The sequence below is a fragment of the Vampirovibrio chlorellavorus genome, assembly GCF_003149375.1.
Classification (GTDB): Bacteria; Cyanobacteriota; Vampirovibrionia; order Vampirovibrionales; family Vampirovibrionaceae; genus Vampirovibrio; species Vampirovibrio chlorellavorus_B.
In genome coordinates, this window is the sequence record NZ_QFWH01000004.1 from 228,991 (window position 1) to 286,661 (window position 57,671).

Genomic DNA, 57,671 nt, shown 5'->3' on the forward strand with positions numbered 1-57,671 from the left:
TCGGCTGCCCGCTTATCGACAGGCCGCTTATGCCGATCCCCAGCCGGTGCAGGCCGCTCTGGGTTTTTACGCCCCCGCACATGGATCACACGCCATTTCTGAATCTTCCCAAGCGGATTCGGCTGTGGGCGCCGAGGATCTGTCTGTGGCCAAGCCGGCCTTTGCCAACGGGAAGTTCAAGGTGATTGGGCAGCTGTTTAACACCTATATATTGCTAGAGACCGTGCAAGGCCTGTTGGTGGTGGATCAGCATATTGCCAGCGAGCGGGATTTTTTCGAATCCCTCACCCTGAATTTAACCACGGAAACCCCGGACATTCAGCGCCTGGTGACCGCTCTGCCCTTGACGGTCAGCCCGGTGCAGCGGGACTTGCTGGCCCAGTATCAAGGCGAGTTTGCCAAGCTGGGCTTTTTATACGACCTGAACCCGGAACTTGAAGAGAACGCCGCGGGTGGGCTTTCCGTGCAGTTGACCGGCTATCCGCTGGTTTACGCCGGTCGGGATGGCATGTTTGAGGCCGGTGGGCTGTTTGAAAATTTACTGGCCCAGTTGGAAGAGACGGGTCATATGAAGCTGGATCTGGATCACCTGATTGCAACGCTTGCCTGTCATAGTGCGGTGCGGGCCGGGGACAGCCTGACCCATGCCGAAATGGATCAGGTTATTGAACGCTGGCTGGCTTGCCGCTTGCCCTGGACCTGTCCGCACGGGCGGCCCATTGCCCACACCATTTCCACCACGGAACTTAATCAATTTTTCCATCGACCCAGCCTGCCGGTTAACGCCATTTAGCGGATGATTGATAGAAAAATCCGCCGGTAAGCTCAATAGCCGAATGCTGAACAGGGCCAGTTTTGGCGGCCCTTTGGTGTTTCCTTTGCGGGGGTTAATTGTTACGAAGTGATAAGCAAAAGCAATTCGGTCCTAATAAATGTTTTTATTTCCGTGTGAGATGTTAAGTGACTTGTGAGTGTGTTTGGATCATAGACTGCTGCGAAACGGGCTGTGCGTGTTTTATAAGCATTCTGTACAACCGGGAGAGATGATTGAGATAGGCATTATTTGGTAAATCGGATCGCTCCTGAATGTAGCAAGAGCGAGTAACCGTTACAGAGCTGGTTAAAGAGAGATTAGGCTAGGAGGAGAATACAGGTTATGACAATTCCAATGTGTGGTTCATCGTGGCAAACACAAAATCCTTATTACAATGGGATGGGTTCCCAATGGGGCGCTCCCGTCGGTGGTATTTATCCCCCTCAATACGCCCAGCAGGCTGGTGCTGCCGGAGGGCCGGATGCTTATTCTATCCTGGCCGCCATTATGCAGCCTTTACTGGGTTTGATGGTTTCGCTTCTGACTGGTGAATCCGCCGCAGGTGGTTCAAGCAGCGGATCTTCGGGTTCCAGTTCTTCCGGTTCCCGTCAGTCCGACAATACATTGGGGCCGGATAGCGACGCCAGTGATTACCTGGATGTACTCAGTGAAAATGACAGTGAGCTGAAGGCGCTTGAGAAGAAGTTCGGAGATCGTGATGGCAAGCTGAGCGAGAAGGAACTCAAGAAAATTCTGCGGAAAATTGAAAAAGGCGATACCAAGGGTATCGAGGTCTCTGCGGATCTACAGGCTGCCCTGACCTGGTTGGCCAAGGACGAGCAAGGGCAAAGCGTGTTTACTAACCTGGCCAATGAGGTTGGTAAGGATGAGCGTGCCGCAGTTGATATCAGAAAAGGCTTTGATGAGTCCGCCTGGGATGATGTGGATGGCGACATCACAGAAGAGTCCGGTCCATACGACGCCGAAGAAGCGGTTCAATACCTGGTTGACAACAAGAAGTTTGCCGAAAAAGTTGCGGGCGCGGATGGCCAGATGACCAAAGAGGAAATTAATCAGGCTCTGGCAAGTAATGACTATAGTCTGGAAGAAAAGGCACAACTCCGATTCCTGCGGGAGCATTATGAGGACATCACGGATGCCTTGTATGTGCAATATGATCAGCCAATCTCCTTGAAGGATCTGGCAGATAAACTGAAACCGGATACTGAAGTTGATGGCCAAAATGTTTTGGACGAATTACAGAATATTGAAGCCAAGAAAAAGTAATTACGGCTCATAAAACATCAGGCTTGTCCAACTCCGGTTGGGCAGGCCTTTTGCATTGGCAGGTCTGGCCACAAAAGCAATTTTAAACATAAGACTGTTTTTATTTTTATATGCTTGGTATTGGCAAAGCATACGCGTTGCCAATCCGGCGAAAACGATTTTGATCCAGAGCGAGAGTGAAACAAAGCCATACTGATACCGCTGAAGACCGGGCGATAACGGTGGCGGCGTTGGCAGCAGGAGAGCGACGCATGGTTTTTCCATTCAATACGATGGGTATGCCCGGAATGATGTCCGGTCCGCCCATGCCAGTGCCCAGACCACCTTTTCCCCCGCTAATGCCGCCCATGTTCGCCGGCATTCCCGGAGTGAATCCCTTTGCGGGGCCCTCTATGGCTATGCCCGTTCCCGGATTGCCTTATGGTATGGGACCCCGACCGGGGCCGGTTGGCGCCCCCATGCCCATTGATCCACTGACGGGCCTACCTTTGAACTTGGGCATGGGCCCCGTCCCGATGCCTCCACCGATGCCCTTGCCGATGCCGATGGGAAATGTGTATCCTCCCGTTGGGGCAGGTGCATCCATGCCTGGCTTTTTGAGCGCCCTGCTCGGTGGCTTGCTGCCATCTCAGGCGCCCGCCCCGCAGGAAAATCCGATGGTGTCCATATTCAACACCCTGATAGGGACTCTGTCGGGCATTTTAGGGTTCCCTACAGGCGGAAAGAACTCGAAGGGTGGCGGTGACTCGGCTATCTCCGATCCGGCGACCGCCTTGAGTGTGGTGCTGGGCGAGTCTAACGAGATTGCCAGTGCGGACGGTAATTCGGGCAGCGTGAGTACCGCTGATTTGGCCATGGTGGCCCGTAACAAGGATGGAAAATATTCCGCGGACGCCCAGGCCGCCGCCCAATTCCTGATGGCCAATCAGGCCATATGGGCAGCCATTGATAAAATGGATAACAATGCGGATACCAAGGCCTCCATCCAGAATTTAAGCAAAGCCCTGAGCGATCCCAAGATCCTGAATGCCTCGGCGGAGGACTCCCCCGGTGAGGATAAGAGCAGTGATACGGCTGAACCGGTGGATGATCCGGCCACCGCCCTGACGGATCTGATCAGTGAGGGTGAGGATGTTGCCGACGCCGATGGGGACTCCGACTCTATCAGCGTGCAAGACCTGGTGATTGTTTCTCGAAACAAGGATGGCGATTTTTCTCCGGAAGCCCAGGCGGCAGCCAAGTACCTGTTGGCGCATCAGGCCATCTGGAACCAAATTGATGCCATGGATGAAACCAAAGACACCAAGGCAAGCCTTGAGAATGTGAGTAAGGCTTTGAGCGATCCTGATATTCTGGGGGCGACATCGGATGAGTCTTCTGGCAGTGGAGAAGACTTGACGGTCACGGACAATGCGACGGCCTTTGATTTACTGGACGCGCATTATGATGATATTGCCAAGCTGGATGGGGATGCGAGCAGCGTGAGCCTGCTGGATCTGTCCCGTGCCGCCCGACAATCCAAAAATAAGGAATTGCTGGCCGTGGTGAAATACCTGCAAGGCAACCCAGAAATTTTCAAACAGCTGGCGGGTAAAGACGGTACCAAAAATGTATCCCAGGGCGATATTGCCAGCGCTCTGGAGGACCCCGACTTCATGTCCATGACGCAGGATCAGGCGGATGCTCAGAGCCCCAGCAACTTGTCTCTTAAGGATGTTCTAATCGCCCTGAATGATAATAAAACCATTCTGGACACTGCGGCTGAAGGCAGTGAAGCGGATGAAAAGTTTACCAAAGCGGATTTGCAGGCCATTGCCGAAAACAAGGACGGCAAGTACAACAACAAGCCCAAGTTGCTCGCCGCAGTTAGAGCGGCTCTGAAAAACGAGGATCTGATGGCTGCTCTGGATGTCCGCGAGACATTCTCTTTTGAAGATCTGCAGACTTTTGCGGATGGGGCTCGGGCGGATGAAAATTATGTGCTGCCCATCAAGCCCAAATTTAAAAACGCTCAGGACGCTTATGCCGTTCTGGCAAAGGCCATTCAAAACGGAACGCTGGAGACAGGGAACTGGAGCAAGGATGGCGTCTGGACGGGAGGCCTCAAGGATGGCTCTGGAAAGTTTGTGGATACCAAAATCATTAAAGCCATTGCCGAAGGTAAACTGGACGCGCCTTATGAGCTGAAGGAAGCTTGCAAGTGGATTGTGAATACTCCGGCAGAGCTGCAAAAGCTGGAAATGTATGAAAACATGGATGGCTTTGATGATGACGCCTTGCAAGTGGACTTGATTAAAGCCTTGACCAATGGGCCGGTTGAGGAGAATTTCGGGCTTGATGTGGGCAATCAGTCCGTGATTTCAGGCGAGGATAAACGGAAGGCCAAGGAAATTTTTGCCCGCAACGATAACGCCTTGCTCAGGAAAATTGATGCTATTCAAGGCGGTAATCCGGATGGCGTGATCAGCAACTACGATATGTGGGCTGCCGTTAAGGATCGCACCGGCATGTTCACGGTGGAAGAGAAGCGGGCCATTCTGACCGTCATTGGCGGTGATGATGGAAACCTGGATGGCAGTATTTGGGACAACATTAATGACGGTGATGAAATAGCTACTTATGGTGAATTTTTCCGGGATATTGAGCAGTAGCTGTCATCCGTCGTCTAATCACTTTAAACGCAATGCGCCGGTGCAAGTCATCGGTGCTTTTGCATTGGGGGCAGGTAGGGTCATGGCGGTCAGTGGCCGGTGTCCGCACTGGGGGCGACTGACAGGCGCGGGCATCGCGGCCGGGGTTCATAATAGAAATGGTCTGAAAACAGGGTAAGCAGGCAATTTTGTTGTTTTGGCTGTTTTTATTTTTATATTGGGAATGTTTCTATCGGGATGGAAGTGATACACGTCAGTGTTAGTCCGCATTAGGGCTGCACAGGTCGTTGAATGGGAGATGGCTGTTTATGAGTTATGCAATGAGTGGGTTTAATCCGATGGCCGCTAGCAGTTTGCCGCAATTGTTGGGCGTGGCCCAATCCATTGTGCCGGGCCTGTTCAATGGATCTGCTGGCGCTTATGGCATGTCGCCCGGGTATGAATATGGCGCGATGCCAGGCACTGTTTATGGAATGCCTCCCGGCTATGGAGCAATGCCTGCCAGCTATATGGTGACCCAGCAGACCAGCTATCAGCAAACCTATTACGGCATGAGCGGAGGGAGTCCGTATGGGATGGGCTGTCCTTCCGGTATGTGTGGTCCCATGATCATGCACACGCAGGTGATGCAAACCCAGACCCTGCCATACCCGCAGGCTGGCTGGGGCGGCAGTTACTACCCCGCCTATTATTAGGTTTCACAAAAAATCAGTTGGCAGCGGATGCGCTTTCCTCCGGGGGATGGGCTTACAGCTTCACCCGACCGCCTTTTTCCCGACTCAGGTGGATGGTGTCCACAAAGCGCACCAAGCCCGATTGATAGGCCATAATCAGGCTATGGGTGCGGGCCCCGTTGCCAAAGTAATTCACGCCCTTCAGGGTATCGCCGGTGGTAATGCCACAGGCGGCAAACACCAGTTCGTTGGCCGGAGCCAGGTCATCGGTGCGATAAATCCTGTCTTCGGACAAATCAATATTCATGCGGGTGGCCCGGTTTTTTTCCTCCTCGTTTCGCCAGCGCAGGCGGGCCTGAATTTCTCCGCCCAGACACTTCACGGCGGCGGCGGTTAAAACCGCTTCCGGGGCTCCCCCGGTGCCCATGACCGCATGGATGCCGCTACCAATCAGGGCGGCGGAAACCGCGGGCATCAAATCCCCATCGCTAATCAGTTTAATACGGGCTCCGGCCTCTCGCACTTCCTGGATTAATTGGGTGTGGCGGGGCCGATCCAGAATGACGATTGTTAAGTCCTGAACCTCTCGTTGCAGGGACATGGCCAGGATGCTGAGGTTGTATTTCACGGGTGCGGTGATATCCACTTTTCCCTTGGCGTCCGGGCCCACCACCAGTTTTTCCATGTAAGTGTCCGGGGCGTGGAATAACCCGCCTTTGGGGGCCAGGGCCAAGGTGGCCACCGCGCCCGGCAGGCCATGGGCCACCAGATTGGTGCCTTCCAGCGGATCGACCGCAATATCCACTTCCGGCAGGCCCGGTTGGGTTTTACCCACTTTCTCTCCGATGTACAACATGGGGGCCTCATCCCGCTCCCCTTCCCCGATGACAATGGTGCCATTCACCGGAATTTCACTGAGGGTTTGCCGCATGGCGGTCACCGCGGCCTGATCGGCGGCGTCCCGCTTGCCGGTACCCATGAGCCGTCCGGCGGCCAGCGCGGCGGCTTCCACCACGCCCAACACTTCTCGGGACAGGGTGCGCTCCGAGCTGAACAGATTTTCAGTCGGGTTCATCGTTCTGGGTTGCTCAAATTCCGGATTCACGTCAGCACTCCGCTCCAATACAGTCGTTGATGTCATCATAAATGATACTCCCCCTCTTATGATTGATTCGTTTTTTTGATCCCCTCACTGAACTGTCATCCTATCAGAAGGAGGATGTCTTGTCTGTGATCCGTGTACAGTAAAACACCGGCATTCATTTTGAACGCCGGTGTTTCGGGTTGTGCAGGAGGAGGGGAAGGCAAGGCAGGAGAATGAATTGGCGTTAAAACGCAACGGAATTAGAGGGAGGCACCCATATTTCTGCCCAGAAACAGTTGCAGCATTTGGGCAAACAACAGTAAAAGAATTTGATTGATATTATTCACGGGCGGCTGAGTGACGGGCGGATTTGTGACAGGAGGCGAGGTGGGCAAGCCATTGCGGAGTTGCACCAGATCATCCACGCTGATGCCGTTGGCGTTGCCATCCAGTTTGGCGATGGCCGCAAAATTTGTGCGTAAGTAGCCCGCAATGTTGCTGCTGGGATCGGCCGCCAAAAAGTTTTTGGTGCTGTAGCTATCCAGATTGGCCTTGGTCAGTTGCCCGTTGCTCACGTTTTCCACGGCTTGAATATTCAAGAAGCCTTGCAGCAGCTCTGCCGGTTTATTGGCTTTCAGGGTGTAGCCAAAGGGAGTGGGAAATAAAACAGCCATAGAGCCTCCTGATGACGGATTATGAAATGCAACCCGGAGATGATATAGCTCAATAAAAACAAATATATACGGATTATTTCTTTTATTTTGGAAAATCGAAAAAAATCCCCACCCATGAGGGCGGGGATTTTGTGTTTCGGATTTTATTCCGGGCAACTCAACGCGGTATCGTTGGTACGTGGGTTTCGGAATGGGGATCCGTCACCCCAATGGGTTGTCCTTGCTTGTTGTAAACCGGCAGGCCGCTGGGTGGGGCGGGCTTGGGGGCGACTGTGGCCACCGGCTGAATGACCGGAGCCTGAGATATGGCGGGCTCTCCGTTGGGCAGGCGCTTGGCGATTACAATCAGTAAAATGGCCGCCAGCATAATACTGCCCGCCACCCAGGTATCGCTGCCCGCCCCATCCAGACCCACCAGAATACCGGCCAGAGCGCTGGAGACATAGGAGGCCATGGTGCCGCACAAAAGGGCTTTAAAGCCCAGTTCGGCCAAATCTTTTTTGCGGGAGGGGGCCATTTGCCCGATGCCCCCAATTTGCATGGCAATGGAACTGAAGTTGGCAAAGCCGCACAGGGCCACACTGGCAATGGCCAGAGACTTGGGGTTGAGAGTCTGGTTGGCAATGGCCGGGGCCAGGCTGGCGTAGGCCACAAATTCGTTGATCACCATTTTGGTGCCCATCAGTCCGCCCACAAACTTGGCATCCTGCATGGGGACGCCCAGGGCCATGGCTACCAATGAAAAGACAGAGCCCAGCAGGCCGTTCAGGGATAAATGGGTCAGATCCAGCCCCACCGCTTGCAAACTCAATCCGGCGGCGGCCAAAGTCAGGCCGATTTTACCCACTACAAAGTCCATCAGGTTAATCAGGGCAATAAAGCCAATCAGCATGGCGCACACGTTCAGACCAATTTTCAGGCCTTCGCTGGCTCCGCGGGAGGCGGCGTCAATCAGGTTGACGCTTTCCTTCTTGATTTCCAGGGCCACCTGGCCTCGGGTCACCGATTGTTCCGATTCCGGGTAAACCAGCTTGGCGATGACCAATGCCCCCGGCACGGACATCAGGCTGGCGGTGAGCAAAAATTCCGCCGGAATGCCCATTTGAATGTACACGGCCATCACCCCGCCAGCGATGCAGGCCATACTTCCGGCCATCACCGCCAGTAATTCGGATCGGGTCATGGTGGCTAAATAGGGTTTTACCAGCAATTGGGCTTCAATTTGCCCTACAAAAATACTGGCCGCATTGGAGAGGGCTTCTGAGCCGCTGGCGCCCATGATCTTGTAGACCGCCCAGGCCACCCACTTGACCACTCGTTGCATCAGGCCCAAGTGATAGGAAATACTGACCAGCGTGGCCACAAAAATAATGGTGGGCACCAGTTTAAAGGCAAAAATAAAGCTGCCCCCCGGCCCGAAGAGTTGATTGAGCTTGTCCGGCTGAGAAACGAGAAATCCGAAGACAAAGCCGGCCCCGGCATCGGAGAAACTGAGCAGTTTTTCAATCCCTTGCCCGATATTGTGGAACAGGACTTGTCCTACCTTGACCTTGAGGCAAAACACGGCCAAAAAGACCTGAAGGGCCAGCCCGCTGATAATCAGACGCCAATTGATGGCCTTGCGGTTATTGCTCATCAGGTAGGCCAGGGCCAACAGGGCGAAAATACCAATCAGGCCAGTAAATTGGCTCATAACAACGAGGGTCCTCTTAAATCGGTACTCATCTAAAAACCGGGCCATGAAATTTGTTGCAGCCTGTTCAGTTGCAGTTTATTTTACTTAGGCCCAAGGCCAAGCCCGCCTCATAAAATACCAAAAACACGGCCAGCGGTTGAGGGGTGGGCCTGTTTCCAGAAATAGTGTGTTCGACGCCTGTGATTTGCGGTTATCTGCGCTTTCAGTAGAATAAGGCCTGTCAGCCTTGTTTAGCAGGACGTTCTTTTATGAGCCAAGCCCAACCCACCCGCTCTGTTTCCAGTGAATCCGGAGCCATTGAAACGCTGGCCGAGGCCGTTCAGTTTCTGGACAGTTTAGATGTCTCCGCTATGAAACTGGGGCTGGATCGGGTGCGGGATTTGCTGGCCACCCTGGATAATCCGCAGGATCATTTGCCCATGGTGCATATCGCCGGAACCAATGGCAAAGGCTCGGTGACGGCCATGCTGACGGCCATCCTCAAGGCGGCGGGCCTGAAAGTGGGCTCTTTTACCAGTCCACACCTCATTCAGGTGCGAGAGCGCATTGGTATCAACGGCAACCCCATTCTGCCGGATGACTTTCAGCACGAAGTGCAGTCCCTGAAGCAGCATCTGGAAACCCTGGGTTGGCCTCGGGATCAGTGGCCCACCTACTTTGAGTTTTTGAATGTGATGGCCTACCAGTTTTTCCGGCAAAAGCGGGTGGATATTACCGTGTTTGAAACCGGTCTGGGCGGGCGGCTGGATTCCACCAACGTGGTACGTCAACCCAATTTAACGGCCATTACCACCATTGGCATGGATCACATGCAGCACCTGGGCAACACCTTGGCGGCCATCGCCGGGGAAAAGGCCGGAATCATCAAGCCGGGAGTGCCGGTGGTGGTGGGTGCCCATATCCCGGAAGAAGCCCTGACGGTCATTCTGGAGAAGGCTGCCCAGCTGGAAGCCCCGGTTATTCTGGCCAGTGACCAGTCTTTGGTGGTCAGTCCACGATCGAACGCTACCGAAGGCCTGCTGATTGAGGACACCCAAACCGGGGCCGCATACCGACTGTCTCTGCTAGGGCCGTACCAGAAGCAAAACCTGAGCATTGTGCTGGCCTGTGTGGAGCAGTTACGTCAGCAGGGCTTTGCTATCTCTCAGCAAGCAGTTTTAGATGGCTTGCAGCGGGCCTACTGGCCGGTCCGGTTTCAGTACTTTCCCCAGCAGCATGTGGTGCTGGATGGTTCCCACAACCCGGATGGCTTTGCCTCTCTTCGGGAAACTTTGCAGCTGTATTTCCCGCAGGAGCCCAAGCTGTGGCTGGTCAGTTTGCGCAGCAACCGGGACCCGCAGGCGCTGGTGGAAGTCTTGCGGTCCGCCGGGCAACCCGTGGGCATTATGGTCACGCAAGCGAGTCCCAATCACCTGTATCATCCCCCAGAGGCCTTGGCTGAGCAGTTGCGGACGGCTTTCCCTGAAGCGGCTTGCTGGATAGAAACCGCCCAAACGCCCACGGAAGCCTATACCAGCCTATTAGAGAAACGGGAGGGCATTTCGGGAGAAAAGCCGCTGATTTTGGTCACGGGCTCACTCTATACCGCCGGTGAGATTTTGAGTTTGACCCAATTCTAGGCTGCTGGCTGGCTCGATTATATTCTTTACATAATATTTTGTTGTAGTCGGTTGTTTGTCATCCTGCCAGCCTCCTATACTATAGTTGCCTGCGTCAGAAAAAACGTGCCTTTCATCTTCTGGCTCACGCGACAGTCGTTATTGAGAGACGCTACCCATCATTAGGCCGGAAACCCATTAGGCAGGAAGAGAGACAGCCATGCAGAAAACCTTTCTCAAATTTATGATGTTTGAACTGGTGGAGCGGATGGTCCGTTTTCGGCTCATTCTGAGCGAGTGCGCCAATAGCCTGCTGGAAAGCGCCCCGGGTCTTTATTACAGCCTCAGTGCCGAGTGTGAGGCTTTGGAAGCCCTGTTGCTGGAGCAGAAAAACGCGCTGAATAGTCTTTTTTCCGAGTCGGCTGCCGGAAGCAAACAATCGGCTGCCGCCTGCGAAACCCTGTTGGAAACGCTGTACAGTCGCTTAAAGGCCTTGAGCCAGTTGCTCTGTCGCCTTAGCGCGCTTCAAATCGCTTCTGAGACCCATTTGTTTTTAAAAGATGTACTGCCGGACAGCCTGCTGAAGCAGGCGGGTGAGCATTCGGTGTTTTTGGGCGCCGAAGGGGCCCATGATCTGGCCTTCCCGAGTTTGAACCGGGTTTTGGTGGATCGGCTTTCCGTGTTGCAAAAGAATAACCCGCTGGCCTGGGTGGGACTGTGCCAGTCCTATGCCCAGCACCTCTTGCAATCCTCCTCCGCTTTGGAGGCTTTGAAACTGGATTTGTTAAAAGGCCAAAAAAAGCTGGCGGGTGGTTTGAGCGAAACGCATTTGGATGCGCTGCTGAGTCACGCCATTGGCTTGCGACTCTTGGGGCCCGCCTATTATTTTCAGGCCCTGTCCGAGGCTTTTTTGAATGGGGACGAGGCTTTCTTACAAGTGGTGGAACCGGCTCTATTCTTCGGGTTGCATCATCAGAACTTTAGCCACAAGAATCTGGTGATTCTGCATGAGGCCTGTGAGCGCTCCAAGCCAGAGCAGGTGGCGGCGTTGCAGCCCTTGTCCGAAGAGGCCTTGGCCAGTCTTTTTCGGGCCGTGGAAAAAGCCATTCCGGGCAAATATGCCTTTAACGAAAAAAATATGCAGCGGGCCATTCAGTTGCAGGAGCGCTTGAGTGAGGGCATTTTGCTCAGCAGCACCCCGCTGTTCCCGGTGGAAGCGGTGGCGGAGAATCTGCGTCAAAACCGGGAAAAGGCGGATTTTTCCATTTACGAGCCGTTGTCCATGCTGACCGAGTATCCCCACAGCCCCAAAGAAATTGTGAACGCTGGGTGGCTGCATAAAATGGAGCGCGGCCCCATTTGGTTGTACACCATTTTTAACGAAGGGCAACGCACCGGTCTGGAGACCGTGCAGAGTCTCCTGGAGTATCAGGATCATTTACTGCGCAAATCGATCGAAACCTCGGAAATTCACCGGGTTTTGGTGTGCGGTCAGTAAGAGCGGAAAGAGCGAGGTTTTCCCATGATTTTAAATGAAGCGCAAATTCTGGAGCGACTGGTAGATCCTGATCCCGAGCGGCGCATTATTATTACCCCCCTGCTCAAGCCGGAGGAACAGTTCGGGCCCACTTCCGTGGACTTGCGTCTGGGGACTGATTTTCAGGTGATGGCCCGCACCAACATCACTCACATGGATCTCATGAAAGATCCCGATGCCTTGAGCCGGGACGTGCAAAAGCACATGCAGCACGTGAAAGTGAAACCCACCGAGCCCTTTATTCTCCACCCGGGAGAATTTGCCTTGGCTTCCACGCTGGAATTCGTGAAGGTGCCCCTGGATTTGGCCGCTCGCCTGGAAGGCCGTAGCACCTGGGGGCGCTTGGGCTTGCAGATTCACGCCACGGCGGGTTTTGTGGACCCCGGCTTTCGGGGGGCGCTGACCTTTGAGTTGTCCAATGTCAGTAATATTCCCTTGCCCTTGTATCCCGGCGTACGGATTTCCCAAATCTGCTTTTTCTTGAGTTCCACGACGCACCTGCCTTACGGCAAAAAGCGCTTTACCAAATACAGCGGCAAAACCAGCACGGCTTCTTCGGCGTTCTTTAAAGATCCGGAGTACAGTCGCATTCGGGAAGCCCAAAAACAGCACAGCTACCGATAGAAACGAGCCCGCTTTTCGGCCATGGCAGCAACAGAACTTCCTTTTCAGCGGTTAACGGTCATTGGGCTGGGGCTCATTGGCGGGTCGCTGGCCATGGCGGCCAAGGAGCGCTTTCCCCATTGGCACATCACCGGGGTGGACCCCAATGCGGAGACCCTTCAGTATGCCCTCAGGCATGGGGTCATCGATCAAGCCGCCCTCGAACTGCCAGAGATGTTTGAAGACAATCAGCTCATTGTGATTGCCTGCCACTTGGCGCCCAGTTTATCCGTGTTGGAAGCGCTGGCCCCTAAAGTGCGCAGTAAAAACATCTGGGTCAGCGATATTGGCAGTTGCAAGCAAAAAATCGCCGACTTGGGGCAGGCGCTGCTGCCGGATCAATTTATCGCCGGGCATCCTATGGCGGGCAAAGAGCATTGCGGCATTCAGCACGCTACCCCCCTGTTGTTTGCGGGCAAATCCTATTTGTTGTGTCCGCATGCCCAAACTCCAGCGGAGCGGCTGGAGCCCTTGCAAGCGTTTATTCAGGCTTTGGGGGCCTCGGTCAAGTTGATTGACGCCGCCAAGCACGATCGCTATATGGCTTATGTCAGTCACTTGCCCCAGTTGTATGTCATCATGCTGACCCAACTGTTGTACAAGAACGAGCCGGGCCATTTGGTGGCCTATCACGGGGCCGGTCTGGATGATCAGCTGCGGCTGGCGGCCAGTTCCTACAGTATGTGGGGCGATATTTTATTGCAGAACGCTGATAATCTGGAAGAGGCCTTGCTGGGCCTGCAGGACACTTTGGTTGAGGCTTTGGCCTTGCTGCGGCATCAGGATTCCGAGGGGTTAGCGGCCTGGTTTCAGCGGGCTAATGAGATGCACGCCCATTTTGTGGGTTTTAAAGCCCCATCGCTGAATCGCTAGGGCGGATATTCCTGTCATTCCCGCGAAGGCGGGAATCCATGCTACGGCTGGCCTTTTCTGCCTTCAGCGGATATTCAAAATAATATTGGGCGGGCGGTTGTAGAGTTCCCGTAAGGTGGTTAAGTCCCTTACCGTGGGCGTTTGAGCCACATCGGAGCGCAATTCCGGATAAAGCAGATCCCCTGCTCTCGAACTGCTTCCCTTCAGGCCCAATGCGTGTCCAAATTCTTTAGCGGCCATGTTTTGAATCAGTAACTGAGCGGCTTCTGGATTCAGCGTCTTGGTGGGACTCAACCCCAGCGCGATTTTGGACTCATCCTGTAAAATGGCCAGCTTGCGATACTGCTGGTACTGCAACCCGGCGGCCGCCGCTTGGGGCACCAGCGAGAAATAACCCGGCGTAAAGGCGGAGGCCATTTGCACCACGGTGAGTAAAGGACTGCGCTTGGGGGGGGAGTAATGTTTGTACACATCCGGCACCTTCTCCGGGTCGGCAAAGCGATCGGTGTAGGCCTCCGTCCAGTTCACAATAATATCGGCGGCTTGCGGGTTCTTGATTTCCAAAAACTGCACGTAACCGTCCGTCCGCTCTTTCCAGATTTCAAAGCCCTTCAGGGCGGCGGCTTTGTACTCGGCCTTATAAAGCGTGCTGGCTGTGCTGTCCTTGGCGGGCTCCTCAAAGTAAACCCGCAGGGGAAAGCGTCCCCAGCGAACCACTTTGCCATCGGTCACCTTGAAAATCTCGTCCAGATAACTGTTTTCCGGATCGCTGGCCGGGGCCTGAATGAGGTTGGGATCGACCGCCGTGCCCGATTGCAGGGCATCGCTGCTGCCCATCAGGGCGGTATAGACGGTCTTGGTACGAACGGCCAGCGGGCCGGTCTGGTTTTGGCCCAGTACCTGTTGTTCCAGGGTTTCCAGTCGTTGATTCAGGGTGGCTTTGTCTGGCGGGGTGATTTGCAATTGCCCTTCCATGTCCCGGATCATCTCGTTCACCGAGAGTTTGGCGATACTGGCGGGTGCTTTGCTTTTGGCCTCGTTTGGGCTGCTGGCAAAGCCAACGGGCTTCCCCGAACTGGCCGTATTTTGCCCAGCGGCCAGCAAGCGGTTGGCCACCTGCTGAATTTGCGGAGAGTTGTCCACGGCCAGGGCTTTGTCCACCCAGCTTTTTCGGTTGGGCAGATCGTTTTTACCCTGCCCTAGGTATACATTGGCCAGCGATTGCTTGACCGCCTTGTTGGCCGGGTCATGGGTCAGGGCCTTTTCCAGCAGGGGAATGGCCTCGGCATAACGCTCCTGAATGGCCAACTGGTAAGCCTCATCCAGATACAACCCGGCCATGGCTTTTTGAAAGGCCACTTCCTGCGGGCTGAGCGTGATGGCCTGCTCCAGCAAGGCCCGCATTTTCTGGTAATCGGCGGCGGTGGGTTGGGTGGTGCTTTCTTTCAGGGCCATGGCCTGAGCGAAATAGACACTGGCCCGGCTGGCCTGGATGCTTTGGGCCGCACTGCTGCCCGGTGTAATCAGGGCCTGGGCTTTGTTCAGGTACTGAAAGGCGGCTTCAAACTGCTGTTTTTCCTGCAGGCCCACGGCGTGGTTGGCGTAAATAACCGCCAGATTGTTGCGCAGGGTCTTATCAGTGGGGGCTAGCGGCAGGGCTTTTTCGTAGGCGGCCATGGCGCTGGGGTAATCCTGTTTGCCAGCGGCGATATTCCCCTGATTAACCAGCGCTTCCAGCGGCTCTGCAACCCATCCGGGTGTCTGCCCCACTGTAAAAGTGAATAAGCCTGCCCATAGCAATCCGGCCAAAACGGGTCGGAAGCGCAAATGGCTGAAACCGGGATGCCGGATAATGAGCTGCCTAAAACTGGGATGCAATGCGGGCTCCTTCACGGGGCTGGCGTTTGAGGGCGACCATTCGATTTTAGCAGGATTCTTGTTGGGGCAGTGTTTTTCTGGCTGGGCTTTGCGATTCGGGCTCGGCTATGAGGGTCGGTTGCCTTTGGTTATAATGGACTCAATTGAATCAATACGGATGAGATTATGGAAACCTCCACTGAGAAGTCTATTTTACAGATTGACAGCTACCAGCCGCAAGTCATTGAAGCCAAGTGGCAACGCCAATGGGACGAAACCGGCCTCTACAAGACCGATACCGAAGAATCCCATATGCCCAAGTACTATGCGCTGTCCATGTTTCCCTATCCGTCCGGGCGTCTGCACATGGGACACGTGCGCAACTACACCATCACCGATGTGATTGCCCGCTTCAAGCGTATGCACGGCTTTAACGTGCTGCATCCTATGGGCTGGGACAGCTTTGGCCTGCCCGCCGAGAACGCCGCCATCCAGAACAACATCCCGCCCGCGGATTGGACTTTTAGCAACATCGACTACATGCGTAAACAGCTCAAGCAGTTGGGGCTTGCCGTGGACTGGGATCGGGAAGTGACCACCTGCAAGGAAGATTACTACAAGTGGACCCAATGGATGTTCCTGTACCTGTATCAGCGGGGCTTGGCCTACAAAAAAGAAGCGCCGGTCAACTGGTGCGAGCAATGCCATACCGTACTGGCCAACGAGCAGGTGATTGACGGTCGTTGCTGGCGGGATGATTCGCTGGTGACAAAGAAAAAGCTGAACCAGTGGTTCTTCAAGACCACCGAATACGCCGATCGCCTGCTGAAAAATCTGGATAGTCTGAAGGGCTGGCCGGAACGGGTCTTGTTGATGCAGAAAAACTGGATTAACAAGTCCATTGGGGCCGAAGTGGAATTTGCCGTGGAAGGCCGGGATATTAAAATCCCCATTTTTACCACCCGCCCCGATACCATTTTTGGGGTCACCTACATGGTGCTGGCCCCGGAACACCCGCTGGTGGAGCTGCTGGTCAGTGAAGACTATCGGGAATCCGTGCAGCAATACATCGAAACCACCAAGCTGAAGAGCGAAATGGATCGCACCGCCACGGACAAGGAAAAAACCGGGTTGCCCTTGGGCGTGAACGCCATCAACCCCTATACGGGAGAGGCGGTTCCCATCTGGATTTCCGATTACGTGCTGGTGGAGTACGGTACTGGGGCGGTCATGGCCGTGCCTGCCCACGATGAGCGTGACTTTGTCTTTGCCCAAAAGTTCCAGTTGCCCATTCGGCGGGTCATTGAGCCGTCTGGTCAGTCAAGCCAGCCCGGTCAGCCGCTCACTGCCGCTTACACTGAGCCCGGCGTCTTGATTGAATCCGGTGAATTTACCGGGCTGGACAGCGAAACGGCCAAGGAGAAAATCACCCGATTGGCCCAGGACAAGGGCTTCGGGAAAGAAAAAATCCAGTACCGCCTCCGGGATTGGCTGGTTTCCCGGCAACGTTACTGGGGCACCCCCATTCCCATTATCTATTGCGATCATTGCGGGACGGTGCCAGTACCGGATGAGGATTTGCCGGTGCGCTTGCCCAAGGATGTCGACTTCACGGTGAAGGGCGTCTCCCCGGTGGCCACTTCGCCTTCGTTTAAAAACGCCCCCTGTCCCAAGTGCGGCAAAATGGCCAAGCGGGAAACCGATACCATGGACACCTTTGTGGATAGCTCCTGGTACTACCTGCGCTACATCGATCCGCACAATGAGACCAAGCCCTTTGAGCCACAGCTCATTCACCAGTGGATGCCGGTGGATCAGTATGTGGGTGGCATTGAGCATGCCATTTTGCACCTCATGTACAGCCGGTTCTTTATGATGGCCCTGAGTGACAGCGGCTGGACGGAGCAGGACGAGCCGTTCAAGAACCTGCTGACCCAGGGCATGGTGCTGAAAGACGGCGCCAAAATGAGCAAGTCCAAGGGCAATATTGTCGATCCCGATGCTATTTTTAAGGAATTCGGGGCCGATACAGCCCGCTTCTTCATCCTCAGCGATTCGCCACCCCAAGCGGACTTTGACTGGAAGGAATCCGCCGTGGAAGGCTGCTTCAAGTTCCTGTGCCGGGTGTGGCGTTGTGTCACCGAGCATCAGAACGCCATTAGCTTCAGCCTGCCCTTGCCCGCTTATGAGGAGATGTCCGGCGAGACCCGGGAACTGTTCCAGTGGACGAACCGCACCATTGGCGGCATTACCACCGATATTGAGACCCAGTTTCAGTTCAACACGGTCATCAGCAAAATTCGGGAATTTGTAAATTACCTGAGCAAGTTTGAGCCTGGCGAGGAGCCCAACGCGGTTTACAGCCACGCCATTGCCGCTTTGTTGAAGCTGATGGCCCCCATCACTCCGCATTTGGCCCAGGAACTGTGGGTCATCTCCGGTGGGGATGGTGCCTTGTACACCCAAAGCTGGCCCAAGTGGGACCCGGTGGCCACCCAGGCCGACACGGTGGAAATTGTGGTACAGGTGAACGGCAAGGTGCGGGATAAGTTCACCGTGGCCAGTGGTTTGCCCCAAGCAACGCTGGAAGAAATGGCCCGTGAGCGTCCCAAGGTCATTCAGCAACTGGGCAATCAGCAAGTGGTCAAGGTCATTGTGGTGCCCAACAAGCTGGTCAATCTGGTGGTCAAGTAATCCGCTTAAACTTCTTCTGACAGGAAGCAATTCGTTTGCTGAAGGCGGGCTTTCACCGCTGAAAATCCCGCTTGGGGTAACCCCGTGGGCTGGCGGCTGATCACACTGCACCACGCTCAGCACAGCGTCCACACTCAAGCGTTTCCTGCGTCTGCCGATGGGGTTGTCTAAAATATGGGCCATGCAAGCGGACTCTTTCTTTGGACTCTTTCTTTTCATTCGGTGCCGGTCTATAGTGGACGATAGCCCGTTTCAGCGCTGACCCCCATCCTGAATCCGGTGGAGTATTGTGCCTCAAGAGGTAAATGGTTTGTCTCCCCAACGTCCCCCACACATCCCGGTTTTGCTCGATTCGGTCTTGGAATGCCTGCAGCCGGAGCCGGGGAAAACTTACGTGGATGCCACGCTGGGCGCAGGCGGCCATGCGGAGGCCATACTGCAACACATTCAACCGGGCGGGCGCTTGTTCGGGATTGATCAGGACCCCAGCGCCTTAAAACTGGCCGTCGATCGCCTGTCTCCCTTTGGCAGTGCTTTCCAGCCGCTGGCCGGTAACTTTTCAGAGATTGCCAAGCTGATGCCGTCTGAGGCATTGCCCATTACCGGTGGCATTCTGGCCGATATCGGGGTGTCATCCATGCAGCTGGATCAAGCGGAACGGGGCTTCAGCTTCAATAAGCAGGCCCCGCTGGATATGCGCATGAACCCACAGGGGGCCTTAACCGCTGCCACGGTGGTCAATACTTACAGCGAAGCCGATTTGGTGCGGCTTTTCTCCGAATACGGGGAAGAGCACATGTCCAAAACCCTGGCCCGGGAGATGGTGAGCTACCGCAAGACCAGCCCGTTTGAAACCACGCTGGACTTGGCCAATTTTATTGCTGAGCAATACAAGCGGGTGGGCAAGCACGAGAAGAACCATCCGGCCACTCGGGTGTTTCAGGCTTTGCGCATTGAAGTGAACGATGAACTGGGGAGTCTGCGACGCTTTTTGGAAAGCGCGCCGTCTTTGCTGGCCCCCGGGGCGACGCTGCTGGTGATCAGTTTTCACTCGCTGGAAGATCGCATTGTGAAAGACTTTTTCAAAACCCAGAGCCGGGATTGCATTTGCCCGCCCCGCCTGCCCATTTGTCAATGCGGTCACCGGGCTACCTTCAAGCTCCCCAAAGGCAAGCTCCCCAAAGGGCAGCCTTTTGTGGCCAGCCCCGAGGAGCTGAAACTCAATCCCCGCGCTCGCAGCGCCAAGTTGCGGGTGGCCGTGCGGATTTGACAGGCGGCTTGCTGCTTGTCAGCTCATCAAATCGTAGATGATCCAGCCGAAGATGGTGCGGGGCGGCTCATTGGGATTCAACAAATCCTGAATTTCCGCTTGCCCGGTACGGGTGGTGCCATCCATCCAGTTGCGATGATCCATGCCGGCAAACAGGCGGGTGTTACTGTTTCCCTTCAGTTTTTTGAGGGTTTCCCATAATTTTTCCGTGGAAATGGCCACCCCTTGCTGGGTAGAGACGTATCGGCCCAGCCACAGGGTACTGCTAATGGGGCTGATCCCGTCGTTGAACATCATCATGGAGATTCTGGCAGGGGTTTGCGCTGTCTGGGCAGAAGCCTGACTTTCGGACGGATTTACGGCGGGTATGAGTGGGGCGGATTTGCGGTTTTTGTCCGCGATGGCCAGCATGGCGTGATTGGCAGGCGGATCGTGGACTACCTGATTGACCGTATTTACGGGGTCGGCCTTGGCGGGCGCTGCCTCGGGGAGGGGGCGCCCCGTGGCCAGCGGCAGTTTGGCAATGGTGTGGCGCACCACGGAAAACAGGACATTCCGCCGGAAGAGGTTACCCACCAGCACTTTTTCCTTTGGCGTCTGGGCGGTGTTATCCAGCTTTTCAGCGATCAGGGCAGGGTCCACTTCCAGCCCAAAGTAGCTGCCGTATGTGACGAATCGTTTTTTATTGGCCAGCGCGTAGTCCTTGCTGCTGATTGCGGTGGCGCTTTGGGCCAGTTGCTCCGCTGGAAGGGCCCCATCAAAATTATCCCAGTGGAAGTCCTCCTTGAAGCTGGGGTACAGCTTTTTGGTGATGCCATAGGCCAGCCGCTGCCCCATGCGCACCAGGGACAGGCGAGACTCTGTTTTGACCTGCCGCCGCACCCAGTCCGGGTTGGCCAGCGGCGACCCGTGAAATGGCGTGGCAATGGTAATGACTTCATCGGTGTGATGATCCAGGTAGGGATCCTGCATGGCGTTGCGGGTTAGTAAGCCGCCTTCGCTGTAAGCCAGTATCTTGATGGGTTTTTCCTGATGGCTCTCGATAAAATGCCGCAGGGTCAGCTTCAGGTTGTTGCTGATGTCTGGCACGCTACGGCTGCTATCGTAGTGGTACAGGTAGATTTTATAGCGCTTCATCAGGGCGGCGTCCCGGTTGGCCACATCCAGAAAGCGTTCCCAGTTAAATTCCGTTCCGGCGGAGGCCCCAATCCCGTGGATTAAAATGAGGGGGGTTCGATTCCCCAGTGGGGAGGTGTCATAGGCATTCAGGCCGCTGCGAACCTCTTTCTGAAGTACCTGGGCGTTTACCTGTGCCTCTTGCAGCTTAATACCAGCCCCAGTCGGTTGATAAGTCCGTTGGGCTGCGGCCTGCGGCGGCGCAACCAGACCGGTCAATAGCGCTCCCAGGCACAGCAGGGACAGGCAGCAGTGAACAGCGGCGCGTTTACGCCTTAAAACATAACAATCCAAGCGAAAAACACCTATCGTTTCTGGAGGAACCTGACAAAAACCGGTCGCAGGAAACGGAGAGAGACCCTCACTCAATGAATCTGTCAACCAAATCCGTTTGTTCTCTAAGTATAGTCGAGATTTTACGACGTCGCCCCGGTTAAATAACCGAGGTATTAAGATTATATTAAGATATCTGTCGTCGAAATTCAAGTATTTTTGTATAAAACAATCATTTAGATCCCGCGTTTGGGTTTCTCCCGGGGAATACTCTTATTCCAACAGGGGTTTTCCCTTGGTCTCAGCGCCAAATAGGGCCGCTCCCACCGAGGCCAGATAGGCCAGGGCGAATAAAAAGGCGGCCACGCCATAATCGGAGAGGGAGGCGTTTCCAAACCAGTGGGCCCCCAGCTGCTGCTTGCTGATGAGTTGAATGAGATCCCCCACGTAGAACACGGCGATGGCCGTGGTCAACCGGCCCACATTCAGGCAAAAACCGGTGGCGGAGGCCCGGATGAGCGTGGGAAACAGCTCTGGCAAGTAAATGTACATGGCCGCCTGAATCAGGCCGATGAAGTAGCCCAGCAAGGCCGTTTGCCAGTAAATGGCCGATGAGAAGCTGGTATTGGTCAAAAACAGTAAGCCAGAGGCCAGCAGGCAGCCCAGCGAGGACAGAATAATGGTGCTGCGTCGGCCCAGCCAGTCGCAGAACAGGCCCGCCATACTGCATCCCACCACAGCGGCGACGCCCTGGTACATGGTCACAATGCCCCGCTCCGCGCCGGTACCGCTGGTTTGTAGCAAGTCCTGCACCCACAGGGGAATCCAGGCCAGGGAAGCCCAATACCCCACCAGCAGCCCACCGAAGGCCAGTCCCCCGACAAGCAGGCTTTGGGCATGGGCAGGCTGGAACAGGGCCTGCCAGTGGGAGGCGGGTTTTTCCGCTTGCAGGCTGCGCTCTTTTGCCTCCAGCCACCGATCCGATTCTTTCAGGGAGGTTCTGAGGAAAATGACCAACAGGGCGGGCAAGGCCCCAATCCAGAAGGTGGTTCGCCAGTCCTGAAAAAGGGTGTTGATGGAGCCTGCGATAAAAACTCCCGCCTGATAGGAGGTGATAAGCACCCCAATGGCAATGGCTCTGGAGCGGGCGGGCCAGACTTCGGTTAAAAACGTGGAGATACTGACCAGCTCACCACCAATGCCCAGGCCGGTCAGAAAACGGCAGACGGCCAGTTGTTCCCAGTTTTGGGCGAATCCGGCTAGCCCTGTAAATAGGGCGTATAGCAAAATGGAAAAGACCATGGAGCGCACCCGGCCCAGTTTGTCTCCAATCACCCCGAACAAAATGCCTCCGGCCATCCAGCCCAACAGAAAGATGCTGGTGACGTAGGAAGCAATAGGGCCAATGACGGATTTGTCCGTGCTGCCGGTCAACTCCCCAATGGCGGTGGGCATGGCCACGGACATCAGGGTGGAGTCCATCCCGTCGAAGATGCCGCCCAGCCAGCACCCTACAAATACCAGCCAGTGATACCGGCTAATGCCCTCCAGCCAACCGGGTTGATCCTTTTGGGGGGACGACTCCGGGGCGGGCTCTAATGATGAGGATGCTTGCGGGTTATTTTGCGGGTTTTCCGTATGGTTCACTTCCGGTGCCTTTCTCCATCAGGGCCTTGATAACGGGCCCGGCCAACGCTTTTTGTAAAAGGGAATCAATCAGTTCCTTGGGCCAGTTTTTGGCGGTAAGGGCTGACCGACTGAGGATAGTGCAATTGTTTTGGCCCAGTCAATGCAATGAACAGGCCGGTTCGCCTGCGGAAGCGCCGCGCCTGCCTGCCTGATTTTGGGGTGTCTTTTTCACACTTCCGTACCGGGAACCTCTGGCACTTGCCAGAACCCTGTTTTTCGATCATATTGTTTGCCAAGGAAATGTCTAGCCTGAATGAGCCCCTTGCCACTTCGTTGCAATTACTGAATCGTAATAGCTGAATTGTAATAAGATAAAAGAGGCGCCCTTTTCATTGCCGTGTTCTTGCGCTTGAGACACTGTGTGATCAATCCCCTCTTTCCACGGCGCGGGCCTGCATTTCTGAATTTGTGCCATAGTGTTAATTCGTCAGTCAAAATTGGAGCGTTAGTCACCGATGCCCTTACCGAAAGTAGCCTATTTTTCGATGGAGATTGCCATTGATCAGTCTTTACGTACCTATTCGGGGGGCTTAGGGTTTCTGTCCGGAAGCCATATGCGTTCCGCCGGGCATTTGAATTTGCCCATGGTGGGTGTGGGCGTTCTTTGGGCTGAAGGCTATGGCGATCAGCAAGTGGGCGCCGATGGTAACGTGGAAATCGTCTACGTAAAGCGTCAGTACCCTTTCCTGAAAGACACCGGTATTGTGGTGGAAGTGGAAATTTACGGCCAGCCGGTCAAAATCAAGGGATTGCTGCTGGAGCCTGAAACATTCGGCACGGTGCCCATTTACTTCTTAACCACCGATCTCCCCGAAAATACCCCGGAACATCGTAGCTGGACCGATAAGCTATACGATGGCGACGAGCGCATCCGGGTGGCCCAGGAGATCATTCTGGGGATTGGCGGCTTGCGGGTGCTGAAGGCTGCCAAGGAAAACTGTGATCTCATTCACCTGAACGAAGGTCACGCCTTGCCCGCCGTATTTGAATTGCTGGAAGACTTCAACGGCGACCTGGAGCGGGTGCGGCACTCCACCGTATTCACCACCCACACCCCGGTGGCCGCTGGCAACGAAACCCATAACGTCCACTTGCTGGCCGAAGCGGGCTTCTTTGGCAAAATGCCGGTGCAGGAAGCCATCCGTCTGGGCGGAGAAGACTTTTCCCTGACTGTCGCGGCCCTGCGCATGAGCCGCCTGGCCAATGGGGTTTCCCAGCTGCATGGGCTGGTGGCCAACAACATGTGGCACTGGGTAGACAATCGTTGCCCCATTATCGCCATTACCAACGCCACCAACCTGCAATACTGGCAAGATCCCCGCTTCCTGAATGTGGAAGATCCCGATTGCCTGTTGGACATCAAGCGGGAAATGAAGGTTGAGCTGTTTGATTACATTAAGCAAACCACGGGTAAGCAATTCGATCCCGATGTGCTGACCGTGGTCTGGGCCCGTCGCTTTACCGAATACAAGCGTCCGGCCCTGATTTTGCAGGATTTGGAGCGCATTAGAAAGCTGTTCAACGAAAAGAAAATCCAGCTGATCTACGCCGGTAAGTTTCACCCGAAAGATACCACGGGTCGTCAAATCTTCAACGAAGTGCTGGCCCTGTCCCGTGAGATTCCTGAAATTGCCGTCCTCACCGGCCCCGGCTACGAGCTGGAGCTCAGCGGTTTGCTCAAACGGGGCGCCGATGTGTGGTTGAACACGCCGGTTCGTCCTCTGGAAGCCTCCGGTACTTCCGGTATGTCCGCCAACATGAATGGGGCCATTCACTTCTCCATTTACGATGGCTGGGCCGTGGAAGGGACCTTTGACAATATCAACGGGTACCTGATTCACGAGAAAAATGGCGACGCCATGGAGTACCTGAATGTGGAAGATCGCCACCAGCAGGATTACGAAATCATGATGCGCATTCTGGAGAACGAGATTATCCCTACGTACTACAACAACAAAAAGCAGTGGGCCAATCTCATGATTCACGCCATCCGCACGTCCCAAAGCTACTTCGACTCGGATCGTATGGCCATCGAGTATTTTGTGCGCCTGTACAAATCCATTGAGATTTAAGCCCCGCTTCTTTGGCGGTAAACAGGATATAATAAAACTTGATCCTTCTTGCGTTGTTGCCGGGAAGCCATTGAAGCATGATTAAATTTATCAACACCACCAAGCGTTACGGCAATACTTATGCGCTGAACGACGTGAGTTTTGAGATCGAAATGGGCGAATTCGTCTTTTTCGTGGGATCTTCCGGTGCCGGTAAATCCAGTATTATGAAGCTGATTTACCGGGAGGAAATCGCCACCTCTGGCACTGTTCTGGTGGGTCGGGTGGATATTTCAAGACTCAAGCCGGATCAGGTGCCCAAGCTGCGTCGTCGCATGGGCATTGTGTTTCAGGATTTCAAATTGCTGCCCGGCCAGACGGTGTTCGATAATGTGGCTTACGTACTGAGGGCCTTGGGCGTGGGCCCTACGGAAATCCGCAAGCGTGTGCTGGGCGCTTTAAAAGTGGTGGGCCTGATCGACAAGGTGGACGCCTTCGTCGAGGAATTATCCGGTGGGGAGCAGCAGCGGGTGGGCATCGCCCGAGCCATCGTGAACGGCCCCTCTCTGGTGATTGCCGATGAACCCACTGGAAATCTGGACCCCACCAACTCCATGGAGATTATGAACCTGTTGGAGCAGATCAATCAGCGCGGCACTACCATCCTGATTTCTACGCACAACCACCAAATCGTCAACCAAATGCGCAAACGGGTGATTACCATGCAAAATGGGGAATTGATTCGCGATGTGCATGAGGGCGTCTACGAATAATTGTTGAAGGAGCGTCGATGAGCTCTCATTTCATGGACAATATGGCCACCGAAATCCGCATTACCACCCGGATTTTGCAGGAAACCTGGGGTGGCATGACCCGTACCGGCTGGATGAACCTGATTATTATTGTGACCATGGCCTCCATCCTCAGCATTTTTGGCACGTTGTCCGTTTTTGTGCTGGAAACCCAACTGTTTGTTGAAAATATCGGCTCGGCCCTCAAAATTTCCGTCTACGCCAAGGACAACGTGGATGTCACCGACGTTCAGGCTGAAATCATCGCGTTGTCCACGGTGAAAAGCGTGGAACTGGTGACCAAGGAAGAGGCCTGGGATGATATGAAAAAGAATTACCAGGTGCCGGACATTCAAAACCCCCTGCCCAACACCTTCCACGTGCAGGTGAAAGATCAGGAGCAGATTAAGCCCACGGTAGCCAAGCTCAAAACGCTGGACGGGGTAGAGGAAGTGAACTACGCCAAAAGCGTTCTGGATAAGCTGCAAGGGGTGTCTCGCTTAACGTCAGCGGTGGGACTGGCCGTTAGCATCTTTTTGGGGACGCTGACCTTTTTTATTATCAGCAATACCATCCATTTGCTGATTGAGGCCCGTGGCCGGGAAATCGAGATTATGCGCATGATGGGCGTGGGCAACTGGTACATTCGGTTGCCGTTTTTGCTGCAAGGCGCATTTTATGGCCTGGTGGGCGCTTCCATCGCCCTGGTGCCGTTGATGGCCGTCAATCACTACATCTCTTTGCTGTTTAACTACTTCCAGTTTTCCACCAGCAATTACAGTTCCGGGGTGGTCACGCTGGTATTATTCCTGATGGGCGTGATCGTGGGCAGTGGCGGTGCTGCCGCGTCCACCCGCAAGTACCTGAGAATCTGAAACGTGTGCCGTTGCCGCCACGGGGTGAAAGGCTTGCTGAAACCGGAATGATGACTTATGATTTTTGCGGATCACCCGATTCAAACAACAGTCGCATGGCCGTTTGGGGTGATTCTGAAAAGGCACTCCGCCGTGTCGAAAGCCGGGTGTGACCCGCCTGTACCTTTGTTTAAACTTCCCTCCCCCAGTTGTGGCAAATAGGATAAAAGTCAGTCAGTACGGATCAGACGCAGTTTCGCATATCGCAGTTTTTAATGTAGCCAATCAGCAGGATGAATTTGTAATGAGTACGCCCAAATCTCACGAACAAAACGCAAACACCCCCACAGAGGCTGGACAGTCCGGTTTGGCTTTCTGGTATCTTCAGTACTGGCCTGCGATCTTGGTGGGTGTCCTGCTCAGCATGGCCATTATGGGCATGGGTAGCCCTCAGATTCCTGCTTTCCTCATCTGGTTGCCCCCCTTTGTGGCACTGGTGTTATTGCTGATCGCCATCGTTTCTGCCCCGCGTGCAAAAAAACCTCAGGAAACCCCTTGGGAAAAGCGGGAGCGGGAAGCAGCCGAGCGCCTGCAATCAACTGTGGCGCCTCAGGAATCCGCTCAGACCCCCGTGGCTGCTGAAGCGGCAGCCCCGGTGGAAGCAGTGGCCGAAGCAGCGCCCGCCGCTGAAATGGTGGCTGGCGATGTGGATGTGCTGGTGCTGTGGGGTTCTGAGACCGGAACGGCCCAAGGCTTGGCCGAGATGACCGAAAACCGCCTGAAAGAGGCCGGTAAAACCGCACGGGCGGTCAGTATGGCCCAAGTCAAGCTGGAACAACTGCCCGGCTTTAACAAGGTACTCATCTTGACCAGCACCTGGGGCGATGGTGAGCCGCCGTCCAACGGGATCGATCTGTGGGAAGCCTGCCAGAAGAAGACCGTGGATATGAGCAAAACCGGATTCAGCGTGCTGGCGCTGGGCGACACCGCTTATCCCGAATTTTGCAAATGCGGCAAGGACTTTGATGGTTTCCTGGAAAAAATGGGGGCCAAGCGCATCTATCCCCGAGTGGATTGCGATTTGAACTACGAAGCCAATTACGAGAAGTGGTTCACCGGGGTGCAACAAGCGCTGGGTTAAACGGACTCTTTTTTCATTGTTATGCAAGCGGCTCCTGATACTTCGGGAGTCGTTTTTGCTTGGCCCCGGTTTTTTTACAGCGGATTCTTTGAGCCCAAGGGTTCTGCTTGAGGGTGAACTTTGTTTTTGTTATGGTTTACTACGTGTTGCACACTCAAGTTGACTTGCTTAAAACTAAACCAAAGTAAATCAGGATCTAAAGAAGGTTGGCTAGAAACGTCTGATGACTACCACTGCTCCCCCCCGCAAGGTGTACCTGGAAACGCTGGGCTGCCAGATGAACTTCAACGATTCTGAAGTGATGCTGGGCTTGCTGAAAACCGAGGGCTTCGAGCGGGTAGAGAATCGGGAGCAGGCCGATTTGCTGATTGTGAACACCTGCCAAATTCGGGGCTCGGCTGAAGACAAGGCTTTTAGCTATCTGGGGGCATGGGGCAAGCTGAAGGCCAGGAACCCACGTATTAAAATCGCCATGGCCGGCTGTGTTTCTCAACAGAACAAGGAAACCATTTTCAAGCGGGCCCCTTACGTGGACATCGTTTTCGGTACCCAGAACATTCATGAGCTGCCCGAACTGGTTCGCAAGGCGTTTAACGGGGAAAACAACATTCTGGCTGTGGATCGTCAAAAGCCCCGCAGCACTTACGATTACATTAACGATGTGGCGCCTGTGCGGGAGAGTGACATTTCCGCCTGGGTCACCATCATTGAAGGCTGCGACTATTTCTGCACCTACTGCGTGGTGCCCTACACCCGGGGCCGTCAAATCAGCCGTTCCCCGGAATCCATTATCCGGGAAGTGCTGAACCTGGCCGCCCATGGCTTTAAGGAAATCACCCTGCTGGGCCAAACCGTAGATTCTTACGGCAAGGACTTTGAGGATCGTCAATACGGACTGGCCGAATTGCTGGAAGAGCTGAGCGAGATTGCGGGCATTGAACGTATTCGCTTTATGACCTCTCACCCGCTGGATTTGAATGACCGCATTATTCAGGCCGTGGCCGATCTGCCCAAGGTCATGGAGTACATCCATATCCCCATGCAGGCCGGTGATGACGAGATTCTGGCCCGCATGAAGCGAGGCTATACCGCTCAGCAGTACTACGATTTGGTACATAAAATTTACGATAAGGTGCCCAACGTGGCCGTCAGTGGCGATTATATCGTGGGTTTTCCCGGCGAGACCGAGGCCCAGTTTCAGCGCACTGTGGAATCCGTGGCCTTATCGGGCATTCATAACGCCAACACCGCCGCTTATTCACCTCGCAAGCAAACGCCTGCGGCCATTTGGGAAGCCCGTGGGGAAGAAATCCCTGAGGCGGTCAAAGAGGAGCGCTTGCAGATCCTGATTGCGGCCATTCGGGAGCAATCGTTCAAGATGAATCGCCCTTACCTCAACCAGACCGTGGAAATCCTGGTGGAAGGCAAGAGCAAGCGCAACCCCAGCCGACTGACGGGTCGCACCCGCACCAACAAGGTGGTGAATTTCGACACGCCGCTCAGCGAAGACGCTCTGGTGGGCCAGTTGGTGTCCGTGAAAATTACGGAAGCCTTGCCCTTCTCCCTATTGGGCGAAATGGTGGGCCCCGATCCGCTGCACGTTCCAGATGGCATGCAAACGGTCTAAAAGCGCGCAATCCCACAGTGAACAAAAGATCATGACACCACAAGAGAGGCAAGAGGAGACAGAGGCGTGAAGCAGACGGCGCGGGCGTATGTGGCCTTGGGCAGCAATATGGGAGAACGGGCGGCGCAGGTGCGGCAAGCCTTGGGGCTTTTGCAGGCTCACAGCGCCATACGGTTGCGGCAAATTTCCCGCTTTTTTGAGACCGAGCCGGTGGGTATTCGAGAAGCCCGAGACCCTCAGTGGTTCGTGAACGCCGTGGTGGGCATTGATACCGAATTTACCCCTGAGGAGCTGCTGAACGTGTGCCTGTCCATTGAACGCCGTCTGGGCCGCAAACGGGACTTAGAGGCCCCGGTGGAGCCGGGTGTTTACACTTCTCGGACCATGGATATCGACATTCTGTTTTACGAGGACCGGGTCATTGACGAGCCCAGCCTGACGGTGCCTCATCCCCGCATGCATCAGCGCAGTTTTACCTTGCTCCCCATGCTGGATATCGCTCCCCAGTGGCTGCATCCGGTTTTGGGTCAGACCATGCAAGAACTTTACCAGCAATTGGATCACACCCAGAGCGAACCCGGGCCCACCGATCAGCCTGCCTTGACCGCCGCGACCGTTTGAGTCCTCTATATTTTTTCGCTCCACTCCACTCCACTCCACTCCACTCCCTGTCTTACTATTTGTCATTCCCGCGCAGGCGGGAATCCAGAGTTCGATTGTAGGGTAAGCATTTTTTGGCAAAGACGCACTTCTATAAACTGGATTCCCGCCTGCGCGGGAATGACAAGTTTGAAGGTTTGTTTTAGCTGGCCAGTTCAATAATGGTCTTACCGTCGCCCCCCTGGGTGGCCTGCGCCGGGTAATAGCGCTTGACGTAGCTGGAACCGGATAAGTACTGGCGGATTTGCTTTTTCAGCGCCCCGGTGCCTTGTCCATGCACAATGGCTACCGCCTGATAGCCCGCCATCATGGCTTCATCCAGAAATTTTTCCACCTGAAGCAGGGCGTCATCAGCCCGCTGTCCCCGCACATCACAGCTCAGACTGGGGTCCAAGGGCTCATCCAGAACCGAGGCCCCTTCATCCACCCGCTTTTTGCGTTCTAAGTGCTTGGCTTTAGGCTGCTGCTTTTGAGGGAGTCGGGATTTGTAGGGACGCTCCAGATCCGACACCGGCACGGTCATCCGCAGGATGCCCACTTGCAGGGTCACTTCTTTAGAGCCACTATCAATGGCAATAATCTCTCCGGTCACTTCCAGTTGGCGGCTGGTCACCGTTTCGCCCAGTTTTAAATCCGAAACTTTCAGACGAACCACATCGCCAATGCTTTCCCGACTCTCGAAAAAGGCCTCATCCGCCTTTTTGCCCATGGCTTTCAGTTTACCCGCCATTTTTTCGGGATACTTCACCTGCCCTTGAAGGGCGGCCTTACGCATTTCCTTTAACTGGTTTTCCAGATCGTGAATGCGGCTTTTCAGGCTGGTTTGGAACTGCTTGAGAGTCTGGCGCTTGTCCGCTTCCAGCTTTTGCCGCTCGAATTCCAGCTTTTCATAGGTTTCCTGCGCTTCCAGCCGGTAGGAACGGGCCCGTTGCAGTTCCTCTTCCAGTTGTCGATTTCTGGTTTCCAGTTCTTGCAGCAACTCGGAGGATTCCCGGGCCGGGGCGCTCAGCCCGGCTCTGGCCCGGCGGATGACGCTCTCCTTGAGGCCCAGTTTTTCGGCGATGGTAATGGCGTTGCTGGCCCCGGGCACCCCAATCATCAGGCGATAGGTGGGGCTGAGGGTTTCGGCGTCAAACTCAACACTGGCGTTCACAAAACCCGTGTGCTGGTGGGCATCCAGCTTCAGTTCGCCCAAGTGGGTGGTGACGATGGTTAAAGCGCCTTTTTGGTAAAGCTCATCCAGCACCGCTTTGGCCAAGGCGGCCCCTTCGGCGGGGTCGGTTCCGGCGGCGATCTCGTCAATCAGCACCAACCCATAACGCAAATCGGTTTCATCGGCCAGAAATGACTTTAAACGCTGGATATGGGCGGAAAACGTGGACAAACTCTGGGCGATACTTTGCTGATCGCCAATATCCACCAGTACGTTGGTAAACAGGGACATACGGGACTGCTCGCCCACGGGTAGATGCAATCCGGCCCGCAGCATGCAGGCAAACAGGCCCACGGTTTTCAGCAGTACGGTTTTGCCCCCGGTGTTGGGACCGGTGACCACCATGGTGCGATCGCCGGTAAGGCCCAACTGAATGTCATTGGCCACCACGGATTTGAGCGGATCTTTGCGGGTTTGCAGCACCAACAGGGGATGCCGGGCCTGTTTGAGATCGATTAACTGCTCGCTCTGAATCAGAGTGACCGGATTGGCGTTCAGCAGGCGACTCAGGCGCGCGGCAGCCAGGCGGCGATCCAGTCTGCCCAGCGCCGATACCAGCGCTTCGAGCGCTTCCCAGTGGCCGTGCAGGTACAGGGAAATCTGCTTGAGAATGCGCTCAATCTCTTTTTGCAAATCGGCTTGTAGACCTTGCAGGGCGTTGTTCAGGGTGACCAGAATCTGCGGTTCTATGTAGACGGTTGAACCGGTGGCCGAGGCCCCGTGGATGACCCCCGGTAGCTTGTTTTTATATTCGGCTTTCACCGGGAACACCGAGCGACCATCTCGTTCGGTGACAATGGCGCTTTGCAGGGCCTGGGCGAAATCCGGGTTTTGTAAAAAGTGCTGGATTTTTTGCTGCATGGCCTGCTTCTGGTGGCGCAGCTTTTGGCGCAGGCTGAATAGTTCCGGGCTGGCCGAATCCTTGATGTTGCCGTCAGATTCCACCAAATTTTGCAGGTAATCCAGCACATCATCCGGAATGACGGACTCGTTCAGCAGGTCTGAGAGGTAATCTAGCTGGTTTTCACTGCGCAAGCCCCGAGCGAAGTGCCGAATCAGGCGTCCCCCCAGATCCACCACCCGCATGGTGGCCCGAATTTCCTGCAGGTTTAAAAAGCCTTCTTTGGCCAGCCGTTTTACCACCGGGTTGATATCGGGCAGCAGGGTATCGCTGATGACATCCCCATGGCGAATGAGCAGGGTCTTGAGGCCTTCCACCTCCTGCTGGTGCTGGATGATGGCATCGGTGTCTGCGAAAAAAGGCTGAGCTTCCCACTGCTGAATGCCATACGGCGTTAAGCACTCCTGAAGCAATTGTTCAAAAAGCGCGGGCCATTCCAGTAAATCAAGCGAATCCTGCATAGATTCTGATTGTCTCAATGACAGCCTCTGGCTGCAAGTCTTTCATGCAGGCAAAATCATGGCGGCAGGGCTTGGCCAAATCGCAGGGGCGGCAGGCCAGCGATCGCTGCACGATGCGGCTATTGGGCGGCCCCCACTTCAGGGCGTTCATGGGGCCAAACAGGGCCACCACCGGCACGCCGGTAGCGGCAGCCATGTGCAGGGTGCCGGAATCCACCCCCACCACCAGATTCATCTGTTTCAGGAAGGCCATGCTTTCCAGCAGGGAAAATTGTCCGCAGTGAATATGCACCCGCTTGCGATAGGCCGACAAAACATTCGCTTTCAGGGCCTCATACAGGGGCCCATCGGAGGGAGCGCCCAGGCAATGCACGTGGCAGTCCTTACGGGTTAGCAGCCATTCCACCAAGTGTCTAGCGTGGTCACTGGGCCATTGCTTGGCGATGTTCGAGCTGGTGAGGTGCACCACCACGTGTCGCTTGGCAGAGGGATCAGCGGCTTTAATATCCGCCAGCACTTGCTCCGCCTTGCTGGTTTCCGCATCGCTCCACCAGCTTTCCAGATGGCTATCCAGCACCGGAATATTGGCCGCCTCCAGCAGGGAGAGAAAGCTGTCCACCTCGTGATCGTGCTTGCGGTAGGGCACGGCCCGGGTCAGCAACCAGCCCCGTCCTTCCGTATTGAAGCCGATGCGCTCCGGGATCCCCGCCAAAAAGGCCAAAGCAGCGGACGAAAAGGAGCGCTTCAGCACAAAAGCGGTATCGTAGTGGCGCTTCCGTAGCAGATTTACGTAATGCCAAAAGGATTGGGGGCGTTCCGCCCGGTTTTCGTAGCGATGCTTGCGGGTGGTATCAAACCACAGCAGTTCATCGATATAGGGGCAATCCCGTAGCACTTCCCCGGAGTTGGGGGCCACCAGCATATCAATCCGGGCGTCCGGGTAAGCGGCCCGCAGGTTGCGCAAAAAGGGCACCGACAGCAGGGTGTCCCCGATAAAGCGATAGCGAATGACCAAAATTTTACGGCGGGGCTTAACGGCGGGAGGATGGGACATGTCCGGCTCCTGCGTGGGGATGTTTGTGCAACTGGGTCAGAAATTCATCGTAAAACCATCGACCATCCAGCAAAGGAACCATTTGCAGGGTGTAGACCCGCTCCTGAATGGCTGGGGGCAGCAGTGTACGCACTTTGGTCAGGTCTTTATCGGTGGTCACCAGCATGGGGTTCTGGGCTTGGGCGGTTTGGGCCAGAATCATCAGCTTTTCCATATCGGCGGCGGTATAAACATGGTGATCTTCAAACTGCACGTGCTGCATCACGGTGAGTCCCAAGCTCCTCAAGTCCTGTTCAAACTGGCTGGCCTGGGCGATAGCGGAAAAGGCGATGACCGGGCGTTGCTTCAGATCTTCAATGGCGATGTTGTGGCTTTTCAGAGAGGTAAAATCGCCCATGGGCCGTAGTCCGGCGGGCTGAAAGGGTACTGGCAGAATCTGGATGGGCGACTTTGGCGGAATGGGCCCAAAGCGCTGGCTCCAGCCTTGCACGGTTTTCAGGGTGGCCTCGGTCACGGTTTTGGTGATAAAGATCACATCGGCCCGGCCCAGCTCGGAGAGTGGCTCCCGCAGAGGGCCCGCGGGCAGTAGCTGGTGGTTGCCCAGCAACTGGTGCCCGTCCACCAGCAGAATGTTCATATCCCGCTCCAGTTGAATGTGCTGGAAACCGTCATCCAGAATGACAAAGTCGGGGCGGTAGTCTCGCAGGGAACGTTGTAAATTCTGCACCCGGTTTTTACCCACAATCACAATGGCTTCGGGTACCTGCTCCTGAATCAGGTAAGCCTCGTCCCCGTAGGCGGGATTTAGTGCCCGAGCGTAATCCACCGGCTGCTCCGCGCCATAGCCACGAGACAGCACGACTACGGTTTTACCGCTTTGCACCAGCCCTTTGGCCAGGGCAATGACAATCGGGGTTTTGCCAGTGCCGCCGGTGGTCAGATTGCCCACGCTAATCACCGGCACGGGGGCCTGATAGGACTTGAGCAGGCCGTACTGGTAGGCCAGTAATCGGCATTGAACCCCCACTTTGTAAAACCAGCCCAGAGGCAGCAGGGGTAACAGCCAGAGGCTCAGCGAGCCACCGGGGCGGTAGTGTTGGCGGGTCATCCAGAGTTTGAAGGACTTCAACACGATGATCATTCCTGGGTTGAAATGTGGTGGCGACCAGACCGGGTGGTGTTCAGGCCCGGCAGGTGGGCGATTGAATTTGCTTTCAAACTGATCACAGGCCGCACACAAGCATTACAATGGTTTTATGGACAATTATTATGGCCGATTATCGACCACAAAACAACAATACAAGGAACTAGTCCATCAGTCGAAAGACCTTTTGGAACGTCAATTAATGGCCCTTCGGACCTCATTTTCCTGTGAAGCCTGTGATGAGAACGGGCAGACGACGCTGGATGAGGCTATTCAGCCATGCCATCGGGGGTGTGGTTACACCGGCTGGCAACAAGAGGCCTTGCGGATTCTGGAAACGGATTTGGGCGCGGAAATTTTGCAGCGCCTTCAGCAGATTAGTGCCTATCGGGAACAATTTGCCTGCCACTTATGTGGGGCTTGCTGTCGCTTGGCCAGTCAGGACGCTGATTATGCCACCTTACGCCAGCGGGCTGAAGCCGGGGATGACTTTGCCCGCCAGTTTACCAGTGTGTTTTTGCCTTACGCCTCCCGAGCAGCGGCCCGGGAAAAGGCTCCGGAGCTGGTGGCGGCCGTTCTGGCGGAAACGGTGGAAGAACCCGAGGGGGCGGAGCGGGTGTTCTTTTACCATTGCCCGTACGTGGGGGAAGACAATCGCTGCACGGTTTACGGCACCGAGAAACGACCGGGCATTTGCCAGAGTTATCCGGAAACGCCGCTGGTGTTCATTCAGTCCCAATGCGCCTGGCAACCGTGGAAACAGGAAACACACCCGCAAACCCTGATGGCCCATGCGCTGCTGCAAGTCAGTGAGTCCCTCCGTCAGCGCTTGCAATGGGCCCTGGAAGGGCGGCCGGGCGTCGGCTAGGGGTTGGATAAGACCGCGGGGAGAATGGATTTTCGGGCGGCGTTGGGGTTCTTTGTGTCTTGAGCTGTCTTTTCCAGTTTACCCTGGGGCTTACCCAACGGTTGGGAGACCGCCTGCAGGCCTTTGAAGCGCTCCAGCGTTTCCGTCAGTGGGTTCCAGCCAGCCTCTGCGGTTACCCCTTCAAACTCCCCCTGCGGAATGTGTTCATAGATACTCTGAAGGGCCTGCCGCTGGGCCAGATCCAGTTGGGCCATGTGCGCCATTCGCTGACTGCGGGCCGTCATGACTTTTTTCAGGGTTGCCTCGGAAAACAGACCGTTGTCACTCAGCCCCTCGTTGATGAGGTGTAAGAGAATCCGCTGACTTTCCAGCTCGTGGTAGCGTAGCTGGTTGAAGCGGGGCGGGGTCGGTAGCTGGGCGATTTGTTGGTAGACCTTGCCAATCTCCTGAAAGTTAGCCCCTTGCCGCTGAATATGATCCCGGATACTGTTTACCAGCGTCAGGTTAAACGGCGAGCTTTCTTTCAAGGGCCTCAGGCTGGGTTCATCGTCCAGTATCAGGGCGCGTGAAATTTTTCCCTTCAGTCTGAAGAGTTGCACCAGATAATCATGTTCATCCGGGGTGAGCTTCATTAATGCGGGCGGTTTTTTTCCGTTGACCTGCAGTTGCTCCATCAACCGGCGCAAGCCAGTGGCGGCCCTGTAATGGCCCGAGTCAGCGGCGTAGGCTTTTTGATAGTAATCCAGCGCCTGGGCGTCCCGGCCTTCCTCTTCGGCCACTTGGCCCAGTGTGGCCAGGGCATTCGGGTCGTTGGGCAAAATCAGCAGGACCGTTCGGGCCTCGTTTCGGGCCAAGGCGTTATTCCCGGACAGGAACAGGGCCTGAGCTTTGATCCAGCGGGCTTTTCCATTCAGCGGATCGCTTTGCAGCACCCCTTCTGCCAGACTCAAGGCTTCCGTGGCCTGATTGTTATTCAGGTAATAGTCCCCCAGTGCCAGACTCAGCGCCGTTCGCCCGGTCTCACTGGCGGTCACCCGAATGCCGCTTTTCAGGGCGCCTTCCGCTTTTTGCCAGTACGATTTGGACTTTTCAAGGCTGAGGGGTGGCTTTTGCCACAAGGCCTGATCGGCCAGACGGGCGTAAACCTCATACAGCACGTGATGGGCACGCCCCTGCTGTGAATTGTGGGAATCCAGAGTCACAGCGCGCTGGGCGGCGCTCAGGGCCGGGCCATACTGACGCTTCCGCATAAGGTAGTGGGCTTTTAGGCGATTGGCCGTGGCATTATTTTCGGCCAGCGACCTGATCGGCCCGAAGTGTTTGTCCAGATAGTCCCAGTCCAGCTGGGTTAAGGCGGCTTCATAGGCCGATAGTATCGCTTCAGTGTTCCCCGGCTGAAGGGTCAGGGCATTTTGGAAGGCCTGACGGGCTTCGCTCATGGTTTGAGCCTGCATGAGCCCCTTGCCCATCAGCAGCCAGCCGGTGGCGTCCCGTCGGTTTTTAGCCAATCGGCTCTGCGCGCTGGCCATCCATAACTTGCCCCGCAATGTACTGACCCAGGGCTTACTGCGGGCAAAGGCCCTGCCGGAGAGGGTGTTCAGGGCCTGTTGATAGGCTTTTAGGGCTTCATCCGGCTTTTGGTTCTGTAGGGACAAATCGCCCAGTAGCTCGGCGCTCTGGAAGTCCTGCGGGTTCAGAGCTAGGGCCCGACGGAGGGCATCCATGGCCTTGGGGCCGGAACAGCTTTGCCCCAGTGCTTTGTACAATACCGCAGAAGAAGATGCTGCCTGCTGTCGGGTAAAGGCCTCTATCTGTTGGCAAGTGGCGGGCTGAGGGATCTGGTAAGCCCCGGCCAGGGCCTGTTCCAGACTTTCGGCCACAGCGGCGGACAGGTTCTCCCGAGGCATAACCGTATCCATCCAGTCCGCCACCAAGGGGGCCAGTGCGTTATCCTTGCTTTCAGCCTGGGTAAAGGCCTGTTGGGCCAGTGGGTATTGACCTACCGCCACCAGTTTTTCCCCCAGCTGGAACAGGGCCACCGGGTGGGTTGCCTTGGACAAGGCTTGCTGAAAATAGGAACGGGCCTGCTGGGTTTTCCCGGCGGCCTGTGCTTCCACCCCACGGGTAAAAAGGCCTTCGGCGCTATTGGCGGAGAGATCTTTGGGGGGCGGGGTGACCCGGTAATGCTGGATGGCTTGTTGAGACAGGTTCTGAATATCCACCCGATGGATGTCGGTGGGCTCAATGGCCAGATGGGTTACCCCCCCCTTGGGCTCCACTTTCATCACGCTTTGGGCCGAGGCAAGGGCCTGTACCACATCCACCCGGATTTTACCCATCAGGCTGCTGACCCGCTCGGTCAGGCGCAGTAAATCTTCCGAGGCCGTGAGGGCGCTGTCGGCCAGTTTGATGTGGGTGGCATCGGGGATCGGTTCCGGGCTGGTGGGGTCCAGAGCCACCCAGTCCCCGCTTTGGGCGGTGCCAATGTAGGCTTCCGTCCACATGTGAAATACAAATTTCCCCAGATCCGAATCCTCGTCCGGCAGATAAATCAGGCCAATGGCCACCCGGGCGGGAATTCCGGCTGAGCGCAGCAGGGAGGTCAGCAACACCGCATGCTCGGTGCAATCGCCTTTTTTGCTCTCAAAGGTCTCTTTGGCCGTGGCAAAGCCCACGCTGAAGTCCTTGTTGGCAATGTTCTGGTACACCCATTGCTGTAGCTTTCGGGCGGCGTAATACGCCCGATTTTCCGGGCCAATGACCCGCAAAGCGGTTTGATCCAGTTCGGGGTCATACACCTGCAGGTAAGGGGTGGCTTGCAGGTATCGTTTGTCAAAGCGGGTGGGAAAGGTGGCCAGAGAATTGGCCGGTTCTTGCTGGCGAACCCGCAAATACACGGCAGCGGGATCCGTGGAAAAGTCTATGGAAGCGAAATCAGAGGGGAAATCGGCTTCGGGAGCCGTGATGACCTGCTGGTACAGGGTGTTGGGCAGCAGCGTCTTCAGGTCCAGAGTCTCTCCCTTGATTGAACTCAGTTTGAACAGGGCATGGGTGGTGGTACGAGGCTGGGGAATGGCATTGCTCATAATGGTGGCGGCTTGTATCAGATCCACCGTCTGCCGATCCATGGCCTGCACTTCCCGCTGGGAGGCATAGACCATTTCCAGGCCGGACTGGCTGCCCAGCGATTGCGATTTGTACAGTTTGCCCTGCTCATCCCGCCATTCGTAGATTTTTTGTTGTTTACTGGCCGGATTGCTGAGTTCAAACTTGCGGACCGGTTTCACTTCTCCGGTGGCCAAGGCCAGCTTTTCCCGTTGCAGGGGCTTGACCGTGGTATTGACCACTTGCGGCTGCACGCCCAGATGCAGGGTTTGGTAGTTGAACTGGCTACCCGCCTTGTCCTGATAGTGCTGGCGGTACACCTGCTTGATTTTTTCCCCGCCGGGGAACAGAAAATTTTCTCGGGCGATGGGAGCCTGAGCTACACTGGCTGTGTTTTCTCGCACCAGTCGCACATCAATGCCGTCCTCATCCAGCTGGCCGTTGGCCTCCAATAGGGCCTCATCGCCCAACGTGTACCGGTAGCTGAAGCTGACCGCCTCGTGCGTGTGCGGGCTTTCCACGAACCGGCTGATTGCGTTGACCTCAAAAGGGCTGCCCTGCCTGCTGAAATGGTTGACGTGACTGACTTCGGTCACCGTGTTGTCCGGATTATCCGGGGCCGGAAAACTGTGAATGCCCACTTTGCCAATGGCTTGCCCGTTGGCTTTTAACGTGTACCAGTCGGTTTCTGCCCAAACCGACAAAGGCGTGGCCAAACCCGTCCATAGGCTCAGGGACAGGGCAATGCTCGCATGAAAAGGGCGATAGGGCTTGGGCATTGATGTAATCCGGTTGCTGGGGGCTGTTCCGTTCCTGCAATACCCTCAGCTTAGCGAATTTCATCCAATCCGCCATCCGAAGGATGGAGGAGCCGATGCTTTGACCGTCTTCATACTGCTTTTGCGGCATTGAGAATTAATAGTGTTAAACAGGATTATCCCAAGACGTGCTACTCAGGTCTGACATCTTTATTTTGCTTTCTTTTTCAGGCTGCTATTTGTCATTCCCACGAAAGTGGGAATCCACTGAACGGGGCAACGCCCATCCAGCAATCAAAAGAGAGGCGTCAATCAATCCAACTGACAGGCAGCATGGATTCCCACTTTCGTGGGAATGACCAATCGGACGCCGGGGAATCATTGACGTTTTTTAAAAACTATTTGCCACCTTTTTTGGCCGGACGCAAGCGCTCCGGGGCCAGTTTAAAGTTGAGCGGGCTGTTGGGATCTCCGGATTTCTCTTTGTCGCCTTGAGGGCCACTGTTGTAGGCGTCATTCAGGGCGGCCAGCACAAAAGCCAGACTGGCGTTGTTCAGGATGCGGCTTTCGTTGGAGCCGGTGGCCTTGGCCTCATCCACGTAACTGCGCGCACCGAGGCCTTTGGGTGTGCTGCCATCGGTGGCTCCCTCGTTGGGGCCATCCACCAGCAAGCCCGGAACGACTTTATCCATGACCTGAGACCAGCGGTGGGCCGGGTACTTCACGGATTGTCCTTCCATGCCTGTGATATAGGTCATGGCCAGGGGGTTCATCCCGTAGAAATAGGTCACACTGCGGCTGGCCGCCTGCCGGTAGCTGATGTCCCCACTCAGCCTATAGGCGCTGAGCAACAGGGCAATGCGCTCCGCGATTTCCGGGTTGGAGCCCTCCCCGAACTGGGAGAGCCCGGTACTGTAAATATCCGCTTGCATACTGGCTTTCAGGCCATCCGCCAGACGCAGGATATTGTTTTTCAGGGAATTGGCCACCGTGGCGTCCTGATTTTTGGCGTAGAGCAGGTAGTTGGTGATGCCCAGTATGGCCGGGTTCATCCAGGTGAAGCGTTGCAGGGGCACGTCCCCCACGTGGGTCAAAAAGTAGCGATGATACGGCTCTTTGCCGGTACTGATGTACAATTCCGCGGCGGCCCACAGCCGGTAGGGCAGATCGCCCTTGGCTTTGGGCGTCAAAAATTCCCCGGAACCGGAAAAATCGATGTCTGAGCGCTGGTAAATCACCCCGGGATGGCTTTCCAGAAAGCTCCAGGCTTTTTCGGCCGCCCGTAAGGCTTTCACGCTGTAGCCCAAATCGATTGACTTGAAATCCCGCACGGCCATAGCGAATACGGCGGCGGCGCTGGCGGTGTCCTGCGTGGTGATGCCGTAAACATAGCGGGTTTGCTCATCGTCGGTGGGGCCCACTTTGCCCGGCCATTTTTTGCCAGCCACCTTGCGATAGAAGGAGCCATCCTTGCGTTGCATGGTCAGCAGCCACTCCAGCCCGTTTTTCACTTCGTGGTGCAGGTCATCGGTGACCCCATAGCCGGGCTCAAACAGGGGATAATCCATACGGAAGTATTGAAAGGCCTTGGGGCCCCACTCGTGCATGGCCATCAATCGGGCTGCGGACAGGGCGGTGGACGTTACGTATTTCGCGTAATCGCTGCCGTTGTGCCAGCCGCCCACCACGTCCAGGGTTTCTCCCAGGCTGAGGCGGGGGGTGTTACTCTCTTCCAGTTGCTCGGCATCCCGCAGGTGGCAGGCACCCCGGTAAATTTTCAGGACGCGATCCTCGATTTCGCTGCCGCAGCGCTGAAAGTAGAAGCTGCGCACCACCGGCTTCAGGTTGTCCCAGTAGAGATAGTCGTTGATCTGGACGGGTTTGGATTTCACATCGCTGCCTTCCACCCGTAATTCGTAGGTACCGGGCAACTGAAAGTCGGAAAAGTCCAGCAGCAGGTTCTTGGTGCCGGGGCCTTGCTGGGTTTCATCCTGAAAAGCCTGAATGTTATCCACTTTATAGACGGTGGCCCCCAGCAATACCGGAAATTTGGGATTGCGTTTGGTGGGGTCAAACAGCACCACTTCAATTTTTTGATCTTCGGGGACATCTTCCAGAATGGCCACTTTGGCCCCTTGAGGATGATAGCCGATGGCCGACTGGCGGAAGGCCATGGCAGCGGCGTCGGGAATCAGGCTGATGAAAGCGGACAGGGTAAAAACGGCAAAGGCACAGGCCTTTCGGGTCAGAAATGGGGACATAAGATGCTTCAGCCTCTGGCAACCAACACAGTGGAACCATCTTAGGCAAGATGCCCCACCCTGTCAAAACGCAGGCATTAACTTTATAAAAATTTATGCCTTAAACCTTTACCGGTTGAAGCGCCTCTGAGCTTCGGATCATTATCATTGATCCATTCTTCATCGCTTTCTTCACCAGCACGAGCAATTTCATTGTAATCTTCTTCGAGCTGGTTTAATGCTTTCTCCATAGCACACTGAAAAGGGGCTACTACTTCAATTAATTTACAGGTAACTGGTTCACGCTCAAGTAAGTTAGTTTTGAAAACCGAATCCATAAAGCACTTGGCAAGCCCTTCTGTAATAAGTAAAGGAATTGTGCCAATTACCTTAACTGGCAAAGTAACTTTATTTACAAAAAAATCATTTTTTTTCAGTTCTTCAGTATCTTTAGCGGGTTCTGAGGAAGAACTAGGGCCTTCAGCAGCCCATCGAGCACTCTTAGCCTGTTTCATATATTGTTTGGCTAATGTGGTATCACCCTTCATCTTTGCAGCGATTGCAGCTCGTCTATAAGCTCTCGCCTTCTGTGTTTCCGCAGAGGTTTCCGTGAGCGAAAGTAACATTTTTTCTTCTGCAAAATTGTAATAATGTCTTTTGTCAGCTGCGTGTTTTGCGTTACTTAAAAATTGATCTCCCACGAAAAAGTTTTGTGAGGGGCCAAATTTTCTGACTTTGGCATATCTTTCTTTATCGGCGACTAGGAATTTATCTAATTTATTTAAACCCCATCCTGCTGCGGTAGCAGCAGCGTCACTTTCATCAAGAGCGCCATCCCATGACGAACCTTCACCGGATCCAAACAAAATACTTTTTCTACTAAAAACATCGTTTTGAGGGCCGTATGGATTGGGACCCACATACTTTAAGGGGCTTGGTTGATTGAGGGAAGCCGGGGCTGAATTTTTTTGCTCTTTTAGCTTTCGAGACAGGTAACCCGTCGACATGGTGGCTAAAAGTGCTGTCGGTAAGCTAGCGCCACTACCTGCTGACAGTCCAGCCACAAAGGATACCGGTGAAAAGTGAAAGTTGTTCGTAGAATTACTACTCATACTTTAAAAACCCACAATCGTTAAATGACTTAATCTATTACTACTACAAAAACTATCAATCGGCGAGTTTAAAAATCCTCTATTAATAGTTGTTATCTTTAACAAAAAAATACGGGTAGGCAAAGGCACAAAGCGCGGGGAGGTCTGGAGGGGGGACAGGGCTTGCCCTGGACTCTGTCCCCTCTCCAGTGGGGTCTAAGGGGCAACGCCCCTTAAAAAACTGGCGCTAAGGAGCAACGCCCCTGAAAGGAAAGTCACAGCTTAAAGCGTGGGGACAATTTCACTGAACAGGCACACCCGGGGTAGATCATCCGCATCCGCTTTGCTGTGGTACAGGGCATGCCGCCCATAGCGCATTAGGGTGTCGGCATCCTCACACCGGGCATCTCTCAAGGGATAAGACACGATTCCCGCGCTGACCAGCACTTCTTCGGTGTAGCCGCCCTGCTGAAACACCTGTGTGTTCAGTGTTGTCACCATGCGGGCAGCCAGGGTCCTGGCACCGGCTTCCGTGCTTCGGGGCAGCAAAATGCCGATTTCATCATCCCCTATGCGGGCCATCACATCCTCATGCCGAATCATGCCGATGATCTGCTCCCCCAAAAATCGCAACAGAGCGTTCACAAACTGGTAGCCATAGCTATCCAGATATATTTGATAACAATCCAGCCCCAATACCATTAGGGAGAGTTCCGCCTGATGGCGCTTGGCCAGGGACAACTCTCCGGTGAGACGGCTCATAAAGTACGGGCGGCTGAACAGGTTGCTCACCTCATCCCGCTGGGCGGATTCCGACAAGGCAGCCAGCAACTCTGCCTGACGGATGGCCCCACTCAAGCTGTTCAGCCACTCAAAATCGCTACCCGTGGCGGACACCCAATGGCAGTCGATGTCCAGAACAGGCAATGGGGCGTCGTGGCTGGCTGCGGGCAAAAGTCCAATCAGGGCGGTGGCCGCTCGGGCGAACCGACATCGCTCTAACAGGGCCGTCAGCTCGGTCAGCGGCAAATCGGAGAAGATGACCGCCTGTGGGGCGTCCCATAACTGCTCCAGCAAGGCCGCTTCAGAGTTCGGCGTTTTGATGGGGAATCGATCACCCACGAGCGTGGTTAATCGGGCCCTGAACGCTTCTGGCTGTTGGCATAGCAGGTAAATTTCTGTCATGTTTACTATTATAAAGCGCTTTTCCGCCCGGGGTGAAGCAGGAGCGAATGGGTGGGTGGATATTATGGATTTAACCGCTTAAATCGGTTAGCAGGCCCGCATAACGCTCCAGTTTATCCGACAGGCGGGCCAACTCCAGCGGTGTTATTTGCAAAATAAGCTCTTCCGAGGGCAACGCCACCAGTTCCACCATCCCGGTCAAGGCATTCAGGCGAAATTCGTAGCGCTTGCCCGTTTCCAGAGAGACATTCATAAGGCCCCGCATTTTGGCGAACAATCGAATCTGCTCGGCCTCCTCTTCGGAGAACGCTTCGCCCTGCTCGTCCTTGTCCTCCTCGGCCTGTTCCCGACGGCGTTCTTCTTCCAGAGCCTTGATGGCTTCTTCGCTGGACAGTTTTTGAATCAGCGGCTTACCCGCCTGTTCCGCACGGGCCAGATTTCCCGCTGTGTAGGGATTCAGCGGGTCGGTGTACGGATTGACCTGAGCGGGTCTGGGTAAGCCTTCAAATCCCATGGTTTGAGCGCTCTCTGCATTTGGGTCATCTGTGGGATACGCTGCTACTTGTATCTTCTCGGCGGATCGGCTAAATTCTTTAGGATAAGTATTCACAATTGATACAATTCCCATGGATTTTGCACTGTATCACATCCTCACCCAACAACTGTCACCGTCTCCCGATCTCTCACTGGTAAAGCAAGGACAATTGCTGCCTGAAGAATGGCCCGTGGTGCTGGAGAAAATTTCCACGTTTCGCAAGAAAGTGCAGTTTTTCACCATCACCGACGGCAAAACGCCCTTGATCTGCTATTCCAGCGTGCCGGATCTCTACAACCGCATCACCGCCACCGAACTGGGGACCATCATCCATTTGCTGGGGGCCCGCACGGTCTTTGATCAGCAGCATCGCTGTTATGTGCTGCATATTGAGGACTTTGTCACCCTGAAGCAGTACGACGAGCATCTTCGGAGAATTCGAGAAGCGGAAGCGCGACGTCTGGCTGATTTGGCTGATGAGATGGCCGAGTATCACCGCACCCATCGGGACTGAACCGCTTTATGGCAAAAGCCCCCGGCGTCTGTTTTTACTTCGGGACGTTTAACCCCATTCATAACGGCCATCTGATGGTGGCGCAATCCGCTTTAAGCCAGTTTGGGCAGAGGCTTGGCTTTGAACGGGTGGTGTTTGTGCCCGCTGGCAATCCCCCTCACCGGTATCAGGAGCCGGATTTGCTGGAAGCTACCCTTCGCTTGGAAATGGTGCGGCGGGCTACGGCGGATAATGCTGCCTTTGCGGTGAGTGACGTTGAAATAGGGCGTCCCGGCAAAAGTTACACCGTGGATACCCTGCAAGCCCTCACTCAGCAGTACGCACTGCCACAGCCGGTTCCCTTGATCATTGGGGCCGATGCGCTGGCTCAGCTGGCAACCTGGCGTCAGCCGCAGCGGCTGGTAGAAATGGTCCACTTTTTACAGGCTCCTCGTCCGGGCTTTGACCTCGTACGGCAAATCAACCTGAATGGCGAACTGGCGCCCCTGGGCACATCTCCCATTGATATGCCGCCGCTGGGTATTTCTTCCAGCTGGATTCGCCAGACGCTGGCCACAAGCCCCACGGGGGCTGAGGGGCTGCGCTACTATCTGCCCGCCCCGGTCCTCCAGTTTATTCGGTGGAATGGGCTGTATACGTAAATTTATCTTAATTTTGGGGTTCAAGGGCTCAACTTTGGGGAAAGGCTGCCGATACGAAAGAGGATCGTGTTGAGCCATAACCAGTGGGGTTTTCTGAGATGACAATCCAATGTTCCCGCCTCGTCAAACGCCAGGCCTTACGGGGGCAGAATCTGGTGGAGCTGGTTCTCACCTTGCCCTTTATGCTCATCCTGATCTTTTTCATTATCGACTCAGGACGGGCCTGGATGGCCTATGAAAGCGCCAAGATGGCCGTTCGCGACGCTGCTTACACCGCCTCTATCTTTCAAAACCCGGAAGTGGGTCAAAGGCAGTTGAACGTGAAAATAGTGTCCAGCGGTCTGAAAGGTTCCGGCACGGTGACTCAGGTGCCCAATCAACACGCTTATCGGGCCAGTATTCAGGTGGAATTTACACCGCTGTTCGGAGAACTGGCCATTCCCACAATCTCGGGCCCCATCCGCCTGTTGCCGGGCGCTATTCCCATTTCCTACTCCAACGTCACCGATGTGGCCCTGTATTGAAAGCCCTCTAGTGTCCCTTGGTGCTGCGGGTCTCCTCCACGGGGTGCTGCTTGCACATGGCAAACACTTTTAACTGCACGTCCACAATGTCAAAGCCCCGGTTCTGGGCCAATGATTCAGCGAATTCCATGATCACATCGCTTTCAAACTCTTCGGTGGTGCCGCAGTCCAGGCAAATAATGTGATGATGCGGCGATTTGGGGTTTCGGGCCAGCTCATAATGCTTGTGGTCTTCCGCAAAGTCCAGTTCCCGCAGTACCCCCAGAGAGGCCAGCAGTTTTAGGGTACGGTAGGACGTCGCCAGGCTGATATCGGAGTTTTCCAGGCGCAGGGTTTTTTGCAGCTCCTCCGCGCTTAAATGCTCGCCTTCGGGCAGCTCGTAAAACAAATCCAGAATTTTTTCCCGCTGTGGGGTCAGCCGAAACCCTTTTTGGCGAAGGATTTCGGACAGCTCTGCTCGGCTTTGTATGGTGGGGGTGTCAGTCATCAGTCAGACGCGTTTCTTTTTCTGTCTATTTTTTTGTAGAATATACCACAGGCCTTAAATTTTAGAATACCATCGGGCCCGGGGCAAATGGCCTTGGCCAAGAACCCGCCATTTGTTAGCGCTTTGAGCGATCACCCTGATTTTATTGCAAGCAATCCATAAAGGCACCCGCCATGCACGCTGAGCCCCTCCTCCTCTTCATCAATCTGGGAGTCCCGGAACTCTCCATCATCGTTTTGCTGGTTCTAATCCTGTTTGGCCCCGGCAAGTTACCCGGCGTCATGAAGTCTCTGGGAGACGGGGTGCGCCAGTTCAAGGACGCAGCCAGCGGAGACGCCGCCAAAAAGGCCGATAAGAACGAGTAAACCGTTCCGGCGTCTGTCCACCGGGTGAACCCGGGCGGAAGCCCTCAGGCAGGTTTTCAAAGAGACTCCTATATAATGAAAAGCGTCGGCACTGAAGGATGGGGATCACAGTGAAGTCATCGACCCAGCGAATTGTCCTGTTGGCGCTTTCCATCGGCATCGCCGGTTACGCTCTGCTTAAATTCGTGCCGACCCTGGTTGATACCGCGGCCATCAAGGCTCAAATTGAGGACGGGCTGCACAAATCCACGGGGGTGCATTTTCGCATCAAGGCCCTCACCCTAGAGGGCACCCTCTTTCAGGGGATTCAGGCGCACCTGAATACCACGGCCATTACCGATATCCAGCATCACCCGCTGGGGCATATTGAAAACATTACGGTGCAGATTCGCTATTTGCCCCTGCTGACCCGCCAGACCCCGGAAATCGCCAAAATCCATCTGAATCACGTCTTTATTCCGGTGGGTCAGTACAGTCTGTTCAAGTCGCTCAAGCTGAAGCTGATCAAGCCTCAAAAAACGGGCTTCCTGAATCCTGCCGAACTCAAGGACGCTGAACTGCTGCTGACAGACTATCTGGTGGAGGATCGCAGGCCCGCTCCCGTCAGTCGAATCGATTTCCCGGGCATACAACGCTTTCGCATCGAAGGCAAGGTATTATCCCTGCGGCACCTGGAGTCTCGGCGTCCTTTATCGTTACAGGCCCAGGGGCAATTGGCCTACTTGGGCGGACTTCCCAAGTCGTTCAGCGCCCCGCTTTACCGGATAGCCCCCTATCAACTGTTTGTGGAGGTTCCACAGTCCGTCACCCAGCCAAAGCATGTGTTTGGGCTGACCGATTTGAGCCGATTGAAACTGACCCTGGGGGGGCCACGGGTCCCTGTTTCCTTTAGCTACCGATATGATCCCCGGCAACAGGCGGAAGCGCAGTTAAAAAGCCAGGGGATGAATTTGGCTCAGGCTCAGGCGTTGGTGTTTCAGTTGGCCAACACCCTTGGCCCGCCCCTGCCTACCCTGCCCTATCGGTTGACCGGCGTGGTCCGCTCCGATGCCCGCTTTCATGTATCCGTAAAGCCAGAGACCCTGGCGCTGCGGCGCGCCCAAGGCACGCTGAATTTCAGGCAAATGGCGCTCTATCGATTGAATCACCTGAAAACGCCCTTATTGAATGCCCTTAAGGGGGAGGTCCGTCTGAAGGGCGACAAAATAGAGGTTCACGACGGGGCCTTACTGGCTCAGGGCTTGCCCTTGCGTTTTTCAGGCGGGTATTGGTTGAATAGTCAGCAAGTGCGGGCCGTGTTGTTTGGGCGAAACCTGAACCTGGAGGCTGTGACGGATAAGGCGATTCGCTGGGGTTTTCCCGCCTCGGCCCTCAAGGGCCGCACCGTGCGAGGGGGGCTTGATCTCAGTGTTTATCTCAGTGGGACTTTGAGCAAGCCTCAGTATAAGGGGCTGCTGGTGTTGCGCAACGGTGCTTTCTCCGATGCCGGGCTGGGTATTCAGGCTCAGCAGCTACAAGGCCGACTGGCCTTTGACGGGCAGGGTCTGACGACGCCAAGTGTGGCTTACACCGGGCGACTCCTGATTCCGCAGGGTCGACTGGCTTCAACCCGGCAGGGCATCACCGTAGAACAGTTTCAGGGGAATGTGGATTTCAGCGGCAAAGCCCATCCCTCCTCCGGGCAGGTCAGTTTACCGGATTTGCGCGGGGTGCTGGCCTTTCAGAAGGGACGTTATCAGAATCCCCAACACCCAATACCGGTCACAGGCTTGCACGGTACCCTTCACTTGCTGGGGCAGTGGATTCAGCTGGATGACATCCGGGGTACGCTGGGCGGGGCTGTTTTCAAGGCCCAGGGCAGGCTGGCCACCAGTTTAAGCCAGTACCAGTTGCACCTGACCGGCAATGATATCGATATTCCCCGTTTGCACCGGGAGGTGCTGGCCAAACTGCCGGAAGTTCAGCCGCTGGCTGACGTGATAAAACCATACAGTGGCATCGCCAACCTGAACATGACCATCCAGACCGGCTTGCAACTGGCTGGATCGCTGGATGTCAAATCGCTGGCCCTGCAAACCGCCGACGCGAACAGTCCCCTTCAGGCACCCCACCTGGCCTTGCGGTTTAAAGGGAACACGCTAACGCTGGCGGACTCCACCCTGCTATACGGTCCGCTGGCAGCCCGGGTGGGTGGTACGGTCAACACCGGGGGCGTCTATAATCTACACCTGAACACCGATCCCGTTCCGGTGGCCTTTGTTCGTGAGCAGCAGCCCTTGCTGGAGACGCTGAGCGGAGTTGATCTTCCCGAAATCTGGAATGCCGCCGGGGATTTCAGTCTGTCGGGCACGTTCAGTAACCGGCAAAAACGCCTGACGGCTCAGTTCAATCAGGCTGGCCTGTCCTGGGCGGGTGGGGATTTCCCGTTGTACGACCTGAACGGTGGTATCCAGTATCAGCAGCAGGGCACTGGCATTCCCACGCTGCAAAGCGAAAACGTGACTTTCAGGTACGGCAACTCTCCCATGAGCTTGACGGTAAAGCAGGATCAGGCTTTGCAGGCCGAGTTAAAAGGTCAGCTTTCCGACCTGCTGGTGAACCAGTCGCTGGTGAGCCCGCAAAGTAACGCCACCCCGTATCAGGCCATGCCCTTTAAAATCAACGTGAATGGCAAGCTGGTGGCTTGGCCCGGCCAGCCCGGTTCCGGTAAAAATGATCTGGAATCCACTGTTTTTGTGGGCCTCAGCCAGAATTTCCGGGAAGCCTATTCTGGGGGCCAGTCTCCCGCTTCGGGGATGGCCCAGACCGAGGGGGCCGCCGCGGGTGCGGGGCATTCTTCCGCGCAGTCTTCTACGCCAACGTCTTCGCCCAGTCAGGACAGCGCCCCCGATATCTTGGGAGATGCCTCTATACGGGATGCCTTACGGAATCTCAATGCCATTAACGCCGCCAACACGGCCTTGGGGGCCGCTACCAATACCGTGGACAAAGTCCGCCAAACCGTGGGTAAAAGTCTGGATGTGGGGTGGAGTACCCTGAAAAAACCGGGCCAGTTTATCACCCAAAAGCTGCTGGAAAAACCCCATGAATCGGTAGAAACGCAGGCCCTGGAACCCAGTAAACTCCCTGAGTCCTTTCGAATGGAAAAGCCCCCGTTGGAGGCACTTCAGGAAGATAGCGGCCGGGCTTTTCTATACGGGCAATTCAAGCTGACGGGCAACGAGTTGCGCCTGAAGCAGGCCAATTTGCACCTGTTTGACGGGGGCGATATTGTGGCCGAAGGCAGCCTGCAACAGCTGGATCAGCCCGAACAGTCCCCCTACCGTTTGCATTTGGTCACTGTACCGGAAATCAATCTGGCTGGCATTAGTCAGGGAGCGATGCAAAACAGCTTCTTCCAGGGGGCTAAAGGCACCCTGGGGGCCGATTTGACCCTGTCAGGCGGCGGGGAGAACCCTCGGCAGCTGAACGGCTGGTTGGCCGCCAATCGGTTGGAGGTTCCCTACTTAACCTTGCAGGATATTACGGCGCGTCTGGATTTTGCCGGGGAGACGGCCAATATTGATGTTCCCAGTTTTAAAGTGCCGGGGGTCACGGCCCGCCTGACGGCCCGTTCCGAAAACGTCTTTGAAGTTCCGGTACCTCTGGAAGCGGTCAGCGTGAATGGCAGCTTTGTCAGTATCGAGAGTCTGGGCGAATTTAACAATACCATCGTCAAGCCCATCCTGATTGATCAGGTGGCCCACAATTACCTGCGGCCCTGGCAGCAGGGCGATCCGACCTCCGCCGTGCAGTTCCGGGACGGCGATTTACTGGTGGATGAAGTCATTTACCAGAACGTTATTTTGAGTAATTTACGCAGCAAACTGTCCCTGAATGGCAACAGCTTTCTGGAGCTGACCGATACCCGGCTGGATGCCGCCGGGGGGCAGGTCAACGGCTATCTGTCCCTGAGCCCCAACGAGAACAGCTTTACCACCCTGGAGCTGAACGCCAACGGGGTGAAGGCCAACGCCTTGACCAAGGCCTTGCTGAATGTCACCAACCAGATTTTTGGGGACCTCAGCGGGACGGTTCGCTTTACCACCTTTGGGCAATCCGATGTGGATATGCAAAAGAACGCCAACGGAACGGTCAGCCTGAAGGTTACCAATGGCCGCTTGCCAGCCATTGCCAAGGTAGAAACCCTGTTGGCCACGGCCAACGTATTCCGGGGCGGGGTGTTGGGCCTGAACCTGAATAACCTGTTCCGTTCCCTGACGTTTTACGATAGCAACTACTTTGCCGAACTGAGTGGGGACATGCTGATTAACAACCAGATTTTGTACACCCAGAACCTGGTCAGCGATGGGGTGAATCTGGACTTGCTCATTCAGGGCAGTTTACGCATGGACAACGGGAATGCCAACATGCTGATTAACGGGCGCATGAGCCAGGATATCGCCGGAAAACTGGGCGCTTTCGGTAATTTAAGCCTGGGACGTCTGCTGAGTTATGTGCCCGCTTTGGGCAATCTGGGGGAACATCGACCCGGGTTGCTGGGCTACATCCCGGGAGTGGGCTATGTACCCGGTTTTGGGGGGCCCGCCAGAAAATTCAATCGTTTTCAGGTGCGGCTGGTGGGTCAGCCGGATGACCCTGATGCCATTCGTGATTTCCGCTGGATTCGCTCTCAAAATCTGTAGGGTCTGCTGGCAAAAACTACTCTTGCCTGTTCTTGAAATGTAAACTTTATATAACATATATAAGAAATACCTTCAGTTCCGTGAGCGATGCGCCGAAAGGAACACCGTAAGGTAAAAGCAGAGTGCAGCCAGAACAATAGTTGGGGCAGGCTCATCCCTTCTCGCATTATCAACCGTGGCAATCGCCAGGAGTGCATTATGTCCACACGTCCAGCGCAATCCCCCTCGCCAAAAAAGGTATCCGCTAAACGGGCCAGCAAGCTGGCCGGGCCGATCCACGCCAATCTGTTCAATATTTTCGACGAGTTCACCGGGATCATTTCCGGAGAGCTGAAGTCGATGAATCTGGAGCAGTTTGAAGCCGAAAATCCCCCAAAGCCTTCCTCGTAGTAGTTCGTTGACGATGAACATTCCTCCGCAGTCCCGGCAGCCCCAGTCCACAGGTCAGCCCCCCCTGTCGCTGTCGGTGGGTCATTTCAGGCTGGAAAACCTTCGCCAAAGCATCGAGCAAAACCCGCTGGCCGCCCTCAACGCACTGGGTGCCTGGCGGGGAGATTCCATACAGAGCCCAGCGAAAGCGGTACGCTGGCCCCTGGAACAGATGCCCCTCAGCGTTTGGCTCCCCGCGTCCCCCGTGTCTGTTAATCAGGGCTTCCCTAGCCCGCCATCCCTGTTTGCCGCCCTGCGCCAGTGGGAGACGGTGACCGATGGCCTGATTCGCTTCCGGCTGATGGATATTAATACCGAAACCGCCGAGCAGGCCCACATCGCGTTTGGCTGGGCCCAAGAGACAACCAAAGGCCGGGATTACGAGGTGGGCCACGCCAACCGGGAGGTACAGGGCAGCCGTATCCGCCGGGTGACCATTACCCTGATTCAGGATCCCTTGATTGACGGGCACCTCTCTATCGCCCAGAGGCAGTCTCGCTTGCTGGCCACCGTGCTGCACGAAACAGGTCATGCCTTGGGGCTGGAGCATTCAGAAAACAGTCAGGATGTCATGTTCTACCGGGGGTGGCGTCGGGAGCAATTGAGTCATGGCGACATCCGGCGGATTCGCGAGCTTTACCAGCAGGGGCGCACTCAGGCCTGAGGGATTCTCTGGCATAAACGCTGCCGGGAAGTGTTGCCAAACGTCGACACCCGCCGGATGAGTGCCCCTTAACGGTGCGTCCGTTGGTGGACATCGGGCGTAATATATACCGGAGAATCCGGATCGCAGAACAGCTCGTATAACAGGGAATCCGGCTCCAGGTCACTCAAGGCCCAGCGATTAAAGCGATAGCGCTTGGGGGTCATGCTGACGGGTTGGATTAAATGATTTTCTTTTAAGATCCGCAGCTTTTTTTTCACCGTTTCTAGCCGGTAATTCAGTTTACGGGCCAAATCCGCCGCCGAGGGCAGGGTATCCTCCAGCATTTCCCCTTGCTGGTAGGCGTCCGTTCCGGCCAGAATCTCTCGGGCCAGATGGGTAAAAATCTCGGGTTCACTTGGGCTGGGCATACTTTCATTATAACGCCAGCCCCCGCCATCCAAACGGCTCAGCTACCTGGAGCTGTTAGAAGGGCCGCCCGGCTACTCGTCATCATCCGGGGTGCGATGATCAAAAATCTTCACCACTTTCACCGGCTCCGAGGCGACCTCTACTGCAGGGGTGTTGGGCGTGGCCGACGTTGTGGCGGTCGGTGGGGTTTTATTGGTGTTTTTGGCGGGTGGTGCGGACTGTGTCTGCGGTTCCGGCTTTTCCGGCAAGGGTTGTCGTTTTTGCTTGTCGGTTTCCCGCTTCAGGGCTTTTTCCAGCTTGCGGACTTTGGCGGAGGCGGGTTTCTGAGGGCGCTCAAAAGGACGCACATTCTCGGCTGGGCCAGAGCGCTTGTCCCGTTTGGTGACGGGACGTAAAGTGCCCGCCCGGCCTGAGTTTCCGCTGCGGGAGGCAACCGGTTTGGCTCGGCCGGTATCCGCACCCCGGTTGCTGGTGGGCGTTCGACTGGCTGCTTGACGCTTGGCCGGGGTTTTGTCGGACTGCCTGAGTTGGGCTTCTTTCCAGGCTCGCCGCCACAGACCTTCCAGTCCGTAATACTGCCCTGCCCTGCCCCAGCGTAGGCCAGCGATGGTGACTATCAGCAAGGCGCTCAATCCCAGTAGGGCCGGATTGCTTTGGGGGGCAATCAAGAGCAAATTGAGGGCCAGAAACAGGGCCAGCCAACTGGTCAGGGAAATCCCCACACCCAGCACAAAACTGCCCCCAATCAGCATTTCCAGATCGATCACGGTGCGCAGCACGGCGTTAAAATGGGGCAGAATCAGGGTGCGCAAAAAGTCCCCATACAGGGGTAGTGGATTGTTGATGGCCCAGGTTTGCCACTGGGCCTGCCAGTGCTGGGCCAACTGGGGATGGTTGAGCTGGTACTGTCCCACCAGTAGAAATCCCAAGCCCACGGAGACCCGCAACAAGGCCAAGGCCTGATGATCCCGGGGGCCGGTGGATAGGGCTCGGCTCAACTGCCGCAGGGCCTGAAGCATGATCCAAAATTAACTCGCTCTCTGGGGGACGGCATTATTATAACCGATACAACCGATTCCCCGGATTCCCGATTCCCCATTCGCCGTAAGGAGCCCCCCTCCGAAAGGGCAAAACGTCGGCCCGCTGTAGTCAGACGACGGTCTGTATTAGAATAGGGGGAGGTTCTGGAGATCCCTTGTTTTCGGATCACTGATTTCGGACTGTTGGTGTCGTTATCCGCCTTCGGCGTTGGAACAGATATGCCTTTCTCCCACAAACGTGTTTACCTTATTCCCCTGGATAGCCGTCCGGTTTGCTACGATATGCCCAGGCGTCTGGCGGCAGCGGCAGGACTAGAGCTGGGTATGCCCGCCCCCAATTTGTTGGGGCACCTGAAAAAACCGGCCAATTTCAAAACGCTGTCCCGCTGGGTGAAAAACCACCTGTTTGAAAACGATCCCCTGATCGTGGCCCTGGATACCATTGCCTATGGTGGCCTGATTGCTTCCCGGGTGAATGAAGATCCGCTGGAGACCTTGCAGCAGCGGGTGCAAAGTTTTTTTCAGCAAATTAAAGTGGATGCCTGCTACGCGTTTTCCTCCATTTTGCGCATCCCCAACTACAATTTTGACGAGGAAGAGCCCGCATACTGGAACCAGTACGGGCAAGCCCTGTACCAGTATTCCGCCCAACTGCACGAAGCCGGACAGGCGGAAGCGGGAGACATCCCGGAGGCGGTGCTGAGGGATTTCATGGATCGCCGGGAAAAGAATTATGCGCTGAACGAGAGCTACCTGAGCCTGCTGTTTGAGGGTAGCCTCGATTATTTGACCTACTGTCAGGATGATACCGGCCCCTTTGGGCTGAATGTGCTGGAGGCCCAACACCTGAGCCAGCAATTGCAGCAGCGTAAGCTGGAGAACGCCCACATCCAGACCGGGGCTGATGAGGTGGCTGCCTGCATGCTAGCCCGCTGGATGGTGTTGCAACACGCTGAACCCGTTAAAGTGTACCCTTTCTACAGTTCGGAAGCCGGTCGCCATCTGGTGGCCAAGTTTGATGGGCTGCCCATCGAGACGGTGGTGGAAAAGGCCATTCGGGCCTGCGGGGCGCAGGTGGCGAAAAGGTCGGCGGAGGCTGATTTGTGGGTCATGGTGCATACCCCGGAAGAACGTCAAGGCGATCATTGCAGCCGGGAGCAGGCCCAGCTCCAGCCCGAGCAGTGGGATGAAGTGCAAAAGGTATTGCAAAAGGCCTTGCAGTTGGGTAAGCCCATTGCCCTGGCCGATGTGGCCTACGCCAACGGGGCCGATCCCCGCTTGATGGACCGGCTGGTGTCTCAGTTTGAGGATTTAACCGGCCTGTATGGCTACGCCGCCTGGAACACCCCGGGCAACGCCATCGGCACCACCGTGGCCATGGGCCTGATTCGGCTGATGGCGGAGCGGCAGAACACCTTTAACGCACAGGCTTTCTGCCAGCTTATGCTGATTCGTTTGGCTGATGACTGGTTGTATCAGGCGGATGTGCGGCACACCGTGCGGCAGAGTATGAACGGCAACGCCCACCGGCAAGCGCCGGATGAAACCCTGCTGAACGTGCTGATGGCCGATGGCCTGTTTCTGCTGAAAAACCGGCTGGGGCTGGAAAAGCAGTCCGTCCACTGTCGTTATCCCTGCCAGCGTACCTTTGAAATTGAAGTGGGCCTGAAATGAGCCTATCCAGTCAGCCCCTCAGCCAGAAATTAATCAAGGACACCGCCGCCCTTCAGCAAAAAAAGCACCGGGACGCTGAAGGCTTGCTGCTGGTGGAAGGGCGTCATCCCATTGAAGAGGCCCACAAGGCTGGCTTGACCTTGCGGCACTGGTTTATTTTGGCGGACGCTCCGGCAGAGAGCCTGCCCAAGGAGAGCTTGCCGAAGCCCCCGTTCGAGGTTAATGCCCAGCAGATGGGCAAGTTGGCCACCACGGCGTCTGTGCCGCCCTGTCTGGCCGTGTACGAAGCGCCTCCAGAAAACAAGGCCTCTCTGGTTTTGGGAGATTTTGTGGTGGTGCTGGATGGGGTGCAAGATCCGGGCAATGTGGGCACCCTGATTCGTTCCGCGCTGGCCTTTGGGGCCGATGCCCTCATACTGACCCATGACAGTGCCGATCCTTACAACCCCAAGGTCATTCGGGCCTCCGCCGGACTGGTATTCGCCCTGCCCTTGGTTGCATTGTCTCCCAATGCCCTGTTGTCCCAGTTGCAGCAACAAGGACACGTTATATGGGCCACCACCGGCCATGGCGGTGCTTTGCCCTATCGTCAGGCCGATTTCCGGGGACGCTGCGCCCTGGTGTTGGGTAATGAGGGCCGTGGGGTCAGCGATGCCTTTCTGAATCATCCGCAGGCTCATCGCCTGATCATTCCCATGCAAGCTGCCGTAGAGTCCCTGAATGTGGGGATTTCCGGCTCCATTGTACTGGCTGAGGCCGCCGCCCAACGAGGATCATAGGGATGGACGATCCAGTCACGCCCCCTCAATACTTTGAACGCTCTGGCACCGATCCTGGCCTGACTGTCTCCGCTTCCCTGCCTGAGGTGGTTTCGTCGGAAGCCCCCATCGACTGGGCTTCACTGAGCATGCCTATGGTGGATCACATCACGGAGCTGCGCAATCGGATTTTAATTTCGGCGGGCACACTGGCTCTGACGCTGGGTGTGGGGTTTGTCTACGCTTTGCCCCTCATTCAGGTGTTTCAGGGCATGGCCCCCGCCAACATTCGTTTTGTGCAGCTGGCCCCCGGCGAAGTGTTGATTTCCAGCCTGCGGGTGTCGTTTTATGTGGGCTTTGCCCTGGCCCTGCCGGTGATTTTATACCATGTGCTCCGCTTTGTGCTGCCTGGCCTGACGGATCGGGAGAAGGGCATGGTCACCGGGTCCATTATCGGGGGCACCCTGTTGTTTCTGGCGGGGCTGGTGTTTGCCTACTACTTTGTGGTGCCTTCTGCGCTGGGGTTTCTGGTGGATTACGGGCAAAGCGTGGCCCAAACCCAACTCAGCATTGAGAGCTACATTGGTTTCTGCTCCGGCTTGCTGTTTATGACCGGGCTGATGTTTGAGTTGCCCATGGTGCTGTTTTTGCTGTCCTTTACCGGGTTGGTTACTTCCGAGAAGCTGATTCGGGAGTGGCGCTGGGCCATTGTGCTTATTTTCATCGTGGCGGCCATTGTCACCCCCACCCAGGACCCTTTTTCCATGAGTCTGGTGGGTCTGGCCATGGTGGCCTTGTATGGGCTGAGTATTCTGCCCATTAAATGGGTCGGACGCTGACCGTTCTGGCTGCTATTTTGCAAGCCGGTCAATGGGGTAATACGGACTGGGTAAACACTAGCTGCCCAGTTAATTGAGACGGCAGCGTCTTTTTTATACCCTGCTCCATATTGCGGCCTTTGGCCCAAACTCGGAAGGAGGGAATACGCATGCGTCAACCATTTCACTTTGACCCACAGAAAATCGAGCATGTCTCGGGAATTTTCAGTTCCACCATTCAGCTGAACGAGGCCTTGGACAGTCTGGAACGGCTTGGGCTGGGTAAGGATGTCAGCCTGTTGATGAGCGAAGAAACGCGCTCTTACTATGGGGAGGAGCCCAGGCACCCGGTCCACGGGGTGGAAGGCTTTACGCACAGTAGCAAATTGCCTGAGGGAGCGGCTACCGGTGGACTAACCGGGGGACTGCTGGGCGCCATTCTGGGTGGATTGACCACGGTCGGCACCATCTT

The 57,671-nt window shown here is 55.5% G+C and carries 44 protein-coding genes and 1 pseudogene (2 of these 45 only partly in view); 28 read left to right on the top strand and 17 right to left on the bottom strand.

Features of this window, described 5'->3' with window-relative positions; genetic code table 11:
* From mutL to DF283_RS07250, 4 genes are all read left to right on the top strand, one after another.
* A protein-coding gene (mutL, locus tag DF283_RS07235) for a DNA mismatch repair endonuclease MutL (RefSeq protein WP_303674066.1) crosses the window boundary here: on the top strand, positions 1 to 793 show its 3' end. Its footprint begins 1,235 nt before the window's first position; the window shows 793 of its 2,028 coding nt (coding positions 1,236–2,028); its start codon lies beyond the left edge, outside the window; it ends in the stop codon at positions 791 to 793.
* 528 nt (positions 794 to 1,321) lie between these two features.
* Positions 1,322 to 2,101 (top strand): hypothetical protein, encoded by a 780-nt coding sequence (locus tag DF283_RS07240; protein WP_303674067.1) that lies wholly within the window; start codon positions 1,322 to 1,324, stop codon positions 2,099 to 2,101.
* A gap of 584 nt (positions 2,102 to 2,685) precedes the next feature.
* A complete protein-coding gene (locus DF283_RS07245) occupies positions 2,686 to 4,752 on the top strand; it encodes a hypothetical protein (protein WP_303674068.1) in 2,067 nt (688 codons plus the stop codon).
* 308 nt (positions 4,753 to 5,060) lie between these two features.
* Positions 5,061 to 5,447, top strand: a complete 387-nt coding sequence (locus DF283_RS07250) for a hypothetical protein (protein ID WP_303674069.1) — start codon at positions 5,061 to 5,063, stop codon at positions 5,445 to 5,447.
* A gap of 52 nt (positions 5,448 to 5,499) precedes the next feature.
* Here DF283_RS07250 and glpX read toward each other — a convergent pair whose 3' ends face one another.
* From glpX to DF283_RS07265, 3 genes and pseudogenes are all read right to left on the bottom strand, one after another.
* Positions 5,500 to 6,501 carry a class II fructose-bisphosphatase gene (gene glpX / locus DF283_RS07255; RefSeq protein ID WP_443083003.1) on the bottom strand — a complete coding sequence of 334 codons (1,002 nt, stop codon included), beginning with the start codon at positions 6,499 to 6,501 and terminating at the stop codon, positions 5,500 to 5,502.
* Positions 6,502 to 6,770: 269 nt separating this feature from the next.
* Positions 6,771 to 7,184: a hypothetical protein gene (locus tag DF283_RS07260; RefSeq protein WP_303674071.1), complete on the bottom strand. Its 414-nt coding sequence runs from the start codon at positions 7,182 to 7,184 to the stop codon at positions 6,771 to 6,773.
* A 412-nt stretch (positions 7,185 to 7,596) separates the two neighbouring features.
* A pseudogene (locus DF283_RS07265) lies at positions 7,597 to 8,877 on the bottom strand (NupC/NupG family nucleoside CNT transporter); the annotation flags it as partial.
* 251 nt (positions 8,878 to 9,128) lie between these two features.
* Between DF283_RS07265 and DF283_RS07270 the strand changes: the two are divergent.
* From DF283_RS07270 to DF283_RS07285, 4 genes are all read left to right on the top strand, one after another.
* Positions 9,129 to 10,499: a bifunctional folylpolyglutamate synthase/dihydrofolate synthase gene (locus tag DF283_RS07270; protein ID WP_303674073.1), complete on the top strand. Its 1,371-nt coding sequence runs from the start codon at positions 9,129 to 9,131 to the stop codon at positions 10,497 to 10,499.
* A gap of 199 nt (positions 10,500 to 10,698) precedes the next feature.
* The gene (locus DF283_RS07275) at positions 10,699 to 11,976 is read left to right on the top strand and encodes a hypothetical protein (protein ID WP_303674074.1); all 1,278 of its coding nucleotides are present in this window, start codon (positions 10,699 to 10,701) and stop codon (positions 11,974 to 11,976) included.
* 24 nt (positions 11,977 to 12,000) lie between these two features.
* Positions 12,001 to 12,639: a dCTP deaminase gene (dcd, locus tag DF283_RS07280; protein WP_303674075.1), complete on the top strand. Its 639-nt coding sequence runs from the start codon at positions 12,001 to 12,003 to the stop codon at positions 12,637 to 12,639.
* A gap of 21 nt (positions 12,640 to 12,660) precedes the next feature.
* Entirely contained in the window at positions 12,661 to 13,551 is an 891-nt protein-coding gene (locus tag DF283_RS07285; RefSeq protein WP_303674076.1) for a prephenate dehydrogenase, read from the top strand.
* A gap of 63 nt (positions 13,552 to 13,614) precedes the next feature.
* On the opposite strand, the gene DF283_RS07290 is transcribed toward DF283_RS07285, so the two are convergent.
* Positions 13,615 to 15,429, bottom strand: a complete 1,815-nt coding sequence (locus DF283_RS07290) for a tetratricopeptide repeat protein (protein ID WP_303674077.1) — start codon at positions 15,427 to 15,429, stop codon at positions 13,615 to 13,617.
* A 165-nt stretch (positions 15,430 to 15,594) separates the two neighbouring features.
* On the opposite strand from DF283_RS07290, the gene leuS reads away from it, so the two are divergent.
* Positions 15,595 to 18,102, top strand: coding sequence for a leucine--tRNA ligase (leuS, locus tag DF283_RS07295; RefSeq protein ID WP_303674079.1), 2,508 nt, complete (start codon positions 15,595 to 15,597; stop codon positions 18,100 to 18,102).
* 310 nt (positions 18,103 to 18,412) lie between these two features.
* Positions 18,413 to 19,372: a 16S rRNA (cytosine(1402)-N(4))-methyltransferase RsmH gene (gene rsmH, locus DF283_RS07300; RefSeq protein WP_303674080.1), complete on the top strand. Its 960-nt coding sequence runs from the start codon at positions 18,413 to 18,415 to the stop codon at positions 19,370 to 19,372.
* Between the two features lie 18 nt (positions 19,373 to 19,390).
* On the opposite strand, the gene DF283_RS07305 is transcribed toward rsmH, so the two are convergent.
* Both DF283_RS07305 and DF283_RS07310 read right to left on the bottom strand, forming a co-directional pair.
* Entirely contained in the window at positions 19,391 to 20,842 is a 1,452-nt protein-coding gene (locus DF283_RS07305) for an esterase/lipase family protein (RefSeq protein WP_303674081.1), read from the bottom strand.
* A gap of 252 nt (positions 20,843 to 21,094) precedes the next feature.
* Complete coding sequence (locus DF283_RS07310) at positions 21,095 to 22,468, bottom strand: MFS transporter (RefSeq protein WP_303674082.1); 1,374 nt, start codon at positions 22,466 to 22,468, stop codon at positions 21,095 to 21,097.
* A gap of 497 nt (positions 22,469 to 22,965) precedes the next feature.
* On the opposite strand from DF283_RS07310, the gene glgP reads away from it, so the two are divergent.
* From glgP to folK, 6 genes are all read left to right on the top strand, one after another.
* Positions 22,966 to 24,582, top strand: coding sequence for an alpha-glucan family phosphorylase (gene glgP / locus DF283_RS07315; protein WP_303674083.1), 1,617 nt, complete (start codon positions 22,966 to 22,968; stop codon positions 24,580 to 24,582).
* A 77-nt stretch (positions 24,583 to 24,659) separates the two neighbouring features.
* Entirely contained in the window at positions 24,660 to 25,334 is a 675-nt protein-coding gene (ftsE, locus tag DF283_RS07320) for a cell division ATP-binding protein FtsE (RefSeq protein WP_303674084.1), read from the top strand.
* A gap of 17 nt (positions 25,335 to 25,351) precedes the next feature.
* The gene (locus DF283_RS07325; protein ID WP_303674085.1) at positions 25,352 to 26,227 is read left to right on the top strand and encodes a cell division protein FtsX; all 876 of its coding nucleotides are present in this window, start codon (positions 25,352 to 25,354) and stop codon (positions 26,225 to 26,227) included.
* Between the two features lie 283 nt (positions 26,228 to 26,510).
* On the top strand, positions 26,511 to 27,347 hold the full coding sequence (locus DF283_RS07330) for a flavodoxin domain-containing protein (RefSeq protein WP_303674086.1): 837 nt from the start codon (positions 26,511 to 26,513) through the stop codon (positions 27,345 to 27,347).
* A 223-nt stretch (positions 27,348 to 27,570) separates the two neighbouring features.
* Positions 27,571 to 28,974, top strand: a complete 1,404-nt coding sequence (gene miaB, locus DF283_RS07335) for a tRNA (N6-isopentenyl adenosine(37)-C2)-methylthiotransferase MiaB (protein WP_303674087.1) — start codon at positions 27,571 to 27,573, stop codon at positions 28,972 to 28,974.
* Positions 28,975 to 29,040: 66 nt separating this feature from the next.
* Positions 29,041 to 29,595 (top strand): 2-amino-4-hydroxy-6-hydroxymethyldihydropteridine diphosphokinase, encoded by a 555-nt coding sequence (gene folK, locus DF283_RS07340; RefSeq protein ID WP_303674088.1) that lies wholly within the window; start codon positions 29,041 to 29,043, stop codon positions 29,593 to 29,595.
* Positions 29,596 to 29,776: 181 nt separating this feature from the next.
* Here folK and DF283_RS07345 read toward each other — a convergent pair whose 3' ends face one another.
* Genes DF283_RS07345 through lpxK form a run of 3 tightly spaced genes read right to left on the bottom strand, consistent with a single transcriptional unit; the run spans position 29,777 to position 34,395 of the window.
* The gene (locus tag DF283_RS07345) at positions 29,777 to 32,209 is read right to left on the bottom strand and encodes an endonuclease MutS2 (protein WP_303674089.1); all 2,433 of its coding nucleotides are present in this window, start codon (positions 32,207 to 32,209) and stop codon (positions 29,777 to 29,779) included.
* The gene (gene waaF / locus DF283_RS07350; protein ID WP_303674090.1) at positions 32,193 to 33,263 is read right to left on the bottom strand and encodes a lipopolysaccharide heptosyltransferase II; all 1,071 of its coding nucleotides are present in this window, start codon (positions 33,261 to 33,263) and stop codon (positions 32,193 to 32,195) included. Before waaF ends, DF283_RS07345 begins: the two co-directional genes overlap by 17 nt.
* Positions 33,241 to 34,395, bottom strand: coding sequence for a tetraacyldisaccharide 4'-kinase (lpxK, locus tag DF283_RS07355; protein ID WP_303674091.1), 1,155 nt, complete (start codon positions 34,393 to 34,395; stop codon positions 33,241 to 33,243). Before lpxK ends, waaF begins: the two co-directional genes overlap by 23 nt.
* 214 nt (positions 34,396 to 34,609) lie before the next feature.
* Here lpxK and DF283_RS07360 point away from each other — a divergent pair, with 214 nt between their 5' ends.
* A complete protein-coding gene (locus DF283_RS07360) occupies positions 34,610 to 35,275 on the top strand; it encodes a YkgJ family cysteine cluster protein (RefSeq protein ID WP_303674092.1) in 666 nt (221 codons plus the stop codon).
* On the opposite strand, the gene DF283_RS07365 is transcribed toward DF283_RS07360, so the two are convergent.
* The 5 genes from DF283_RS07365 to DF283_RS07385 form a co-directional block, all read right to left on the bottom strand.
* Entirely contained in the window at positions 35,272 to 39,159 is a 3,888-nt protein-coding gene (locus DF283_RS07365; RefSeq protein ID WP_303674093.1) for a transglutaminase domain-containing protein, read from the bottom strand. The two genes, DF283_RS07360 and DF283_RS07365, sit on opposite strands and share 4 nt — an antisense overlap.
* 377 nt (positions 39,160 to 39,536) lie before the next feature.
* Positions 39,537 to 41,399 carry a glycoside hydrolase family 9 protein gene (locus DF283_RS07370; RefSeq protein ID WP_303674094.1) on the bottom strand — a complete coding sequence of 621 codons (1,863 nt, stop codon included), beginning with the start codon at positions 41,397 to 41,399 and terminating at the stop codon, positions 39,537 to 39,539.
* Positions 41,400 to 41,482: 83 nt separating this feature from the next.
* Positions 41,483 to 42,490, bottom strand: coding sequence for a hypothetical protein (locus tag DF283_RS07375; RefSeq protein WP_303674095.1), 1,008 nt, complete (start codon positions 42,488 to 42,490; stop codon positions 41,483 to 41,485).
* A gap of 261 nt (positions 42,491 to 42,751) precedes the next feature.
* Positions 42,752 to 43,654, bottom strand: a complete 903-nt coding sequence (locus DF283_RS07380; protein WP_303674096.1) for a GGDEF domain-containing protein — start codon at positions 43,652 to 43,654, stop codon at positions 42,752 to 42,754.
* A 70-nt stretch (positions 43,655 to 43,724) separates the two neighbouring features.
* Positions 43,725 to 44,168, bottom strand: coding sequence for a hypothetical protein (locus tag DF283_RS07385; protein WP_303674097.1), 444 nt, complete (start codon positions 44,166 to 44,168; stop codon positions 43,725 to 43,727).
* A 112-nt stretch (positions 44,169 to 44,280) separates the two neighbouring features.
* On the opposite strand from DF283_RS07385, the gene DF283_RS07390 reads away from it, so the two are divergent.
* From DF283_RS07390 to DF283_RS07400, 3 genes are all read left to right on the top strand, one after another.
* Positions 44,281 to 44,703: a hypothetical protein gene (locus DF283_RS07390; RefSeq protein ID WP_303674098.1), complete on the top strand. Its 423-nt coding sequence runs from the start codon at positions 44,281 to 44,283 to the stop codon at positions 44,701 to 44,703.
* A gap of 8 nt (positions 44,704 to 44,711) precedes the next feature.
* Positions 44,712 to 45,344, top strand: coding sequence for a nicotinate-nucleotide adenylyltransferase (gene nadD / locus DF283_RS07395; RefSeq protein ID WP_303674099.1), 633 nt, complete (start codon positions 44,712 to 44,714; stop codon positions 45,342 to 45,344).
* A 98-nt stretch (positions 45,345 to 45,442) separates the two neighbouring features.
* Positions 45,443 to 45,868, top strand: a complete 426-nt coding sequence (locus tag DF283_RS07400; RefSeq protein WP_303674100.1) for a TadE family protein — start codon at positions 45,443 to 45,445, stop codon at positions 45,866 to 45,868.
* A 7-nt stretch (positions 45,869 to 45,875) separates the two neighbouring features.
* Here DF283_RS07400 and DF283_RS07405 read toward each other — a convergent pair whose 3' ends face one another.
* Positions 45,876 to 46,355, bottom strand: coding sequence for a Fur family transcriptional regulator (locus tag DF283_RS07405; protein ID WP_303674101.1), 480 nt, complete (start codon positions 46,353 to 46,355; stop codon positions 45,876 to 45,878).
* 173 nt (positions 46,356 to 46,528) lie between these two features.
* On the opposite strand from DF283_RS07405, the gene DF283_RS07410 reads away from it, so the two are divergent.
* From DF283_RS07410 to DF283_RS07425, 4 genes are all read left to right on the top strand, one after another.
* Positions 46,529 to 46,720, top strand: coding sequence for a Sec-independent protein translocase subunit TatA/TatB (locus DF283_RS07410; protein WP_303674102.1), 192 nt, complete (start codon positions 46,529 to 46,531; stop codon positions 46,718 to 46,720).
* 110 nt (positions 46,721 to 46,830) lie between these two features.
* Entirely contained in the window at positions 46,831 to 51,405 is a 4,575-nt protein-coding gene (locus DF283_RS07415) for an AsmA family protein (RefSeq protein ID WP_303674103.1), read from the top strand.
* A 198-nt stretch (positions 51,406 to 51,603) separates the two neighbouring features.
* Positions 51,604 to 51,795 carry a hypothetical protein gene (locus tag DF283_RS07420; RefSeq protein ID WP_303674104.1) on the top strand — a complete coding sequence of 64 codons (192 nt, stop codon included), beginning with the start codon at positions 51,604 to 51,606 and terminating at the stop codon, positions 51,793 to 51,795.
* 13 nt (positions 51,796 to 51,808) lie between these two features.
* Positions 51,809 to 52,498 carry a matrixin family metalloprotease gene (locus DF283_RS07425; RefSeq protein WP_303674105.1) on the top strand — a complete coding sequence of 230 codons (690 nt, stop codon included), beginning with the start codon at positions 51,809 to 51,811 and terminating at the stop codon, positions 52,496 to 52,498.
* Positions 52,499 to 52,566: 68 nt separating this feature from the next.
* Here the strand turns inward: DF283_RS07425 and DF283_RS07430 are convergent, their stop codons facing one another.
* Together DF283_RS07430 and DF283_RS07435 are read right to left on the bottom strand one after the other, a co-directional pair.
* Complete coding sequence (locus tag DF283_RS07430) at positions 52,567 to 52,908, bottom strand: helix-turn-helix domain-containing protein (RefSeq protein ID WP_303674106.1); 342 nt, start codon at positions 52,906 to 52,908, stop codon at positions 52,567 to 52,569.
* Positions 52,909 to 52,980: 72 nt separating this feature from the next.
* The gene (locus DF283_RS07435) at positions 52,981 to 53,928 is read right to left on the bottom strand and encodes a hypothetical protein (RefSeq protein ID WP_303674107.1); all 948 of its coding nucleotides are present in this window, start codon (positions 53,926 to 53,928) and stop codon (positions 52,981 to 52,983) included.
* A gap of 240 nt (positions 53,929 to 54,168) precedes the next feature.
* Here DF283_RS07435 and DF283_RS07440 point away from each other — a divergent pair, with 240 nt between their 5' ends.
* The 4 genes from DF283_RS07440 to DF283_RS07455 form a co-directional block, all read left to right on the top strand.
* Entirely contained in the window at positions 54,169 to 55,623 is a 1,455-nt protein-coding gene (locus tag DF283_RS07440) for a DUF4127 family protein (protein WP_303674108.1), read from the top strand.
* Positions 55,620 to 56,402, top strand: a complete 783-nt coding sequence (locus DF283_RS07445) for a TrmH family RNA methyltransferase (RefSeq protein WP_303674109.1) — start codon at positions 55,620 to 55,622, stop codon at positions 56,400 to 56,402. The genes DF283_RS07440 and DF283_RS07445 overlap by 4 nt, the downstream gene beginning before the upstream one ends.
* Before the next feature lie 2 nt (positions 56,403 to 56,404).
* Positions 56,405 to 57,220: a twin-arginine translocase subunit TatC gene (gene tatC, locus DF283_RS07450; RefSeq protein ID WP_303674110.1), complete on the top strand. Its 816-nt coding sequence runs from the start codon at positions 56,405 to 56,407 to the stop codon at positions 57,218 to 57,220.
* 149 nt (positions 57,221 to 57,369) lie between these two features.
* Positions 57,370 to 57,671, top strand: partial view of a hypothetical protein gene (locus DF283_RS07455; protein WP_303674111.1) — the 5' portion only. The gene runs 256 nt beyond the window's last position; only the first 302 of its 558 coding nucleotides appear in the window; it begins with the start codon at positions 57,370 to 57,372; its stop codon lies beyond the right edge, outside the window.

What these genes read in the sequence shown, in the direction of transcription:
- DF283_RS07260 (WP_303674071.1), bottom strand. Translation starts at nt 7,184, where the DNA reads ATGGCTGTTTTATTTCCCACTCCCTTTGGCTACACCCTGAAAGCCAAT.
- DF283_RS07245 (WP_303674068.1), top strand. Translation starts at nt 2,686, where the DNA reads ATGCCTGGCTTTTTGAGCGCCCTGCTCGGTGGCTTGCTGCCATCTCAG.
- glpX (WP_443083003.1), bottom strand. Translation starts at nt 6,501, where the DNA reads ATGAACCCGACTGAAAATCTGTTCAGCTCGGAGCGCACCCTGTCCCGA.
- DF283_RS07445 (WP_303674109.1), top strand. Translation starts at nt 55,620, where the DNA reads ATGAGCCTATCCAGTCAGCCCCTCAGCCAGAAATTAATCAAGGACACC.
- DF283_RS07440 (WP_303674108.1), top strand. Translation starts at nt 54,169, where the DNA reads ATGCCTTTCTCCCACAAACGTGTTTACCTTATTCCCCTGGATAGCCGT.
- DF283_RS07410 (WP_303674102.1), top strand. Translation starts at nt 46,529, where the DNA reads ATGCACGCTGAGCCCCTCCTCCTCTTCATCAATCTGGGAGTCCCGGAA.
- miaB (WP_303674087.1), top strand. Translation starts at nt 27,571, where the DNA reads ATGACTACCACTGCTCCCCCCCGCAAGGTGTACCTGGAAACGCTGGGC.
- DF283_RS07275 (WP_303674074.1), top strand. Translation starts at nt 10,699, where the DNA reads ATGCAGAAAACCTTTCTCAAATTTATGATGTTTGAACTGGTGGAGCGG.
- glgP (WP_303674083.1), top strand. Translation starts at nt 22,966, where the DNA reads ATGCCCTTACCGAAAGTAGCCTATTTTTCGATGGAGATTGCCATTGAT.
- DF283_RS07375 (WP_303674095.1), bottom strand. Translation starts at nt 42,490, where the DNA reads ATGAGTAGTAATTCTACGAACAACTTTCACTTTTCACCGGTATCCTTT.
- DF283_RS07405 (WP_303674101.1), bottom strand. Translation starts at nt 46,355, where the DNA reads ATGACTGACACCCCCACCATACAAAGCCGAGCAGAGCTGTCCGAAATC.
- DF283_RS07250 (WP_303674069.1), top strand. Translation starts at nt 5,061, where the DNA reads ATGAGTTATGCAATGAGTGGGTTTAATCCGATGGCCGCTAGCAGTTTG.
- DF283_RS07285 (WP_303674076.1), top strand. Translation starts at nt 12,661, where the DNA reads ATGGCAGCAACAGAACTTCCTTTTCAGCGGTTAACGGTCATTGGGCTG.
- leuS (WP_303674079.1), top strand. Translation starts at nt 15,595, where the DNA reads ATGGAAACCTCCACTGAGAAGTCTATTTTACAGATTGACAGCTACCAG.
- tatC (WP_303674110.1), top strand. Translation starts at nt 56,405, where the DNA reads ATGGACGATCCAGTCACGCCCCCTCAATACTTTGAACGCTCTGGCACC.
- DF283_RS07360 (WP_303674092.1), top strand. Translation starts at nt 34,610, where the DNA reads ATGGCCCTTCGGACCTCATTTTCCTGTGAAGCCTGTGATGAGAACGGG.
- DF283_RS07240 (WP_303674067.1), top strand. Translation starts at nt 1,322, where the DNA reads ATGCAGCCTTTACTGGGTTTGATGGTTTCGCTTCTGACTGGTGAATCC.
- DF283_RS07345 (WP_303674089.1), bottom strand. Translation starts at nt 32,209, where the DNA reads ATGCAGGATTCGCTTGATTTACTGGAATGGCCCGCGCTTTTTGAACAA.
- dcd (WP_303674075.1), top strand. Translation starts at nt 12,001, where the DNA reads ATGATTTTAAATGAAGCGCAAATTCTGGAGCGACTGGTAGATCCTGAT.
- DF283_RS07325 (WP_303674085.1), top strand. Translation starts at nt 25,352, where the DNA reads ATGAGCTCTCATTTCATGGACAATATGGCCACCGAAATCCGCATTACC.
- DF283_RS07270 (WP_303674073.1), top strand. Translation starts at nt 9,129, where the DNA reads ATGAGCCAAGCCCAACCCACCCGCTCTGTTTCCAGTGAATCCGGAGCC.
- DF283_RS07425 (WP_303674105.1), top strand. Translation starts at nt 51,809, where the DNA reads ATGAACATTCCTCCGCAGTCCCGGCAGCCCCAGTCCACAGGTCAGCCC.
- DF283_RS07430 (WP_303674106.1), bottom strand. Translation starts at nt 52,908, where the DNA reads ATGCCCAGCCCAAGTGAACCCGAGATTTTTACCCATCTGGCCCGAGAG.
- DF283_RS07390 (WP_303674098.1), top strand. Translation starts at nt 44,281, where the DNA reads ATGGATTTTGCACTGTATCACATCCTCACCCAACAACTGTCACCGTCT.
- DF283_RS07380 (WP_303674096.1), bottom strand. Translation starts at nt 43,654, where the DNA reads ATGACAGAAATTTACCTGCTATGCCAACAGCCAGAAGCGTTCAGGGCC.
- DF283_RS07385 (WP_303674097.1), bottom strand. Translation starts at nt 44,168, where the DNA reads ATGGGATTTGAAGGCTTACCCAGACCCGCTCAGGTCAATCCGTACACC.
- ftsE (WP_303674084.1), top strand. Translation starts at nt 24,660, where the DNA reads ATGATTAAATTTATCAACACCACCAAGCGTTACGGCAATACTTATGCG.
- DF283_RS07400 (WP_303674100.1), top strand. Translation starts at nt 45,443, where the DNA reads ATGACAATCCAATGTTCCCGCCTCGTCAAACGCCAGGCCTTACGGGGG.
- DF283_RS07420 (WP_303674104.1), top strand. Translation starts at nt 51,604, where the DNA reads ATGTCCACACGTCCAGCGCAATCCCCCTCGCCAAAAAAGGTATCCGCT.
- DF283_RS07365 (WP_303674093.1), bottom strand. Translation starts at nt 39,159, where the DNA reads ATGCCCAAGCCCTATCGCCCTTTTCATGCGAGCATTGCCCTGTCCCTG.
- nadD (WP_303674099.1), top strand. Translation starts at nt 44,712, where the DNA reads ATGGCAAAAGCCCCCGGCGTCTGTTTTTACTTCGGGACGTTTAACCCC.
- DF283_RS07330 (WP_303674086.1), top strand. Translation starts at nt 26,511, where the DNA reads ATGAGTACGCCCAAATCTCACGAACAAAACGCAAACACCCCCACAGAG.
- DF283_RS07370 (WP_303674094.1), bottom strand. Translation starts at nt 41,399, where the DNA reads ATGTCCCCATTTCTGACCCGAAAGGCCTGTGCCTTTGCCGTTTTTACC.
- waaF (WP_303674090.1), bottom strand. Translation starts at nt 33,263, where the DNA reads ATGTCCCATCCTCCCGCCGTTAAGCCCCGCCGTAAAATTTTGGTCATT.
- DF283_RS07435 (WP_303674107.1), bottom strand. Translation starts at nt 53,928, where the DNA reads ATGCTTCAGGCCCTGCGGCAGTTGAGCCGAGCCCTATCCACCGGCCCC.